Source organism: Oceanobacillus sp. AG, from assembly GCF_009746545.1.
Taxonomy (GTDB): Bacteria; Bacillota; Bacilli; order Bacillales; family Amphibacillaceae; genus Oceanobacillus; species Oceanobacillus indicireducens.
This window is the reverse complement of sequence record NZ_WOWT01000028.1, coordinates 1-53,813: the sequence shown is the minus strand read 5'-3', so window position 1 is coordinate 53,813 and position 53,813 is coordinate 1. Positions and strand designations below refer to the sequence as shown.

Annotated in this window: 51 protein-coding genes and 4 pseudogenes; 44 read left to right on the top strand and 11 right to left on the bottom strand. The window is 36.5% G+C overall.

All coding sequences use genetic code 11. From position 1 onward, the window contains the following. Positions 1-319: 319 nt before the first annotated feature. From GN217_RS19055 to GN217_RS14550, 13 genes and pseudogenes are all read left to right on the top strand, one after another. Positions 320-430, top strand: a pseudogene (locus GN217_RS19055) (VOC family protein); the annotation flags it as partial. A gap of 73 nt (positions 431-503) precedes the next feature. Then, the gene (locus GN217_RS14600) at positions 504-1,013 is read left to right on the top strand and encodes a MepB family protein (protein WP_156857392.1); all 510 of its coding nucleotides are present in this window, start codon (positions 504-506) and stop codon (positions 1,011-1,013) included. Between the two features lie 678 nt (positions 1,014-1,691). After that, the gene (locus tag GN217_RS19255) at positions 1,692-1,820 is read left to right on the top strand and encodes a hypothetical protein (protein WP_255454407.1); all 129 of its coding nucleotides are present in this window, start codon (positions 1,692-1,694) and stop codon (positions 1,818-1,820) included. 297 nt (positions 1,821-2,117) lie between these two features. Next, positions 2,118-2,549, top strand: a complete 432-nt coding sequence (locus GN217_RS14595; protein WP_188859637.1) for an N-acetyltransferase — start codon at positions 2,118-2,120, stop codon at positions 2,547-2,549. A gap of 87 nt (positions 2,550-2,636) precedes the next feature. Beyond that, complete coding sequence (locus tag GN217_RS14590; protein ID WP_156857390.1) at positions 2,637-3,770, top strand: sugar diacid recognition domain-containing protein; 1,134 nt, start codon at positions 2,637-2,639, stop codon at positions 3,768-3,770. 129 nt (positions 3,771-3,899) lie between these two features. Continuing rightward, complete coding sequence (locus GN217_RS14585; protein WP_156857389.1) at positions 3,900-5,168, top strand: GntP family permease; 1,269 nt, start codon at positions 3,900-3,902, stop codon at positions 5,166-5,168. 100 nt (positions 5,169-5,268) lie between these two features. Beyond that, a complete protein-coding gene (locus GN217_RS14580) occupies positions 5,269-6,423 on the top strand; it encodes a glycerate kinase (protein WP_156857397.1) in 1,155 nt (384 codons plus the stop codon). A gap of 427 nt (positions 6,424-6,850) precedes the next feature. Beyond that, a complete protein-coding gene (locus GN217_RS14575) occupies positions 6,851-7,378 on the top strand; it encodes a hypothetical protein (protein WP_156857388.1) in 528 nt (175 codons plus the stop codon). Positions 7,379-7,560: 182 nt separating this feature from the next. Then, positions 7,561-9,120, top strand: a complete 1,560-nt coding sequence (istA, locus tag GN217_RS14570; RefSeq protein ID WP_156857387.1) for an IS21 family transposase — start codon at positions 7,561-7,563, stop codon at positions 9,118-9,120. After that, a complete protein-coding gene (locus tag GN217_RS14565; protein WP_156857386.1) occupies positions 9,117-9,860 on the top strand; it encodes an ATP-binding protein in 744 nt (247 codons plus the stop codon). Before istA ends, GN217_RS14565 begins: the two co-directional genes overlap by 4 nt. Before the next feature lie 183 nt (positions 9,861-10,043). Beyond that, positions 10,044-10,457: a hypothetical protein gene (locus tag GN217_RS14560; RefSeq protein ID WP_156857385.1), complete on the top strand. Its 414-nt coding sequence runs from the start codon at positions 10,044-10,046 to the stop codon at positions 10,455-10,457. Between the two features lie 112 nt (positions 10,458-10,569). Then, positions 10,570-10,737 carry a hypothetical protein gene (locus tag GN217_RS14555; protein ID WP_156857384.1) on the top strand — a complete coding sequence of 56 codons (168 nt, stop codon included), beginning with the start codon at positions 10,570-10,572 and terminating at the stop codon, positions 10,735-10,737. A 125-nt stretch (positions 10,738-10,862) separates the two neighbouring features. Continuing rightward, positions 10,863-11,876 (top strand): S66 family peptidase, encoded by a 1,014-nt coding sequence (locus GN217_RS14550; RefSeq protein ID WP_156857383.1) that lies wholly within the window; start codon positions 10,863-10,865, stop codon positions 11,874-11,876. 376 nt (positions 11,877-12,252) lie between these two features. Here the strand turns inward: GN217_RS14550 and GN217_RS14545 are convergent, their stop codons facing one another. Further along, a complete protein-coding gene (locus tag GN217_RS14545; RefSeq protein ID WP_156857382.1) occupies positions 12,253-12,825 on the bottom strand; it encodes an LOG family protein in 573 nt (190 codons plus the stop codon). 32 nt (positions 12,826-12,857) lie between these two features. Continuing rightward, on the bottom strand, positions 12,858-13,172 hold the full coding sequence (locus tag GN217_RS14540) for a MazG nucleotide pyrophosphohydrolase domain-containing protein (protein ID WP_156857381.1): 315 nt from the start codon (positions 13,170-13,172) through the stop codon (positions 12,858-12,860). 324 nt (positions 13,173-13,496) lie between these two features. Here GN217_RS14540 and GN217_RS14535 point away from each other — a divergent pair, with 324 nt between their 5' ends. Beyond that, positions 13,497-13,694, top strand: a complete 198-nt coding sequence (locus GN217_RS14535; protein ID WP_156857380.1) for a DUF2281 domain-containing protein — start codon at positions 13,497-13,499, stop codon at positions 13,692-13,694. After that, positions 13,669-13,902 carry a type II toxin-antitoxin system PemK/MazF family toxin gene (locus GN217_RS19465; RefSeq protein ID WP_198042675.1) on the top strand — a complete coding sequence of 78 codons (234 nt, stop codon included), beginning with the start codon at positions 13,669-13,671 and terminating at the stop codon, positions 13,900-13,902. Before GN217_RS14535 ends, GN217_RS19465 begins: the two co-directional genes overlap by 26 nt. Before the next feature lie 280 nt (positions 13,903-14,182). On the opposite strand, the gene GN217_RS14525 is transcribed toward GN217_RS19465, so the two are convergent. Both GN217_RS14525 and GN217_RS14520 read right to left on the bottom strand, forming a co-directional pair. Further along, positions 14,183-14,947, bottom strand: a complete 765-nt coding sequence (locus GN217_RS14525; RefSeq protein ID WP_156857379.1) for a MerR family transcriptional regulator — start codon at positions 14,945-14,947, stop codon at positions 14,183-14,185. 1,251 nt (positions 14,948-16,198) lie between these two features. Continuing rightward, positions 16,199-16,939 carry a class I SAM-dependent methyltransferase gene (locus GN217_RS14520; protein ID WP_156857378.1) on the bottom strand — a complete coding sequence of 247 codons (741 nt, stop codon included), beginning with the start codon at positions 16,937-16,939 and terminating at the stop codon, positions 16,199-16,201. 314 nt (positions 16,940-17,253) lie between these two features. Between GN217_RS14520 and GN217_RS14515 the strand changes: the two genes are divergently transcribed. From GN217_RS14515 to GN217_RS14490, 6 genes are all read left to right on the top strand, one after another. Next, complete coding sequence (locus GN217_RS14515) at positions 17,254-17,511, top strand: hypothetical protein (RefSeq protein WP_156857377.1); 258 nt, start codon at positions 17,254-17,256, stop codon at positions 17,509-17,511. A gap of 131 nt (positions 17,512-17,642) precedes the next feature. Beyond that, a complete protein-coding gene (ant(9), locus tag GN217_RS14510; protein ID WP_156857376.1) occupies positions 17,643-18,428 on the top strand; it encodes an aminoglycoside nucleotidyltransferase ANT(9) in 786 nt (261 codons plus the stop codon). 243 nt (positions 18,429-18,671) lie between these two features. Next, positions 18,672-19,154 carry a putative periplasmic lipoprotein gene (locus GN217_RS14505; RefSeq protein WP_156857375.1) on the top strand — a complete coding sequence of 161 codons (483 nt, stop codon included), beginning with the start codon at positions 18,672-18,674 and terminating at the stop codon, positions 19,152-19,154. A 407-nt stretch (positions 19,155-19,561) separates the two neighbouring features. Further along, positions 19,562-20,260, top strand: coding sequence for a DUF2306 domain-containing protein (locus GN217_RS14500; protein ID WP_156857374.1), 699 nt, complete (start codon positions 19,562-19,564; stop codon positions 20,258-20,260). A gap of 1,630 nt (positions 20,261-21,890) precedes the next feature. Next, entirely contained in the window at positions 21,891-22,094 is a 204-nt protein-coding gene (locus GN217_RS14495; protein ID WP_370459802.1) for a Spo0E family sporulation regulatory protein-aspartic acid phosphatase, read from the top strand. A gap of 468 nt (positions 22,095-22,562) precedes the next feature. Next, on the top strand, positions 22,563-23,021 hold the full coding sequence (locus GN217_RS14490) for a hypothetical protein (protein WP_156857373.1): 459 nt from the start codon (positions 22,563-22,565) through the stop codon (positions 23,019-23,021). A gap of 385 nt (positions 23,022-23,406) precedes the next feature. On the opposite strand, the gene GN217_RS14485 is transcribed toward GN217_RS14490, so the two are convergent. Continuing rightward, positions 23,407-24,672 (bottom strand): hypothetical protein, encoded by a 1,266-nt coding sequence (locus GN217_RS14485; protein WP_156857372.1) that lies wholly within the window; start codon positions 24,670-24,672, stop codon positions 23,407-23,409. Positions 24,673-24,991: 319 nt separating this feature from the next. Here GN217_RS14485 and GN217_RS14480 point away from each other — a divergent pair. After that, positions 24,992-25,309 (top strand): annotated as a pseudogene (locus GN217_RS14480) (Uma2 family endonuclease); the annotation flags it as partial. 370 nt (positions 25,310-25,679) lie between these two features. On the opposite strand, the pseudogene GN217_RS14475 reads toward GN217_RS14480, so the two are convergent. Next, positions 25,680-25,874: pseudogene (locus GN217_RS14475) on the bottom strand (hypothetical protein); the annotation flags it as partial. Between the two features lie 77 nt (positions 25,875-25,951). Here GN217_RS14475 and GN217_RS14470 point away from each other — a divergent pair. The 3 genes from GN217_RS14470 (at position 25,952) to GN217_RS19460 (ending at position 27,721) form a co-directional block, all read left to right on the top strand. Then, positions 25,952-26,431 carry an SAM-dependent methyltransferase gene (locus GN217_RS14470; RefSeq protein WP_198042674.1) on the top strand — a complete coding sequence of 160 codons (480 nt, stop codon included), beginning with the start codon at positions 25,952-25,954 and terminating at the stop codon, positions 26,429-26,431. Positions 26,432-26,448: 17 nt separating this feature from the next. Next, positions 26,449-26,985 (top strand): GNAT family N-acetyltransferase, encoded by a 537-nt coding sequence (locus GN217_RS14465; protein ID WP_156857371.1) that lies wholly within the window; start codon positions 26,449-26,451, stop codon positions 26,983-26,985. Positions 26,986-27,463: 478 nt separating this feature from the next. Beyond that, the gene (locus GN217_RS19460; RefSeq protein WP_370459801.1) at positions 27,464-27,721 is read left to right on the top strand and encodes a reverse transcriptase domain-containing protein; all 258 of its coding nucleotides are present in this window, start codon (positions 27,464-27,466) and stop codon (positions 27,719-27,721) included. 227 nt (positions 27,722-27,948) lie between these two features. On the opposite strand, the gene GN217_RS14455 is transcribed toward GN217_RS19460, so the two are convergent. Continuing rightward, on the bottom strand, positions 27,949-28,806 hold the full coding sequence (locus GN217_RS14455; RefSeq protein ID WP_156857370.1) for an alpha/beta hydrolase: 858 nt from the start codon (positions 28,804-28,806) through the stop codon (positions 27,949-27,951). 349 nt (positions 28,807-29,155) lie between these two features. On the opposite strand from GN217_RS14455, the gene fdrA reads away from it, so the two are divergent. From fdrA to GN217_RS14420, 7 genes are all read left to right on the top strand, one after another. Continuing rightward, entirely contained in the window at positions 29,156-30,904 is a 1,749-nt protein-coding gene (fdrA, locus tag GN217_RS14450) for an acyl-CoA synthetase FdrA (RefSeq protein WP_156857369.1), read from the top strand. A gap of 277 nt (positions 30,905-31,181) precedes the next feature. Further along, entirely contained in the window at positions 31,182-32,444 is a 1,263-nt protein-coding gene (locus tag GN217_RS14445; protein WP_156857368.1) for a YlbE family protein, read from the top strand. Positions 32,445-32,450: 6 nt separating this feature from the next. Then, positions 32,451-33,350 carry an oxamate carbamoyltransferase subunit AllH family protein gene (locus tag GN217_RS14440; protein WP_156857367.1) on the top strand — a complete coding sequence of 300 codons (900 nt, stop codon included), beginning with the start codon at positions 32,451-32,453 and terminating at the stop codon, positions 33,348-33,350. A 2-nt stretch (positions 33,351-33,352) separates the two neighbouring features. Next, complete coding sequence (gene arcC, locus GN217_RS14435; RefSeq protein ID WP_156857366.1) at positions 33,353-34,291, top strand: carbamate kinase; 939 nt, start codon at positions 33,353-33,355, stop codon at positions 34,289-34,291. 189 nt (positions 34,292-34,480) lie between these two features. Then, entirely contained in the window at positions 34,481-37,096 is a 2,616-nt protein-coding gene (locus GN217_RS14430; RefSeq protein ID WP_156857365.1) for an ATP-binding protein, read from the top strand. Position 37,097: 1 nt separating this feature from the next. Next, positions 37,098-37,835 (top strand): response regulator transcription factor, encoded by a 738-nt coding sequence (locus GN217_RS14425; RefSeq protein WP_156857364.1) that lies wholly within the window; start codon positions 37,098-37,100, stop codon positions 37,833-37,835. Positions 37,836-38,089: 254 nt separating this feature from the next. After that, the gene (locus GN217_RS14420; RefSeq protein ID WP_156857363.1) at positions 38,090-39,328 is read left to right on the top strand and encodes an MFS transporter; all 1,239 of its coding nucleotides are present in this window, start codon (positions 38,090-38,092) and stop codon (positions 39,326-39,328) included. Positions 39,329-39,677: 349 nt separating this feature from the next. Here GN217_RS14420 and GN217_RS19555 read toward each other — a convergent pair. Next, positions 39,678-40,012 (bottom strand): annotated as a pseudogene (locus tag GN217_RS19555) (transposase); the annotation flags it as partial. Positions 40,013-40,743: 731 nt separating this feature from the next. Between GN217_RS19555 and GN217_RS14410 the strand changes: the two are divergent. The 7 genes from GN217_RS14410 (at position 40,744) to GN217_RS14380 (ending at position 46,751) form a co-directional block, all read left to right on the top strand. Further along, positions 40,744-41,433: a FadR/GntR family transcriptional regulator gene (locus GN217_RS14410; protein WP_156857361.1), complete on the top strand. Its 690-nt coding sequence runs from the start codon at positions 40,744-40,746 to the stop codon at positions 41,431-41,433. A gap of 4 nt (positions 41,434-41,437) precedes the next feature. After that, entirely contained in the window at positions 41,438-42,685 is a 1,248-nt protein-coding gene (locus GN217_RS14405; RefSeq protein ID WP_156857360.1) for a CynX/NimT family MFS transporter, read from the top strand. Between the two features lie 257 nt (positions 42,686-42,942). Beyond that, on the top strand, positions 42,943-43,383 hold the full coding sequence (locus GN217_RS14400; RefSeq protein ID WP_156857359.1) for a cell wall hydrolase: 441 nt from the start codon (positions 42,943-42,945) through the stop codon (positions 43,381-43,383). A 461-nt stretch (positions 43,384-43,844) separates the two neighbouring features. Continuing rightward, on the top strand, positions 43,845-44,546 hold the full coding sequence (locus GN217_RS14395; RefSeq protein ID WP_156857358.1) for a DUF998 domain-containing protein: 702 nt from the start codon (positions 43,845-43,847) through the stop codon (positions 44,544-44,546). Positions 44,547-44,892: 346 nt separating this feature from the next. Further along, entirely contained in the window at positions 44,893-45,429 is a 537-nt protein-coding gene (locus GN217_RS14390; RefSeq protein ID WP_156857357.1) for a chromate transporter, read from the top strand. Next, a complete protein-coding gene (locus tag GN217_RS14385; RefSeq protein WP_156857356.1) occupies positions 45,426-45,956 on the top strand; it encodes a chromate transporter in 531 nt (176 codons plus the stop codon). Before GN217_RS14390 ends, GN217_RS14385 begins: the two co-directional genes overlap by 4 nt. Before the next feature lie 228 nt (positions 45,957-46,184). Next, the gene (locus GN217_RS14380) at positions 46,185-46,751 is read left to right on the top strand and encodes an SCO family protein (RefSeq protein WP_232334453.1); all 567 of its coding nucleotides are present in this window, start codon (positions 46,185-46,187) and stop codon (positions 46,749-46,751) included. Between the two features lie 84 nt (positions 46,752-46,835). On the opposite strand, the gene tatA is transcribed toward GN217_RS14380, so the two are convergent. From tatA to GN217_RS14365, 3 genes are read right to left on the bottom strand one after another with little or no spacing between them, the layout of a single operon-like run. Beyond that, positions 46,836-47,057 carry a twin-arginine translocase TatA/TatE family subunit gene (gene tatA, locus GN217_RS14375; RefSeq protein WP_156857355.1) on the bottom strand — a complete coding sequence of 74 codons (222 nt, stop codon included), beginning with the start codon at positions 47,055-47,057 and terminating at the stop codon, positions 46,836-46,838. A gap of 21 nt (positions 47,058-47,078) precedes the next feature. After that, positions 47,079-48,827, bottom strand: coding sequence for a GMC family oxidoreductase (locus tag GN217_RS14370; RefSeq protein WP_156857354.1), 1,749 nt, complete (start codon positions 48,825-48,827; stop codon positions 47,079-47,081). 27 nt (positions 48,828-48,854) lie between these two features. Further along, a complete protein-coding gene (locus tag GN217_RS14365) occupies positions 48,855-49,628 on the bottom strand; it encodes a gluconate 2-dehydrogenase subunit 3 family protein (protein ID WP_232334452.1) in 774 nt (257 codons plus the stop codon). A 471-nt stretch (positions 49,629-50,099) separates the two neighbouring features. Here GN217_RS14365 and GN217_RS14360 point away from each other — a divergent pair, with 471 nt between their 5' ends. The 5 genes from GN217_RS14360 (at position 50,100) to GN217_RS14345 (ending at position 53,671) form a co-directional block, all read left to right on the top strand. Next, the gene (locus tag GN217_RS14360; protein ID WP_156857353.1) at positions 50,100-51,080 is read left to right on the top strand and encodes a 2-hydroxyacid dehydrogenase; all 981 of its coding nucleotides are present in this window, start codon (positions 50,100-50,102) and stop codon (positions 51,078-51,080) included. A 4-nt stretch (positions 51,081-51,084) separates the two neighbouring features. Then, positions 51,085-51,600, top strand: coding sequence for a GNAT family N-acetyltransferase (locus GN217_RS14355; RefSeq protein ID WP_156857352.1), 516 nt, complete (start codon positions 51,085-51,087; stop codon positions 51,598-51,600). Positions 51,601-52,490: 890 nt separating this feature from the next. After that, positions 52,491-52,658 (top strand): hypothetical protein, encoded by a 168-nt coding sequence (locus GN217_RS18740; RefSeq protein ID WP_198042673.1) that lies wholly within the window; start codon positions 52,491-52,493, stop codon positions 52,656-52,658. Positions 52,659-52,696: 38 nt separating this feature from the next. Beyond that, positions 52,697-53,017, top strand: a complete 321-nt coding sequence (locus GN217_RS14350; RefSeq protein ID WP_156857351.1) for a hypothetical protein — start codon at positions 52,697-52,699, stop codon at positions 53,015-53,017. 117 nt (positions 53,018-53,134) lie between these two features. After that, positions 53,135-53,671, top strand: a complete 537-nt coding sequence (locus GN217_RS14345) for a GNAT family N-acetyltransferase (RefSeq protein ID WP_156857350.1) — start codon at positions 53,135-53,137, stop codon at positions 53,669-53,671. Positions 53,672-53,813: the final 142 nt, after the last annotated feature.

Below are 53,813 nucleotides of genomic sequence, written 5' to 3'. Positions count from 1 at the left end.
CTTCATGTACGGTTTGATGAGGGGGAACAGGAAAAGGAATTGCCCTCTTGTCTGGCTTAGTAAGGTGGAACACCCTGAAACCCGAGGACAAGAAGGCAACTATCTAATTCCTGTTTTCTACTCTACAGTGTGATAACTTTGAAATTTGTAGCTGGTTTCCAAAATGAATCAATCTTTTTTCTGCAATTTCATCTGTAACGTTATATTGGTTTTTTATAAAAGGTATAGCTTCGGGTATACTTGCAATTTTATGTTTTAGTAACGATTTTTGTAACATGAAAGTAGGTACACAGAAATGAAGTGCAAAGTTATTTGCTTTCAACGCTTGAAAGAGGATGGATATGATGTAGATCCTCCGCGGCACGCGCATGGTTATACCTTTTATGTCAATGCACCCGGAGGATTTATGGTCGAAGTTAATAGTGAATGAGAGTGATGGCTTGATTGAATTGCTGAAAAATAAAAAGGAAACAAAACGTCGTTAAAGGTAGGGGGCTGGAATAATGAATGATTTTTATACAACATTAAATTATGTAAATAAAATGATTTACGAGCCAAATGATTTAACTGTAAAGTCAATTCAAGAAGAGAAGCAAAATTCTAAGTATGGTGCTGGTACATTTCAATTATCTTCTAAAACAGTCCGATTTAGAGTTGCGAATATAACCCCTACTAAAATAGGGCAGTTTGTTGCATTTTGGGAAAAAGACGAAAATAATAAAAATCAACCCTACTCATATAAGGAAGCCCCTGATTTATTAGTCATAACTACCTTTAAAAATGAAAATGAATTTGGGCAATTTATTTTTCCAAAAGAAATTCTTTTAAAACAGAACATTCTTAGGTCTACTTCAACAAAGGGCAAAATGGCAATAAGAGTTTATCCTAACTGGGATAGTCCGAGTAGTAAACAGGCTATGAAAACCCAAAAATGGCAGTTACCTTATTTTGTTGATATGTGTAATCCGAATAAATTACCCTTAGAAAAAATAATAGAACTGTATTCTTTTTAATCATTTATCGGGAAATTGCTGAAAATCAAAAGCTTAATTTCTTACTAAAAACTGAGGAATTAAGCTTTTTTATTTTCCAAAATCCTTAACATTGTAAATACGCAGTTTTCCTTACCGCTCCCCCTTGAATAACGTCTACGAGTCAGATTGTGGAGGAAGGGGATACTCTTTTAAAAAAGAGCTTGAAAAACATTTTAACTCGTATTAACTTATCCAACAGGTATTGGTGAGATGAGGGAACTTATTAAATCTTTACCATCCCGTTATGGTATGTAACTTTTTCTTATTGAGACATGTATTTCTATTGAAAGTGAAGATTAATTGCTTGAATAATTTGGTCAAAATTGGAAAATGCCTTTGCGAGGGAAATAGGAATTTGGAACATTTAGTATTTTTCATTAAAAAACTAACTTAACTCTTGAATTTCAAGAGAAAGTTAGGCTTATTTTCTTTCATGAGGAAGGATATATCTCAAAGAATCCAGCTTTTAAACTGGAAGAACCAAAATTAGAACAACAAATTCCGAAGTTTCTTTCCAAACTTGAGATTGAACATCAACGCGTGTGGTGTCATACTCCAATGGTATCTTGGGAAACGCGATGATGAAGGAAGATCGTTCATTTAGGCTAGCGAAAAAATAAGGTATAATAAGTGTATGGAGTGACGGAGGTGCGTCATATGTCTATTCCTGATAAAATCATAAAAGAAATTGATATGTTAAGTGAACAAGAATGGCAAAAGGAACTAGATAAAATTAAAGAAATATATATGGCTGAGGACGTTGTTTTATTGTCGGCAACGAATTAGCTTTGGATATAGATGTTATTATTGCACCAGTTACCGATCAGAAGCCAAGAAATCAATTTGACATAGCCTTAAAGTATTGGGAGTAAGGGATTGTTAAGGCCGTCAGTTGTACATATTTCCAAAATTACTTCCATTCACGACACAGAATTGAAACGTCATTTGGAAGAATTACATAGGCATGATCTTGAAAACGTATTAAATATGTGTAGATAGTTATTTTAATATTTAGTTATCAATTCAACAATAGGGCCTTTTAATTGAATGAAGCATTTAGATTTATATGTTAGGGATGATAAGGTGAATATTAGACCAAACAAGAAAACAGAAGTCAATAAATTAGTAGAGATATGGTATGAGGGTTCTTTAATAGCACACGACTTTATTGATAAGAATTATTGGAAATCACAGCAAACGAAGATGGAAGAAAAGTATATCCCAATGTCTGAAACCTATGTTGTAAGTAATGAAAAAGACATTGTCGGCTTCGTATCGATGATGAATAATTATTTGGCTGCATTATTTATTGATGTTAAGCATCAAGGTGGAGGATATGGAAAGGGCTTGTTAGATTTTGTTAAAAGGCAAAGGGAAAATATACAATTAAAAGTGTACAAGAAAAATAACAAAGCTGTTGATTTCTATTTAAAAAATGGCTTTGTAATAAAAGAAGAAACATTAGATGAACAGACTTCCGAGGAAGAATATTTAATGGAATGGGAAAAGGATTAAGTGTCGTTTGACGAGTTTGCTGTTTATTTAAATAATGGTATATCGTGATGAAAATGAATATACATCTTTTTGAAAGTAGGGCTATCAATGACTATGTTAACAAAGGCTATAGCAGAAGATATTGTGAACAGGACGATGCGGATACTTACTCATAATATTAATGTAATGGATCAAGACGGCGTGATTATAGGAAGTGGTGAAAAAGATAGATTAGGTCACTTTCATGCGGCAGCACTTCAGGTAATTCGGGAAAATAAACGAATAGATATAGATCACGTTAAAAGCAAGCAGTTACCGGGAACGAAACCTGGGATTAATTTGCCGATTGTGTTTGAAAAAAAGATTGTCGGCGTGGTAGGTATTACAGGTCGTCCCGAAGATATTTCCCAGTTTGGAGAGTTAGTTAAAATGGGAGCGGAACTTACCTTGGAACAGGCTGCACTCACTCATCAATTACAGTGGGAAGAACGTTTGCGTGAAGAATTAGTTTTTGAGGTCATTAACGATCGGACGAATGATTTATTAATCGAGAGGGCAGCTAGAATGGGGATTGACTTACGCACACCGCGCATCGCAGTCCTTCTCCATTTTATGTCTGATGAGAATGAAAGAGAGTTAGCAAAAATTAAGCAAGATAGTTTAACTTATTTAAAAAATTATTGTGATACAAATGATCTTGTCGCAAGCGTGCAAACGACTAAAATAGTGATATTAAAACAATTTTCTGAGTCTCAATCCATTGAATCACTGTATAAAAGAATAGAGGCATTACTTAAGCAGTTAACATTTAGATCAAATGGACAGTGGCAAGCCAGTATTGGTAATCCATTTTCCGAGTTAGAAGATGCGAAACGTTCATATCAATATGCTCGAGAAGCTTTGGCAGTGGGGACGATACTATATCCCGAAAATACAATTTATGTTTATGACGATTTATATTTATCTATTCTTTTACATGCCAATCGTTTGCCTGCTGATTTTTCAAAACACTATCATTCCCTCGTTATGGAAGATCAAAGTGGTGATTTGCAAACGACGCTAGAGACATATATTGATAGTCAAGGGGAGTTATCTCGTGTTGCAGAGAGATTGTTCATCCATCGTAATACGCTGAGTTATCGACTGGAAAAAATTAAACGTATTACCGGGAAAGACCCTAGAAACATACATGATTTGTTAAATTTGTATATCGAACAAATAGCATATAAATTACAATCTTAAATTGTGCAGATGACTTAAAGTATAATCTTTTATGTGCCTTCTTTTGTTTATTTGCTTAATGTAATCGCTTTTGCAAAACGATACAATAGAATTATCATCATGATTATAATACAAAAGGAGTGACACTAGATGGAAATAGAAGTAAGCGCTTTAGGCGCTATCATTGCCCTCGTTATTGCTATTTTTCTTATCCTTATTAAAGTGCCACCGGCATACGGGATGGTAGCAGGAGCATTGTTAGGTGGTCTTTTTGGCGGAGTCGGTATAGAAGATACAGTGACGCTCATGATTGAAGGGGCTGAAAGCATTATTCCGGCTGTTCTTCGTATATTAGCGGCAGGAATTTTAGCAGGGGTCCTTATTCAGTCGGGAGCAGCATCAACAATTGCTGAAACAATAGTTCAACGGCTAGGTGAAAAGAAAGCGCTTTTGGCTTTAATACTTGCTACCTTGTTATTAACAACGGTTGGTGTATTTATTGACATTGCCGTCATAACTGTGGCGCCGATTGCTTTAGCGATTGGACATCGAGCTGGACTTTCAAAAATGGCTATACTCATCGCGATGATCGGTGGAGGTAAGGCTGGTAATATTATGTCACCGAACCCTAATGCTATTGCAGCATCTGATGCTTTTGATGTACCGTTAACGTCCATCATGGCTGCGGGAATTATCCCCGCTATGTTTGGTATTGTGGTCACATACGTGATTGCTAAACGACTAATAAACAAGGGAAGCTTTACAACATCAGAAGAACTACAAGCAGCAAGTGGCGAGAAAGCACCATCATTTCTTCTAGCCATCATCGCCCCATTAACAGCGATTGTTTTACTTGCCTTGCGACCTCTATTTGATATTATTATCGATCCAATGATTGCGCTTCCGATTGGTGGAATCGTTGGAGCACTCGCAATGGGAAGAATGAAACGTATAAATGAATACGCTGTACTGGGGCTTGGAAAAATGACAGGGGTTGCTGTCATGTTGCTTGGAACTGGGACGCTTGCAGGAATTATTTCTAATTCAGCCTTGGACCAAGTCATCACGAATGGACTTGAAGCCCTTGGTCTTCCAGCTTATATATTAGCTCCATTTTCGGGCGCATTCATGTCCATGGCTACTGCTTCAACAACCGCTGGAACGGTGGTGGCGAGTAACGTATTCGGCTCAACGATTATGGAACTGGGAGTTGCCGGTTTGGCAGGTGGTGCGATGATTCACGCAGGAGCAACGGTGTTTGACCATTTGCCACATGGTAGCTTTTTCCACGCCACAGGTGGTAGTGTATTTATGGATATGAAAGAACGAATGAAATTGATCCCTTATGAATCACTTGTTGGTTTAACCTTAGCCATTATTTCAACACTCATCTTTGGTGTTTTTAAGTTATTTATCTAAAATGGAGTTTTAAAAGGCTTAGTGATATCAGAAAAAGATGTTGTTTAAATGACTTCTCTACTAGTTTTAGTTATTACGATAAGAAATGGAGTTGACCCTTATGAAAATAGTCATTGCTCCTGATTCATTTAAGGAGAGTATGACCGCTTTAGAAGCGGCTGAAGCTATTGAAACAGGTTTTAAAAAAGTATGGCCTGAAGCCACTTATCTAAAAGTTCCCATGGCGGATGGGGGAGAAGGGACGGTACAATCTCTTGTTGATGCTACTGATGGGAAAATTATAAAGCAAACTGTGACAGGTCCAGCGGGAACTCCTGTTGAAGCTTTTTACGGCATAACGGGGGATGGAAACACAGCTATAATCGAAATGGCTGCCGCTTCTGGTTTACATTTGATTAAAAAAGAATTTCGCAACCCACTTCAGACAACGACAAAAGGAACGGGGGAATTAATTTTAGCTGCACTTGATCAAGGAATTGATCATATGATTATCGGAATAGGTGGTAGTGCGACAAATGATGGTGGTTCAGGTATGGCTCAAGCTTTAGGAGCTAAGCTGCTCGATAAAAATGGAGAGCAGATTGGCTACGGGGGCGAAGCATTAAGTCAATTAAAATCTATTGATCTAGCAGACTTAGATCCGCGTTTAGCCAATGTGACGGTTGATGTAGCGTGCGATGTCGACAATCCCTTGACAGGTGAGCGCGGTGCTTCGGCTGTATTCGGCCCACAAAAAGGCGCCACACCTGAGATGGTCGCAAGATTAGATCAAAATCTTACGCATTATGGTTATGTTTTGAAAAATGAACTAGGACAAGATGTGATGAATATGCCCGGGGCCGGTGCAGCCGGGGGGTTAGGTGCAGGATTTGTAGCGTTTTTGAATGGACGGCTCAAACGCGGCGTCGATATTGTTATCCAGTCTGTAAAGTTAGATGAATGTGTACGAGATGCTACGCTTGTTATCACAGGTGAAGGTAAAATCGACGTTCAGACGATTTATGGAAAAACGCCCATCGGTGTCGCAAACATATCGAAAAAATACGGCATTCCGGTCATTGGTATTGCTGGTGCCGTAGGTCATGAAAGTGACGCTATTTACAATCATGGAATTGACGCCATGTTTTCCATTGTTCCTGGTGCAGTGACATTAGAGGAATCTTTGGAACAGGCAAAAGTCAATACGATGAAACTCTCTGAAAATATTGCCCGAACGCTAGCCATGAGCGGACATTTAACAGTTGAAAAGTCATAAAAAAAACGAGCCGTCTGCTCGTTTTTTTTATAGTTGTTGCTCATACATTTTCTGCCGACCATATTCAATTTTGGGAAATCGATATGGTTGAATCGTTAAAAGGGGTAGAATAGTGTGTGGACAACGGGATTGTTTGGAATATGATTGAAAAGGAAATATCAAAATTAAAAGAACAAATAATGGATTTACTAAATGAATAATGGACAGTGATGATTGCGGGGCAAAAGGGAAAAGGATACACATACTAGTTATTCCTATCCTCTTTTTTGTTTTTTTGGTATCCGGATCATCTTGCGGAATTAAATTAATTTAAATATATGATAGTATGGGATTGAAAGTTCAATTCAAGATACTTTTTATTACACAAACAGGCCATATTGTTGAAGAAGCAGATAAAAACATGGGTAGGTGAAGGAGGGGGATCTTTATGAAAGATTTATTTTACCGTTGTGTAGAAGGTGATGTAAATAAGGTTTACAAATATTTAAATGACCTTGAAGACAAAACCGAAGAACAGGCTGAAATAAAGAAGAAATACTATAGGCGATTTTTCCAGGATAATCCTGATTATAAAACTTTTCATCCAGATACATGGATACAAAATGTCTTAAATGAGTATCGTTACTACTTTGTAGAAGTCTTAACAAAAAAAGTAGAACATTCTGTTGCAGAATTGAATTTGTTGGAAAGTTTGAATTCTCATCTACCTAAAGAGAAAAAGGCAACCGATATGAAAACCGTTGAGGAAAACTTGAAAGCCATATTTAATGAAAAAGGATTTAGCTTTAAAGGTGGTAGGATTGAACCCCATTATGGCCCCTTTATTTGGAAAACTACAGATAAAAAAACATATCATGTTGACATTCCTGATACCACTGAAATAGTGCAGATATACTTTTTGGATGAATTTCTCATGTTAAGCTGGCTACACTTCGCAACTGATTATTTCACATAAAGAAGTCCACCAATATCCATGCTGAGTCCACTAATTCATTCGATCGAGTCCACTTCACTTTAAAATAAATACACACATCAAGTCCACCTTTTCACGGTTCAGGTCCACTTCTTGTCCTTCTTTCGGTATATTTAATTTTGGGAGCATTCGCTTTCAAACAATATCCGAAAGGAGGCCTTTTTATGGCCAGAAAAATTCCAGCTAAGTTAATTCTCGAATACCGGGCAATGGGACTACCTCGCAACATGATCGCCAAAACAAAGAATATAGGGAAGAGCTCTGTCAGTGACGTGTTCCACCGTGCAGATGAATTACATTTAGCGTATGAAGACATTAAAAAATTATCAGATGAGGAGGTGTACCGTCGGCTGTTTCCTGAAAGGCATCAGTCAGAATTACTTTATGAAATGCCAGATTACAATGCCATACACCGCGAATTGAAGCGTGTAGGTGTTACCTTAAAATTACTTTGGCAGGAATACAAAGATACTTGTGACCAATCTGGTGCGGTATCAATGGGCTACACCAAATTTTGTAAAGGGTATCAAGATTATATTTTACAATTCAAGCTGACAAACCACTTAAAACATAAGCCTGGTGTAACCGCAGAGGTGGATTGGAGTGGCTCGACTATGCAAATCACAGATCGTGTGACTGGAGAAATCATTACCATCTATTTATTTGTCGGTTCTTTACCTTACAGTCAATATACGTATGTTGAACCAACATTCGATCAAAAAAGTGATACATGGCTTCAGTGTCATGTCAACATGTTTCGTTTCTTTGGAGGATCTGCCGTTCGTTTGGTTTGTGATAATTTAAAGACTGGTGTTATCCACCACCCCAAAGAAGGGGATATTATTCTAAATAGCCAATATGAAGCATTAGGAGATCATTATATGACCGCAATCATGCCAGCACCAGTACGTAAACCGAAAGGAAAAGCATCGGTAGAAAGTGCCGTAGGAAAGATTGCGACAGCGATTATTGCTTCATTGAGAAACCAGCAATTCTTTTCACTCAATGACTTGAAACAAGCGATTGATATCAAGCTATATGATTATAATGATCGACCATTTCAAAAAAGGACAGGCAGTCTAATGGAAGTGTTTGAAAAAGAGGAAGCACCCTCTTTAAGAAAGTTACCAAGTGTCCCTTATGAAATCGCAGATTGGGTATATGGACGAAAGGTAAACTTAGACTGCCATATCCAATATAAGAATAACTATTATTCTTGCCCTTATCAATATGTAAAAAAGTCAGTGAATTTAAAAGTCACGAAAAATACATTAGAAGTCTATCATCAGGATCAACGTATTGCGACACACAAGAAAATGAATGACTACCAGAAGTACCAATGGTCAACGCAGCCGGAACATCTACCTGATCAATTTCATCGTCCAGAATGGGATGATGTTCGCTTAATTCAATGGGCAGAATCTATTGGCCCCTCTATGCATGAAGTAATTAAACGAGTATTTGATAGTGTCAAAATAAAAGAACAAGGTTATCGGTCAGCATTATCTATTTTAAATTTGACGAAAAAGCACGCAAAAGAATCGGTAGAATCAGCATGTAAACTCGCACTTACAAAAGTATATTCACCGCGCTATAAACAACTAAATACGATTCTTTCGTCTGGTGTATTAAATCAACAGAAAGATACTACAAAAAATAAACATGATCAAGCATCATACGGTTACGTGAGAGGTGCATCGTATTATGGAGGAGACGAACAATGATGAATGATGAAACAAAACGCAAATTACGTGAAATGAACTTACCAGAAATGATACAAATGATCGAACAACAAAACCAGGATTCCATCACAGTTTCCATGACTTTTGAGGAACGCTTCCAGCGTATTGTGGATTTTGTTTATCAAGAAAAATATAATAACAAAGTGCAGGGTCTTATTAAACGAGCAAAATTCCGTATCCCAAGCGCAGATATCACAAGCATTTACTACGACCAAAGAAAGATAGATCGGCACGTCATTCAAGAGTTAAGTACTTGTCAGTTCATTCACAGAAATGTAAATGTGATTTTTGCAGGATTTACCGGTTCAGGTAAGACATTTTGTGCATGTGCTTTAGGCAGAGAAGCATGTAAGCAAGGCGTGCGCACACGTTACATTAGAGTTCCTGACTTATTAATCGAAAGAGATGAAGCAACTCTTGTCCCAAAAGGAGTTACTAAATTACTTAATAAATATGCCAACTACGGTCTTCTTATTTTAGATGAGTGGTTATTAGATAGCTTTTCCGAAGAAGAGGTCCACTTCTTATTTGAACTGATAGAACGCCGTTATGATTCTGGTTCAACCATTTTCTGTACACAGTTCGGCAAGAAGGATTGGCATACCCGTCTTGGTGGAGGCGTTCACGCTGACGCAATGATGGACCGTATTGTACACAATGCCGTATGGTTTGAAACGGGCAATGTCAACATGCGTGAACATCTGGCTAAAAATAATTTATAAATCTATGAATCTAACAAAGACCACTTTTTTGTGGTCTTTTCCTATCTGGACTCCAATTGAATATTGGTGGACTCATGTTGAGAATCAGAAGACCCAACTTCATGTATTCATGGACTTATTTGCGTGAAATAATCAGCAACATTTGGAGAGGTATATGCAGGTGGTTGGGCGAAAGAAAATGCGTTGTATTGTATATTACCTAATTACCGCGACAAATTGGATACTGATGTCTTTTTAGTTTCTTTCCTAAAACATGAAGCACAGCATTACAGTGATTATAAACAATTTCCGAAGTTAAAGGCACGGGACTTGGAATATCGGGCAAAGCTTGTCGAGCTGATTTATTACTCTAATTATGAATTCATGAAGAAGCTTCTGGTTGAGGCAGTAAATAATACAAATCCACATAACTATTCAGCTTTTATTATTCTCAAACAGTTTTCCAAACATTTTTTTAGTACGGATGCAGAAAAAGAGATAGAAAAATGGATTAAAATCGATTATGAAGAAATCCGTTCTTTTGCGAAAACGCTATTTAATAACCATACTGATATACTTCGATCAAAAGATGTGAATACGGTAGAGGGAATTATTTAATTCATATATCTACGTTAAAAACATACCAAACGAAAGAAATGCAGATAACAATACCTTTAGAAATAGAGATAATCTAAATTGGAATGACACCGATAAACGGATAAATGACATTATGTCTGAATGGAAGAAAGTTGTAGAAGGGGCTGATGCCAATCAACTCGATGACTTTTCACCTGAACTTGCCCACTTTACTATTCATACAACATACCATACTGGACAGATTCTTTATATTAGGAAGTTACAGGGCACATGGAACCCGAATGACGGTGTAAAAGGATAGTTACTTCTTGAACTCTAATTACTTTAAAATAGGATTTAAAGCTCAATTCAAAATACTTTTTTTATTACACAAACGTGCTGGATTGTTTGACAGTATCTTTTTAAATTCAAAGGAGATGAATGATTATGGACTTTTTAAAAAAGGGAGATACAATTGGTATATTTACTCCTTCTTCCCCTACAACAGTTACAGATAAATTGCGTTTTGAACGGGCAAAGTCTTTTCTAGAGGAGAAAGGATTTACTATCGTTGAAGGAATTTTAACAGGTCGAAAGGACGGCTACCGCTCGGGATCGCCTAAAGAGCGTGCAGAGGAATTAAATAAGCTAATAAAAGATCCTAGTGTGAAGATGATAATGTCAACTATTGGGGGAACAAACTCGAATAGTGTGTTGCCATATATTGATTATGAAGCATTTAAACAAAACCCTAAGTTAGTGGTTGGGTATTCTGATGCTACAGCTATTTTACTTGCGCTTTATTCAAAAACAGGCATACCAACGTACTATGGTCCTGCATTAGTCCCTTCATTTGGAGAATTTGAACCTTTGGTAAATGATACATATCATTATTTTGAGCAATATTTTATGCAAAAGAATGAGATGCCTTACGAAGTACCGACTCCAGCTTTTTGGTCGGATGAACCTGTAAACTGGCTAGAAAAAACGACAGAGAAAAAGCTTTATAAAAACGAATGGGTCACTGGGCAAAGTGGAATTGCAGAAGGTAGATTAATAGGTGGTAATGTCAATGCTATGTATGGATTTATTGGCTCTCCATATTTTCCTGTGATTAAGCAAGGGGATATTTTAATGATTGAGGATTGTATGAAAAATGCTTCAATTGTTGAGAAAAACTTCGCTATGTTAAGAGTGCAAGGTATTTTTGACAAAGTTGCTGGTATTATCTTGGGAAAACATGAACAATACAATGATCTAGGTACAGGAAAACAGCCATTAGATTTACTAGTAGAGCAATTAGATGGATTAGATATACCGATTTTAGCTGAATTTGATACATGTCATACCCACCCTATGCATCCACTGGCCATTGGTAAGAAAGTTAAATTAGACGCTGGAAATAAAAAGGTTTTTTGTACGGAAGATTGGTTAGACTTCTCTACTTGTATTGAAAATTAATCTACTGTAATCGGGCGCGATTGTCGCACAAAAAAGTTGTTTCAGAATCGGGCCATTTAACGTAATAAATGCAGAAGTTTATTTGTAGAAAGTTGAATGAACCATGAACCTAAAATAAATTAAAAGGGAGCTTGGAAATGGATTTACTAACTATTAAAGAGCTTCATTCCCATGAAGAAATCCTTGAAGCTTTTCCATTGCTGTAAAGGAAAAGTAAGCTTATTCATGAATAGGGCGCGATTGTGGGACAGAAAGGATACACATACTAGTTATGTGCTATCCTTTTTTAGTTTTTTGAAAAGAGTTTAGGGATGAACCCTTAATTTCTTTCCACTCATATAAATTACGCCCGTTTGTTGCAGTATTATCCAAATCATTAAGTCCATTTCACAGCGTGGCTCGGACTAAAGGAATCGATTTTTTCTAATAATTCTTTGGGATCTGGGGAGATAATTATCATTTCTCGATAATCTTTATTCATAAACCCCTGTTCAATCGTATGATCTAACATGGTAATTAGCGGATCGAAAAAGTTATTTACATTTAGCAATCCACAAGGCTTTGCATGATAACCCAGCTGTGACCAAGTAAATACTTCAAACCATTCTTCTAATGTTCCTGCGCCCCCAGGCAAAGCGACAAATCCGTCCGCTAATTCTGCCATTTTTGATTTACGCTCGTGCATTGTATTAACAACATGTAGCTCTGATAATTGATCATGAGCAATCTCTACAGCTTTTAATTTTTGAGGAATCACTCCTATCACATTACCACCACTGTGTAAGGAAGCATCAGCCAATGCACCCATACATCCCACTTGGGCTCCACCGTAAATTAAAGTTTTATTATTATTGGCTAATTCTTCTCCAAATCTTTTTGCATGTTCTATATAAACGCTGTTTATTCCCGTACTTGACCCACAAAATACAGCAAGACTTTTAATCTCCATTTCAACCACACCTTTGCTCCCGGTTTATTTACTTAAAGATATCTATTGGACAGCTTTCGTTTATGTTCTAAGAAAATTTCTTCCAAATCTATATTATATTTATTCGCAATAACAACTACATTACCTAATACATCACCAAGTTCTTCTGTTAAATTCTTCTTACTTTCTGCCAATGAGATAGGATGCTCATCTGGTCGGTCTCGTCCGATTTCCAGAGCTCTAATTGCTCTAGCGACTTCTCCCGTCTCTTCTGACAAGAAGCCAATACGTACAAAAATATCTAAATCAGCCCAACCTCTTGACTTATAATATTCAGCAATCCAATTTTGAAATTCCTTCGCTTCCATTTTAGACTTCTCACCACACTTCAAATAAAATTAAATGAACATTATTCTTTGAAACATCTTAAATTTCATGACCTTTAGGTGAATAAGAGAAATGCTATAATCTCCTGAATCTACATAACAATCTTTATAAATTGTAACATTTAAGCACCTATAATGACAACAGAGAGTGGCATTTCTTATATACAAATAAGTCCAGGGATGAATGAAAGAAAATGAAGCAAATAATCATAATTATAAACCAATGTTTGAATCATGAATATATAGTGAAACGTAATATGAAGTGATATAATAAAATAAAATATTCATAAAAGTGGTGATGAATACGTGAATACTGCTAAGGATCGTTTACTTAAAATTATTGATGAAATACCTGAAAAAGATGTGGATAAAATTCTGGATTTTGCCGAGTTTTTAAAAGCTAAAAGCGATAAAAGTGTATCTGAGGATTTAACAGAAGCCAGTGAGAGCAGTTTGGATTTTTGGGATAATGACATTGATGACGAGGTTTGGAACAATGTATAAACAAGGTGATATTGTTTTAATACCAGTTCCATTCAGTAATTTAAAACAACAAAAGCAACGTCCTGTGCTCATTATTTCAAACGACAGTTATAACGAGGTGATGGAAGATATCGTTGTTTTAGCTATCACTTCAAAAATTAGGGATCTTTTATATTCTTTTATATTCTATTGTAATCGATTCAAAAGATTTGACAGAGGGAGAACTTAAAAAACATCAGAAATAAGGGCAGACAAAGTATACACACTATCTAAAAATATTGTCAGAAAAAAATTTGGACATGTGAACACTGAAATTTTGGAAGCTGTTCGGGTGAAAATAAATGAAGTTATACAATAAAACATATGGCACGGTCTCTAACTATCTAAGAGTTCGTGCCACTTCATAATTTATATTATTCATCATCTTCTTCAATACGGAATAGATCATTCATATCTTTAATATTTAATGCACCTACCATATAATATGACTACAGGATGCTTTTCGACGATTACTTCTTCATCCCTGTATAGATGTGAATGGCATCTCGTAAAAATGCGGCAGTACCGGGTTGTTCTTTATCGTAGTATGCTGTAAATCTTTCATCATCAACATATCTTTGAGCAAGGCCTGCATGTGCTTCCTTACTGTATTTGCTCCAATAAAAAGTTAGCCATTGTTTGTGTAAATCGGCTGCTTTTTGAGCGATATCACTAGCTGGATCACCAGTTTTAAAAGCTTTCGATAATGTTTCTGTTAGCTGTTCTGAAAGCTTTGTCACAGCTTCATATTCTTCCTGAGTCATGTTCATTATCTTTTTATTCGATTTCTCCACTGTCTCAATTCCATGTTTTTCACGAATTTCTTTCCCATATTTGAGCTCATTTTCATCTATCATTTTTTTCTTAAATCCTTCAAACTTTTCTTTATCTGACATGTTAATTTTCCTTTCTTTTGAAGCGATTGTTTTATCTACATTTGCTATCAGTAGATCTAGCTGTTCTCTTTTTTCAAGGAGTTTTTGCCGATGTTCTTTAAGTGCAGTTACTCCATCAAAAGAAGGTGCAGTTAAAATATCCTTTATGCTATTTAAGCTGACGCCAAGCTCTTTATAAAATAGGATTTGCTGTAATCTGTCTATCTCTGCCTGACCATATATCCGATACCCTGATGAATTAATTCTTGCCGGCTTAAGAATTCCAATTTCATCATAATATCTCAATGTTCTTCCACTAACACCTGCTAGCCTTCCAAGACTTTGCACTGTATATTCCATCAGATCACCTCCTTGTAAATAATGTTACACCTTTACGCAACGTCAACGTCAACAGTATTAAATAAATTTCTTTAAAAAATATCCTATGTTAAACTTCTCTGTTAATTTTGGCATTTGGAAAATAACTAAGGTTTATTTTCCCATCAGCATGTTCATCTTACTTTAATGGGAAAACAACTGGGGTTTATTTTCCCTTTAGCATGTTCATCTTACTTTAATGGGAAAACAACTGGGGTTTATTTTCCCATTAGCATATTCATCTTACTTCAATGGGAAAACAACTGAGCTTTATTTTCCCATTAGCATATTCATCTTACTTCAATGGGAAAATAACTGAGCTTTATTTTCCCATTAGCTTGTTCAGCTTACTTTAATGGGAAAACAACTGAGTTTTATTTTCCCATCAAGCATGTTCATCTTACTTTAATGGGAAAACAACTGAGTTTTATTTTCCTATTAGCATGCTCATCTTACTATAATGGGAAAACAACTGGGTTTTATTTTCCCAATAGCATATTCATCTTACTTTAATGGGAAAATAACTGAGCTTTATTTTCCCATTAGCATATTCATCTTACTTTAATGGGAAAACAACTAAGGTTTATTTTCCCATCAGCATGTTCATCTTACTTTAATGGGAAAACAACTGGGGTTTATTTTCCCATCAGCATGTTCATCTTACTTTAATGGGAAAACAACAGGGGTTTATTTTCCCATCAGCATGTTCATCTTACTTTAATGGGAAAGCAACTGAGCTTTATTTTCTCATTAGCATACTCATCTTACTTTAATGGGAAAACAACTAGTTTTATTTTCCCATTAGCATGTTCATCTTACCTTAACGGGAAAACAACTAGGATTTATTTTCCCATTAGCATGATTATCTTACTTAATTGGGAAAGTATCCGTCCGCCGGGCAACTGAACGGTAATCAGGACGCAAAAATAATGACCGAGCAAGATACTTACGTTCAATGAGAGCATTCATTCATTTTGAGAAGACTTTTTTAATTAATAACGGCTAGTACAACATTAAAGGCTAGGGGCGTTAAATTAGGATGATTTGCTTCAATTTTTCAGGTTGCGAAAATTGAGTTAATAATAAGCATAAAAAACAGCCAACTTTTAAAGTTAGCTGCTTCTTTTGTTCGGATAATATTCATTTAATTCTACAGTTCACCATTATTGACTTAAAAAATGATGTTTTTTATTTTTACAAACACGCCCGTTATGGAAGAGTGACCAATGCCTATTAGCTGTTATCCTTTTCTGCCGATATCATTAAGAACATAGGTCTTCGAGTCTCATTTTTCATTTCAGGAATACTTATTAACATTTCATCAGAAGGAATCGATTCCTTTACAGCTTTTACAGTAAAACCAGTATCAATTAAATCATTTATATATGTTGAAATTGTACGATGGTATTTTGTAACCTGCTCATCTAGGAAGGTTGTTTCACGTACTCCTTCTATTTGGTAATTATCAACTGGCCAATGCAGAGGATTTCCCTTTTCATCATAATACCAATCTTGTTCATTCCGCGAAGTGAAAATTGGATGTTCAACTGAGAAAACGAAATTTCCATCGGTCTTTAGATAATCATGAACCTTTTCGCAGATTAATTTAAACGACTTGATATAGTGAAAAGCCAACGAACTGATTACTACATCAAATTGAGAGCTTGAAAAATCTATGTCTTCAATGGGAGCTTTTATATACGAAATTAAAGGATCATTTGTCATTTCGCGTGCTCTTTGAATCATTTGTTTAGAGATATCTACACCTATAACATAGCTTGCTTGTTGCTCACGAGCATATCGGCAATGCCAGCCAAAGCCGCAACCTAAATCGAGAACATTTTTATCTTTTAGATTTGGTATTAGTTCTCTAAATATATGCCATTCTCCTGCACCTTCAAGTCCTTTAACTGATCGTGGCATTTGTTCATAAGCAGAAAAGAAATTTGGATCGTCATATTTATTTTGTTTCATTTTCAATACATCTCCTATTATTAAGATAGCCTCCTAAAATTAACATTACATCTATTTTAGGAGGCTATACGTCTCCTTCTAACCATTCGTTTCACCTCATTAATTTCTCTTTAAACTATATTTTTATAATAACACAACGCTTTACGCTTAATCCTTCTAATTCCAATAACCTAATTCAATTAACTGGCTCAACAGTTGAATAAATGTTGTAGAAACCCTTACATATATAGCAATCTCTATAAAATGTATCATCTAAAATTAAATTAATATAAATGTATGATAAAATTTAAAGTAAGACAGGAGGTTTTTAGAATATGAACTGGGGTTTAATTACGTCCTTGATTTTAAATGTGGTATTTTTAATCATACTCTTTGGACAATCTAAGAAAATAAATATTTTAAGAGAAGAGAACCAGAAGCCACTCCCTAATGAAAACAATGATGAATTGATTGCTGTTGCAAGTGCGAAATTGAAAACACTTGGTGACGTTAAAACGATAAAGTATTTAAGAGGAGAAAAAGGTATGTCAATGGTGGATGCTAAGCGATTGGTAGATACTTTAAAAAAATAATGCATTCAAGAAATTACCGTAATCGGACGCTTTAACTGCAGAATAAGCGCTCTATTTTAATAATCGGGCCAGAATTATGGAGCAATGTATGCGGACTTTTAATAGGATTTGAATAGAGGGGTATGTAGCCGATGAGCAATATGACTAATGAACAAATACCAAAGGAAGCATGGAACGCATTAAGAATTGCAAAGAATGTACTCGGAAGCAAATTAATCGGTGTTTACCTTTATGGCTCGTCAGTAAACGGTGGCTTGCGTATCAATAGTGATGTCGATGTTCTTGCTGTCGTAAATCAGCGATTATCTAAAACTACTCGAAAAAAACTGACAGAACGGTTAATGACGATTTCAGGAAAAATAGGAAATGAAGAGGGGATGCGCTACCTTGAATTCATCGTTATTAATGAAAAAGATAACGTACCCCGACAATATCCACCGAGGAATGAATTAGTCTATGGTGAATGGCTTAGATCCGAGTTTGAAAAGGGTCAAATTCCGAAGCCAACGTTTGATCCTGACCTAGCTATAGTTTTAGCACAGGCACGGGAGTATAGCATTTCACTATTTGGACCTGAGCTGTCAACGATACTTGATCCCATTCCGATAACAGATATTCAAAAGGCAATAAAGGAGACTTTACCAGAGTTAATTGATGGTATGGAAGGTGACGAACGTAATGTGCTATTAACTCTTGCTCGCATGTGGCACACTATGTCTGAAAGCATAATTTCTCCAAAAGACGTAGCTGCACAATGGGCAATCCCTAGATTACCAAAGCAGCAGGCAAAAGTGCTCGATATCGCTAGAAAAGCTTACCTTGGAGAGTATAATGATAATTGGGATGGAATAGAAGCTGAAGTCATGCCGTTAGTCAATCATATAAGGGAAAAAATAGAGTCTCTTTTCAATAGCTAGGCAATTTCTTGCAAAATTAAGGTCTTTAGCAATTGGATGCGATTGTTTTAAGATAAACCCAATAAACAAGATATCATTTCTTATATGAAGTGAACAAAAGAATTAAATACATATCATCCAAACGAAAGAAGCAAAGTCCTCTATCTATGAAAACTTTTTTGTTGTCATTTCTTCTTGAATAATGTATGGTAATACTTGTGCTTTTAAAGTGCGTAGTAAAACAGTTAGGAAAGAAGGGATTTTTTGAAGAAAGGACTTGCCATTCTTCTTGGTATTATATTAGTAGCTGGTTGTTCAAGTAACGATACTGATGGACTTGAAACGCAGGAACAGGAAGAATCTAATGAAATCGTTGACTCTGACGAAAACCTTGAAGATGAGGCCGACGGTGTTACTGAAGATGAAGAAAACGATGAAAATTCTGACGGTGCTACTGAAGATATAGAAAACCAAGAGGACGATTCTGACGATGGAGATACAAGCGATACAGTAGCAAATAATGGTGATTTGGAAACATATCCAGAGTTTGACATAATAGCAGAGCATATTGACTTAGATAAGTATCAAGGCGTTGTTGAAACAGATAACAAAGGAAACCGTATTATTTTATTTGAAGATGAAAATGGGCATTCAGAATACAAAAGTATTTTCATCAAACATGATAACCGTTTAAAGATTGTTGAATTTAATAATGATGGTTTACTATACAACGAGATTATAAAATAATCACCTCTTTAAAGACAGTAGAGGTTAATGAATTTACATTTATCCTTGAAGATTGATAACCATATTAGTTTAAAAAGATTGCCTTAGATGGCAGTCTTTTTTTATGCGCGCCCAGCAAGTTGGTGAGAGACCAATCGGAGTAAGTAGAAAGTGAACGATTTCGTGATTTTATCTTTCTATTGGAAAAATTATTATAAACCTAACATATTTCTGGCATAGATTATGATACACTAAAACAAATAAAGCAATTCTGGAGAGCATGAATTTTTTAAAATGATACTGCATCTTCGTTCTGAATAAGATTACATTAAAGAAAATGAAGAACATCTACAAAATGGGGGAAAGTTCTTATCACAAATTGAAACCGTTTAGATTTGAAAAAACTATGGTGCAAGGGGGAGAGACTGGTGGAATTTATTTTTATAGCTGCTCGGTGGTCTCATATTATCGGGGGATTCTTGGCATTATTCGTGTTTTGGATTCCAATCGTTACGAGAAAAGGTAGTAAGATTCATCGACGCAGTGGCTGGATATATGTGGTTGCTATGAGCATTGTATCCGTTTCAGCATTATATATGGGAATTTATCGTCTTGCGTGGGATTCATCATTTAATGCAGAGGATGTTCCATTTTCTTGGTTTCTTATTTTCATTGCTATTTTAAGTGGTGGGGCGGTGTGGTATGGCTTACGAGTCCTTCGTTATAAAACGCGCCGAATCGCACATAGAAAAGTGATTGATCTATTGCTGCCGGCGCTATTACTTGTCTCTGGTATTGCGATTAGCATATATGGCTGGAAAATTGATTTTCCATTATTAAAGTTTTTCCCTATTGTAGGTGTATTTTTGGGAGGAGCTCAACTACAATACTGGTTGTCAGCTCCGACTAGAAGATCGCATTGGATAGTAGAACATATTATAGGTATGCTATCATGCTGTATCGCTACCGTTACTGCATTTACTGTATTTGGTGCGCCGAGACTCCTTCAGATTGAATCCGTAAGTCTGGTTGTGTGGGTGATCCCTATCCTTGTTTTTGTTCCGCTTATTATTGGATTCACTACCTACTATACAAATAAAATAGACGGAAAACGTTCTGCATCTTAATCATCTAAAAATAATATTCCCTAATAATTAATAATTGAAGCTATTTATTTTTCTATGAAAATCGATCGGTACAATTTTTCAAGACTCTATTTAAAAATAAGGGATAAATTGTCATCATTTTATGGCTCACGGGTATAATGAAGTTATTTGGTTTGCTATTATCGTCATTGCTACTTCTTCAATGGAAGAAGCCAATAATAAGCAGCATACTCTTTTATGTGACTAAAATAGTGGGGATTATCCTGTTCTTTTATGGCTTCCTTAATTTCACCACTATCACATTAAGTCTGTTTCATATATTGAATTTTGATTTAGAATTATATGCAGTATTGTGGAGACTACTTTTTTGGGAACCGTTTTGGATGGTTGGTGGTATTTTTACTTTTTTCTGTTAAAAAAATAAAGTAATCGGAAAATAATGTGATAATGTAGAAAAGAGATGAAAAGGTTAGACAATAAAAGGGCATCACTTATACAGCTGACTTAATACAAATGCCCTTTTTTCCACAATCACCTCCGATTATTGAACAATTTTCAACTAAAAATCCTAAAGAAAAAAGGAATTGCCATTACAAGAAGTGAGCCTACAACACACATAGATATAACTTTAATTAAATCCCTTTTTATGGAGTAATTATTTTTCCCCTGAAGACATAACAATAGATTTTTTGTCCATTTTGACCACTGTTTGATGCTACCCACTTTGATCTCCTGCGCATAAAGCCTTAAAATTTCACGATACTTAATTATTCAACTTTCGCACTGATAAGCTTCATAAAATTGCTCTACATCACTGTACCGAGAAGACTTTACATAGTACAGTTGACTAGCTCAATATAATAAACGGACAGCTTCAGTAGTGAATTCAAGCAAGGTAAGTGTTTTCAGATGTTGTTAAGATTTTTCAGCCCAAGTGAACTAGGATCTTGTTCAAACGGGAATGGGAGTCCTCTATTTACCCGAACGGACTGGAGTCAGCTTCATTCGGTCGATTAGAGCCTCACTATTCACTCGAACAGACTGGAATCTGCTTCATCCGATCGATTAGAACCTTTCTATTCATTCGAACCGACTGAAATCTACTTCTTTCGATCGATTAGAGCCCCGCTATTCACTCGAATGATCTGGAATCAGCTTCATTCGATCGATTAGAACCTTTCTATTCACTCGAATGAACTGGAATCAGCTTCATTCGATCAATTAGAGCCCCGCTATTCACTCGAACCGACTGAAATCTACTTCTTTCGATCGATTAGATCCCCCGCTATTCACTCGAATGATCTGGAATCACCTTCAAGCGAGTCATTAATCCTTTAATCACTCAATTGAAGTCTTGGGATCGTGTCCATAACTATAATGAATTGCTGGTTTCACTAATTATACCGTAGGGTAGTTTACTGTTTCAGCTGCGAAAGTTGAATTAATTACAAAAAAGCCTCTATATAATAAGTTTGCACGCATGTGCAAACTTATTATATAGGAAGTTGTGACAGCGATGTCTTGATTGGGTTAAATCCATGTTCGCAGCGGACCAAAAAGATGCACACCCGGGTCAATCGGACGGATGTAATCACAAAATCTTTTAGGTCATATTCATTGCAATAAGTGACGAACAATAATAGTCTATAATTTGTGTGTTTATTCTAGATCAGGAATAGGAGTTAAAAAAGCTTTGGGATCAAAAACGGAATTAAGTAAAGAAATTGAAGTTTTAAAAATAAAAATGATTAGGATCAGTGAAGAAAAGGGTATGAATAATCCGTTAACCATTCAGATTAGCCAAGAATTGGATAAGTTGATTAACGAATATATGAGATTGACACAAAAGAAATAACTTTACATAAAAGACTCATGCAATATTATTGGCTATTCTGGATTTATGTAACTGATTTTTTTAGGCATATATATCATTCAATACTTTTACTTAATTATTTGTAAACGTTGTCAAGGCAAGCTTCATCCTGTTTTTGAAAACTTGTTAAGGTAATTAAATGTCAAAGTTATCGGGGAATTTGTATTCAAGACTATAACTCTTACATTATCTGCAATCAAAAGAAACTAATGATTTAAACTGATATGACTTACTGATTGTGAAGATATGGGAGATGTGGCTCGTCCTCATGTTATATCAAAGCTCTTTACATATAGAAAATAGATGAAAAGATTGGATTGCAATGGTTAATCCTAATCTTTGTCCTATAGTTGGAAGATTGCTCCGTTAAACTAATCGACAAGTGCCTGGCACTTGTCGATTATATGATAAAATGTTTGTAAAGAATATTTAAAGTACAAGGGTGAGATTATGGAAAAGCAATATTTTCAAAAAAGGAGAACACCTATTTTTATCAAGCACGGGATTACTGCTGCTATTTTCATAAGTATCTATTATCTTTTAGACTACGGACTCATGCGTCTATTTCTTTTCATTCAGTTATTCGTGCTCATAAAAGATCTGCGTCTTCGTTTACAAATAAAAGATCACTACCTTTTGTATAGAACGTTATTTCGGACTCGTATGATACCGATACAGAAAATTAGACGAATTCTTTTGGCAGAAAAAACGACAATGACTGACACGGTAACTGTTGTTAATTATTACTATCGTGTACATGTAGAAACAGGGGATATAAGGAACTCTTTACTTTGGGAGATACCAGCCTCAGTCATTCCTAAACAAGAACGGAGGGACTTTACGAGAATCATCCAACAATTAAATCCCTCTGCTTCCGTCAACTTAGTCACACCTATATATACTGCTTGAGAACCATGTAACAATACATTGTCTTTAACCATACAAGTTCGGAGTCTATCGCTAAAAGGCTTTAAACCATTTCGTCTTAGATTGAAGACGGGAGAGTTGCTGTTATTATTGAATAATTTTACCTGCATGAGTCATTAAAATGAAGATAAGGAGGGGTGCGAAATGAAATGGAAAGAAGTTCGTGAATTATTTTCCAATAGGTTTCTTTTAGTTTCCACTTTGAATATTCAGCATAGACTGGTCTATAGTGTTGATGAAGAACAAAAAAGTAACTGTTTTGTCAGTATGGTCACGTTATGAAAGAGGATTATAAAGAACTAAAAAAGAGCAGAAACGTCAAATGTTCATGCTCTTTTTTAATGAATTTATGTGGTTTTTCAATTGTTCAATAATCCCCCAATTTGATATGATACTCTCTTTCATTAAGAAATGATTCGATTAAAGGAAAGATCTCAAAATATCCCTGTTTTTTCGCATGGCGAACATAATGTTTTAATACCATTTCTTCATATTCATATTGCTCCATTAAATAATCTCCATCAACTTCTTCCAATAAAGTTGCTAAGACAGCACTTACTTGTCTCAATTGTTCCTCCGATATTTCTTCCTGATAAAGCAGCACATCAATTTCACTTTTTTCTGCACACGTGAGTGCAACAGCTTGGCGTTTTATTTGATCATCCCAAGACTGTTTCAGAAACCATGCTTTTCTTTCATCTGTCAATGGTGTCAATTCATGCATCAGCACCACTTTTCCCCAGCCTTTTAAGTTATCTGCTAATTCCCATAATAGTTCTTGTCTATGGTATAGCGAAAATGTCACATAGCGGGTAAACTCCTCATGTAAGCCAATTTGCTTTAAAAGCTGCTCATCTTCCAGTTTTTTTGTGTGACCGACAAGTAATAGCGCAAATTTCACTACTTCACGATGCGCGGCATGATCCAAAAACCAGCGTGCTTCCTTATATAAAGCACTCATATCTATAGCCGATTCCTTCAACGCGTCAATAAGCTTTTCTCCATACTCCATCACATGCTCATCCAATACTTTTTCGTATGTGGATTTACGGGTTTCGGGGGTTGGATTTTCGATTTGCTTTTGGAGACGCTTCATCAAATTTCCGACATACATCGGAGTGGGCTCTTCATAGCCTAATAGATCACGGTATCCGGGTTCCATATCCTCAACGTCCTCTGCCAAAAGATATTCTTGATCCGGCAGACTTTCATCTATAATTTGCCCGTGTTTTTCCACTTGATTGATGATCCATGGTACAATTGGCTCCTTTTGCTCCCATGGAGCAATGACTTCAAGCTTCATTTTTTCTTTTAAAATAACTTCCCGTCCAACTTTTATTTGAATATGCAATTGAACAAGCCCGCTGAATTTCACTTGAACTTTCTTCGTTTCTCCGTTTTCTAGTGTTAGCATTGCTGACAATTTACTGACTGGAATAGCGTGTGACCAAATGGATTTTCGTTTATTTCCAGCGACTTCCACTCCATCTATAAGTAAACTTTCTTCTTTCAATGTATTTTTTACTTGGATCTGATGGCCCTTATATGTTGTATTCCATATCTTTGTAATACTTAAATCAATATCTTTTGTCGCATTTTCCATCTCTTTTTTAAACGATTCTTTAAGCCCCATTTATTCTTTCCTTCTTTCCCCATTGAAATATACGAGTGCAAAAATCCCGCCAACCCTTGCACTGACCATCATATCGAATATATTATACTATAAATTAGATTAAAGATATGCTAATAATTGCTAGAATCACGTTAATTGAACAAAAAAGTGGTAGACTGCCCATGGACGTGCAAATTCCTTGGGTTCTCTTAAACATTCCACGAAACAAAAAGTCTCCGTATGATACGCTGGAAAGATTGTTTGTCGATTATTGATACGTATAGCTTCAATAATATTATGCTGTAATTATCAAGAAAGATGAAAAAAAAGAGTCGTTCCGGATCTATTCGTACCCTGTAATACCGGTAACCTCACTGAAAATGAACTGATTGGACCTCCTGACTTTGTGATTGAAATAATAAGTCCTTCCAATAAATCGCATGATATGGTGACGAAACTGAACTTATACATGAATCATGGTGTGAAAGAGTACTCGATAGTAGACCCTATGAATGAGCGGATTTTAGTTTATTTTCTAGATGAAAATGAGGATATTCAGTTTCATCTAGCTGATTCAGATAGCAATGTGAAGTCAAGATTGTTTAAGGAATTTGAGATTAATACGGATGATTTATTTGGTCAGTCTATTTATCCCTGAATTATTCATATGTGTAGCTAATGGCACTGATGCAGCCAAGCAACTTGTAGACATCTTGAAAAAGTAATTCGTTTCCAGCAATCGGACGCTTTTCCTTAATAGGGAGGGGCGTCCTTGTTTGGAGTTTAGAGGTAACTCGTGACTTCTACATCTTTATTACATTTCAATTATCGAATAATCAAATATTTAATAGGTTAGGCTAGCTTTTTACGCAGTTCTTTACAGATCGTGATATTGAATTTCTGAGAGGATAATGACATACTAGTATGGAAACGATAATTGTTTGAATTTTCTAGCTGATGAATTAGGCAAATTGCAAAATCAAATCGTGATGACATTAAATTTGCTGGTAACTCGGTATTTATGCATGAAAGGTGATAAGGGAAGGGAAGTTTATGGGCTGAGCAAAAATTACAATTATCCAAGACAATATGGATGCAGGGCCTGCAATAGAAGCTGTAACCGATGATATAAAAAGAACACCTGATCCGAGTGTTGCAGCAATATACAATGCAATAGCTTCATATAAACCATTTTCCCATAAATATCCCCTCTTTTCATTCAAACATTACCACTTCAAGGGGATAATTTTTTCTCTTTTCTTGCGTTCTAATTCTTTTAATTTTTAAGGAGGAGACTTTGATGCATGCAAAAATTGAAAATATCGTTATCAAGCCAATCGGGACTGTTCATTGTCTACGTACGGAGGAAATCGATGACCACTGGGGTTCAGTAGTCTCAAAGATCAAGCTTGATTCCGACCAATTTGATGAACAAGCACTCATTGGACTAAATGACTTTTCACATTGCGAAGTTGTATTTTTTATGAATCGTGTTCCAGAATGTAAGATTGAGAAGGGTGCTCGTCACCCACGTAATCGTACTGATCTTCCCAAAAGGGGAATATTTGCTCAGCGCTCTAAAAATCGTCCCAATCGAATAGGCGTCTCGCGATGTAGAATTGTTAAGGTGGAAGATTTGACAGTAGTGGTGCAGGCATTAGATGCTATCGACGGAACACCTGTAATTGACATTAAGCCTTATCTGAAGGAGTTTGCTCCAATTGGTGAGGTTTATCAACCTGAATGGACAAAAGATTTAATGTCCCGTTACTATCTCTAATAAAGGAGGGGAGATCAGTGAGATTAGAACATGAAGGGGTTTATTTAAGAAACTTACGCGAATCAGATGCACAAACCATTCTAGAAGCTACAAAAAATGAAGAGATACGATATATGACAGGTACCAAACATCACTTTACTTTAGAACAAATTAAAGATTATATAGAAAAAGTGAAAAACGATTCTTCGCGTTACGATTTTGCTATCTGTTTAAAGGGTAATGATACCATGATTGGTGATTTATCCATACTTGATATCAATAAAGAAGACAATAAAGCTGGTTTTAGAATAGCGATGAGTACGATTGATTTAACTGGAAAAGGGTATGGAACTGCAGCTATAAAAAGTGTCTTGCCTTTCGTTTTTGATGAATTGAAAATAAACCGATTGCAATTGGAAGTATATAGTCATAATTTGAGAGGCATAAGGGCTTATGAAAAAGTAGGATTTGTAAAAGAAGGGGTTTTACGTCAATCTTTACACTATAATGGGACATTTTCAGATGAAATTATCATGGCAATACTTAGGGAGGATTGGATTCGTGGGAGAATATAGTTTAAATTTTTAGCCCTTAATTGTAAATTAAAAAAATGTGAAATAGCGGTGTTCAGATATTATATCCATTTACGAAAAAATCATATCAGAGACTGATTTTTTGAGTGGACGAAACGGATATCATTAATGGAGAAGAAATATTATCTTTTTCAAGATTAGATACAGGAGAGCAGTTTACTGCGACTAGATAAGCATCATAATGTGGTTTATATTGTGCTTATACTGTATTTAATACTACGGATTGTGAAAAAATTTGCTTGTTTGAGCGTTGATTTGTATGGATACGAGTGGAACAGATTAAAAGAAGATATGGAGTAGACATGATGCCCGTATAAAACCTACGCCAGCACATTCTCGAAAGCTAAGCTGGTCATCCTTAAAAGAATTAAAAGAAACGATTCTCCAAGGCACCTACGAGCCAATCCCAGTCCGCAGATTCGAAATCCCGAAACCTGACGGCGGCATTCGGCTACCAACCGTGACAGACCGTTTAATTCAACAAGCGGTAGCCCAAGTACTGTCCATGATATATGATCCAAAATTCTCCGAACATAGTAATGGATTTCGACCAAATCGAAGTGCCCATGATGCAGTAAGGAAAGCGAAAGGATATATTCAAGATGGTTACAGATGGGTAGTAGACATGGACTTAGAAAAGTTCTTTGATAACCGTTATGAATTTTTTGCGTTATCCATCTTAATTGAACCGCCGTATACGGAACCGTACGTACGGTAGTGTGAGAGGACGGAGGTTAATCACCTCCTCCTACTCGATTATACCTCATCTTGAAACAGATGGTACAACAACCTGTTCCGGTCGTCGAAAAACTGTTTCATAATAGAGTAATGCTTCGTTTCCTTTCGTAATTCAGGATAATTTATACTTATTTATAGGAACGAAATGAAGCATTAAAGGTTCCTGAAATAAAAAAACACACCTTTTTTTGCACCTTAATTATCCCATTATATGTGTTCTTCTAAAAAGCGTAAAACGTCTGCAAATGCTTCTTTTACTTGTGGTTGAGACATATTTTGGTCAAACACATGTTTCCCGTTTTTAATGGTAATGAGATCGTGAGGAATATTAAACTTGTTTAAAGTCTCGGCAAATTGAACAGATTCGTCGTAAGGTACATCTTCGTCACTATCTCCGTGTAAAAGTAATGTTGGTGGATACGTTTCATCCACTTTTACTATTGGACAAAAGGTTTTCAATTGTTCTTTTTCAGAAAGTGGATTGAAATCCGTAACATAGTCTAACCATTTACCTTGCTGACGACAATAGAGATAAATCGCATATCGTTTTTCGATTGGAGCAGAGGAGATTTGTTTAAGATTAATTAATTGTTTCGCTAAGATTTCTGGAACCATTGTGGTTTTAATATAGTGTGGGCTTGGCTTTAAATACCAGTCACCAAGAATATTTCCATACCCATAAAAAGAAATGATTGCATTTGGTTTTTCCTTGAATGTACCTGTGGTTAATGCTAGATACGCCCCAGCAGAACCACCGATGACAGCAATTCGGTTGCGGTCAAACGAAAAGAATTCTTGATTTTTAACCCAGTGTATTGCTTCTTCAATGTCTGTGACAATTTCTGGGAGTTTCGCTTCTGGAGCAAGACGATAATCAATTGAAAATACGTGATATCCAGCATCATTGTATAGTTCCACTTGTTCCTTGGAAATGTCTTCCTTTGTTCCCCAAACCAATCCACCGCCGTGAATGTAAACAATTAACGGTGCATTTTCCTTTTTAACTGGATATAAATCCCCTTTAATTTCACAATCTGTCACTTTTTTGTATGCATACGTGAGCATTTCATGTCAACCCCTTTTGTTTTAATTTCGATAGTATGAAACACACTTATAGAACAAACGCTTTCGTACAATCAAGAAAGGTCAGCTTGTCTTTTTATAAATCATACATCAAATTAATGGTTGTGGAAGATGTAACGCCTATTTTTAATGTTTTTTTAACATTCGCCAAAGACCCCTAGATAACGTGGTTTGTCGAAGTTTTTAGGTTTTTGTAATGTAAACACTTTCAATTTTATTCGATTGTAATGGATGCTATTATATACTCCAATTGTACAAAGAATAGTTGCCATTATTTATCTAAGCAAAAGGGCGTAAATGTAACTAAAAATACTTAATGAGGTGATTTAGGGTGATTTATACAATTATCAAAAAGAATTCTTATCAGGATTCCATTAACCTTATGCTCCTAACAAACGCAGTAGCTGCTACAGAAGGAGTTAACAAAGTACAAATCATGATGGGAACACCTGCAAACAAGGATATTTTCAAAGGTGCAGGGCTGTACACTGATGAATTAGAAACTGCAGAGTCAAATGACATCGCAATTGTAATTGATACAGATGACGAAGAAAAAGTAGAAGAAGTATTAGAAAAAGTTGACCAATATTTAAAGGACCAATCCATTAGTGGCGGTTCAGAAGTATTTGAAACTGTGCGTACTTGGGATCGTGCTAAAAAAGCATTACCAGATGCAAATGTTGCACTTATCTCTGTACCCGGACAATATGCTGCTGAAGAAGCACATAGAGCATTGGATATGGGACTTCATACTTTCTTATTTAGTGATAACGTATCAACGGAAGATGAAGTTGAGCTAAAGCAAAAAGCTCATGCTAAAGGCTTACTTGTAATGGGTCCTGACTGTGGTACTGGAATCCTTGACGGTATTCCAATGGCGTTTGCAAACGTTGTAAACAAAGGCCGGATTGGTATTGTTGGAGCTTCTGGAACTGGTATTCAGGAAGTTACAACAATTATCGATCGTTTAGGTGAAGGGGTTAGCCACGCAATTGGTACTGGTGGCCGTGACCTAAAAGAGCCAATTGGTGCAATTACAATGATGGATAGTATTAAGGCGTTGGAAAATCATAACCAAACAGAAATAATTGTTGTTATTTCTAAGCCACCAGCTGAATCCGTTCGTAAAGAAGTAGAAACATTACTTCACGGTTTATCTAAACCGGTTGTAACAATTTTCCTTGGTGAAAAACCAACAAAACATGAAGGAAATATCTATCAAGCATATACACTAGAAGAAACTGCATTAATTGCTGTTGATCTAGCGAAGAAAAATGATATTAAAGCTAATTATGCAGATGGTGACTATACAGTTGAAACTAGCGAACTTGCAGATGGTCAAAAGACAATCAAAGGTCTGTATTCAGGTGGTACATTAGCATCAGAAGCAGCCGTGTTAATATCTGATGCACTTGGCTTAGGTAGCCACATTACAAACGTTGATGGTTATGTTCTAAAAGAACAGGGCCATGAAGTGGTTGACCTTGGTGATGATAAATATACACAAGGTAAACCACACCCAATGATTGACCCTGAAACAAGAGCACGTTTTATAGAGCAAGCTGCAGATGATCCAAGTACAGCAGTGGTTGTACTAGACTTCGTACTTGGTTACGGTTCACATGATGATATGGCAAGTGCGTTACTTCCATATATTCAAAAAGCTGTTGCAAAAGCGAAAGACCAAGGTAGAACATTACATGTTATAGCAACTGTTTGTGGTACTTCAAATGATCCACAAAGCTATTCTGACCAACGTAAAAAATTGGCAGAAGCAGGTATTATTGTGAAAGACAGCAATAACCAAGCAGTACGCACAGCATTGTCCATTGTTGGATTAAACGTAGAAGATCCTAATAAAGAGCTTGTACCATTTGAAGGTGAAGTAAAAGAATTCGATTTAACTGTATCCGATGAAATTACTACTCTATTAAATAACAAGCCTAGCATCATTAACGTAGGACTAAAGAGCTTCACAGACGCAATTACCGCCTACGGTGGCCGTGTCGTACAATACGATTGGAGACCAGTAGCTGGTGGTAACGAAAAAATGAGAAAAATCCTAAGTCTATTAAAATAAAACTTCCTTTGAAAAGAGAAAGGCTGAACATAAGTGAAGAGCTTATGTTCAGTCCTTAAAAAATAGCTAGCAAGTACATTTTTAAAATTTTGAATTTTAATTAGTCTGATTGGAACAAGTGAAATTTCGATTAATGCGTTAACCTAGCGGAGTATATATCCGGAGCGGGTAAATGCTCTATTCCATCATTTAATTATTTGTACAATCCTCTTTTTTAAAAAATTGTCCTTGCCTAATCAAAGAGATACTAAAACAATAATCTAGGAGGAATATGAACATGAATTATAACTCAGTAACAGAAGCAAACGAAGCAGTTGTTGAAAAAATTGTAAACTCTGCCCCTTATTTAATTGATGTTGTACCTGCTAAAGAAAAAATTGCTGAATTAAATGAAGGAAAAGTATTGCTACATGCTGGACCACCAATTAAATGGGAAGACATGACTGGCCCAATGCAAGGTTCTTGTGTTGGTGCGGGCCTATTTGAAGGCTGGGCAGAAACAGAAGAAGAAGTTAGAAACTTACTTGAAAATGGTGAAGTTACATTAATCCCTTGTCACCATGTAAATGCTGTAGGACCAATGGGTGGAATTACTTCCGCTAATATGCCAGTTTTTGTTGTTGAAAATCGTTTAGAAGGTAATGAAGCTTACTGTATTATGAACGAAGGTATCGGAAAAGTACTTCGTTTCGGTGCATACTCAGAAGAGGTTATTGATCGTCTACACTGGATGAAAAATGTATTAGGTCCAACTATTGCAAAAGCTCTTAAACTTACAGAAGATGGCATGAACCTAAACGTAATGATTGCAAAAGCAATTACAATGGGTGATGAATTCCACCAACGTAATATTGCAGCATCATTAATTTTCTTAAAAGAAATCAGCCCCTTCATTACACAACTAGATATGGATGATAAAGATCGTACAGATGTTATCAAATTCTTAGCTGATACAGATCAATTCTTCCTAAACATTGCGATGGCTACAAGTAAAGCAGTAATGGACGGAGCTAGAACAATCCAAGATGGTACAGTAGTTACTGCAATGTGCCGTAATGGTAAAGACTTTGGTATTCGTATTAGTGGAATGGGTGATGAATGGTTTACAGCACCAGTTAACACACCACAAGGTTTATTCTTTACTGGTTATTCCCAAGATGATGCAAACCCTGACATCGGTGACAGTGCGATTACAGAAACATTCGGTGTTGGTGGTATGGCGATGATTGCAGCTCCTGGTGTTACACGCTTTGTTGGTGCAGGTGGTTTCCAAGATGCACTGAAAACAAGTAATGAAATGAGCGAAATTTGTATGGGCCAAAATAGTAACTTTACTATTCCAACATGGGATTTCCAAGGTGCATGTCTTGGAATCGATGCACGTAAAGTAGTGGAAACTGGAATTGAGCCTATTATTAACACCGGTATTGCACATAAACAAGCAGGTCTTGGACAAGTTGGTGCAGGTACTGTTCGTGCTCCTAAAGAATGTTTCGAAAAAGCTCTAGAAGCATACGCTAAAAAACTTGGATTAATCTAAAAACCAATGGAAAAAGTATTTTATATAGAGGAATACTCAAAAAATATTCCTCTTTTCCTTACTAAAAATGAAACAGGCTTTATTCACAGTGTATTTAACAATGGAATAAATGTTAAATTAGGCGAACGATTATTGTTTATAGGTACAGTAAAAAACGGTAGACTACCATTTGGAGCACATTTGTCCAAAGAATTGTTTGAGCAATTTCAAATAGGAATAGATACAGATGCCATAGTACATTGGAATAATCAAGAACAAAGCCTGACGTTTAATCATGGAAATATAATTCTATCATTTGAAAAAGCAGTAACTTTTGATAATCAAATCCATGTTTATAGTGAAATGGACGAGATATGCCAAAACATTGAAACGGTTCTTATTTCGCTCTTAGATCATGATACAGTTACTGGTTTAGATATACCGATTGAACAGTTTGTTTTAGATTATTTACAAGAAAAAACAACAAGCGATGCAATAGAAGAAATACTATTTTCGCAACTTACTAAACTGACTGATGCTTTATTAATAGAAGATAAAGAGGCATACACCAAGGCCCTACGCTTTATGTTAGGAAGAGGAAAGGGTTTAACCCCGTCTGGTGATGATCATATTGTTGGTTTACTCGCAGTACAAGTTGTTGGTCGTCCATTTCACTCAACTTTTAATGAAGTGGTATTGTCGTTAGTGAAAAATGAGTCGATTACGACTGATGTTGCTAAAGAGTATTTATACTATGCTGCAAACGGTCAATTTAGCTCGACTGTTGTAGATGTTATGGAACATTTAGTAGATAAAACAGATGCATTGCCAAATAAACTTGAAAATCTACTTGCAGTTGGTCATTGTTCAGGTGTTGATACGATTTTCGGAGTTTTACTAGGCTTATTAGCATGGAGGAGAAAATAAATATGTCAGAAAAAGTAGTTATTGCTCTTGGCGGAAATGCCATTTTGCAACCGAAACAAGAAGCAACTTATGAACACCAATTAGAAAACGTTCGTAAAAGCAGTGAAGTAATTGCACGTATTGCAAAACAGGGTCACAAAGTAGTTATTACACATGGTAATGGACCACAAGTAGGAAATATTTTACGTCAAAACGAAGAAGCAAAACATGTTGTTCCAGCATTGCCACTTGATGTTTGTAGTGCAGAATCTCAAGGATTCATTGGCTATATGATGGAACAAACATTAAAAAACGAACTAATTAAAGTTGGTCTAGACCGTGAAGTTGTTGGTATTCTAACGCAAACAGAAGTTTCTTTAGATGATCCAGCATTTACAAATCCAGATAAACCAATCGGTGTATTCTTTGATGAGGAAGAAGCAAAGCAACTTGCTGAGGAAAAAGGTTGGGTTGTTGCAGAAGATGCTGGACGTGGCTGGAGACGTGTTGTCCCTTCACCAATGCCAAAATCAATTGTTGCTGCGCCAACCATTAAACGTCTTGTAGAATCCGATGCAATTGTTGTTGCATGTGGTGGCGGCGGAGTCCCTGTCATTAAGAATGGAGATGGCACATATAAAGGTGTTGAAGCAGTAATTGATAAAGACCGTAGTGGTTTCCGTCTAGCTATTGAAGCGAAGGCTGATACGTTTATGATTCTTACTGATGTTAAGAATGTATTCGTTAACTATGGTAAGCCTGACCAAAAAGCACTTGGTATAATTTCTCTAGAAGAAGCGAAGAAATATCAAGCGGAAGGCCAATTCTCAGCTGGAAGTATGGGCCCTAAAATGGAAGCGGCAATTAAGTTTGCGGAATTAGGTGGAAAAGCAATTATTTGTTCTCTTGATGAAGCGGACTTGGCAATGGAAGGCAAAGCTGGCACACAAATTCATAACTAATCGATGTGGTATTAGACCTACAATCAACTGTAGGACTAATACCATATTCGTGTATATAGGGAATTGTAGGAAAAACAGTTATTTTCCATAAAACATGGCGTTATTATGTTATTATTTACAACGTCAGTATAATTAGAAAACTAGTTCAAGTGTATAGATGAATTTAAAATGCATGAAAGGAGGAACTAAATGAAAAGTTTTTGGAAGCCAAGGACATTTAAAGGAGAACTAATTATGTCCTTTTTAACTATTTCACTCATTTCTATTATTATCCTGGGTGCCTTCCAAATATTTCAGTTGTTTACATTGGTAAAAGAAAATAAAGTAAAACAATCTCAAACGACGGTCTTTTTAGATGATTATATTGTTAACTATGTCAAAGAGTATCAAAAAGCGGTTGAAATGTTAGCTTTTAATATTGAACCGCTATTAGAAGAGCAAGATTTAACTACCATTGAAAAAAAACTAGAACAAATTAAAGAGAATTACCCTGGTTTTGTTAATTTATATGTTGGGAATGAAGCAGGGGAATCGCTTGTTTTTTATCCAGAACTTTATACAGATGGGAGCAAACGGGAAAATCACGATTTTAGTGATCGTCCGTATTATCAGGAGCTTAGAAGAACAAAACAACCCGTATTATCTTCTGTTTTTCATGGACGAGTTGGAACGAATGTGATGCTAGTTACAGCTGTTGTGCCTATTTTAAGTGAAGGCGAAATGGTTGGATATGTATTAGGGGCTTTCGATTTAAATGCTTTAGCAGATGATATAAAAAAACGCATCGATGATAAAAAAAGTTTTGCAATTGTATTAGATCAGGATGATAACGTCATTGTTCACCCTAATGTTGATACACGTAAACAACTTGTGAATATGAAAGACGCGGCATTTGTTAAAAAACTTCCCAAAGATAACAGTAATACAGGCTATTATATTGCAGAAGAAAATGGGGAGGAACAATATTTTACATTTGTTATAAATGAGCAATTAGGATGGAAAGTATGGATTGCAACACCAACAAAATATATAAATGATACGTATTATAGTGCTATTACAACAGTATTAATCTTTGCCCTGTTAACAACTGTGTTTATGGTTGGGATAAGTTTCATTTTTGTGAATCGATTCGAAAAAGCACTTCAAATTGTACTACGTTTTATTAAACATTATAAAGAATACACACGTGGTTTCAAAAATAAACCAGTTTTCCACCCTTCTATAAAGGCAACTAAAGAAATTGCCGAACTTTATAATCATTTTGGTAATTTAGTGGAAGAGGTAGAACAAAAGCGTCACGGACTTATCAAACTAAATAAGGATTTAGAAAAACGTGTCAGGGAAAGAACAACGACATTAGAAAATAAAAATTTAGAATTAAAGGCAGTGAATAAATTAATTACATCCGTATCGGGAGAACGTGACTTGGCACAGTTTATCCAGCATTGTTTAGTGCAGATCACACCTTTTGTAGAATACTCCATCCATGTGATTTTCCAAAATATTGCGGTGACACATAATAAAATTACAACAATAACCGATGTGCAACATTATTTAAATCATAAATTCCCAGAAAATCAGCATATGGTTCCAATTCAGATAGGAAAGAACTTACAAGGATTTTTAGTTGTTTATTTAAAGAGGGATCAAACGATTAATTTAGGTGAACAGGAATTTTTAGAGACATTCGCGAGTTCACTAGCAATAATGTTAGAAAACAAGTTTTTATTTGAAAGAATACGTAATAAACATGCAGAGCTTGAAGCGATTTTGCAAAGTATGTCTGAAGGATTAATGTTGCTTAATAATAAGGATGAAATTGAATATGTCAATGACTTTTTTCAACAAATTGCATTTTCGGATACTAACTGCAACTCATTAGATTTGGATGTTATGTATGAGCGATTTATGAACCTTTTCCAAATCAGTAAAGAAGAATTACAGGCGTTTATTGAGGAAGACGAAGCAGAATTAAAACTTGAACATGTAACGAGTAATGATAAAGTAAAGTCGTATATGTTGCATAGTTTCTCTGTTATACTTGATGAGCAAACAATTGGTAAAGGATTATTATTACGTGATATTACCAAAGAAGCCGAGATTGACACATTAAAAAACAATTTAATTTCATTAACATCCCACGAATTCAAAACACCAATCACGAATATTCGTGGTAGTGTGGAAACATTACTTCGCGAGGATGTCGAGTGGGAAAAAGACTTTGAAAAGGAATTATTAGAAGGTGTTCATGAAGATATTGAGCGTATTCAACATTTGGTAAGTGACTGGATGGACATTTCAAAAATTGAATCCGGAACGATGTATGTGGAACGAAATATGGTTCGTGGGGACCAGATGATAGAAAAGTCATTACAGCAAATACCGAAAGAACTTCAAACGAACTTAGAAGTAACATTTGAAAATAAACTCAAGAAACCCGTGTATTTTTATGGAGATAAAATTCGGGTTCAGCAAGTCTTAGTCAATTTATTTATGAATGCGATTCGTTACAATGACCAGCTAATTAAAAAAATTGATATAACATTAGATCAGTCAGCATCTGACATTATTATCTCGATAAAAGATAATGGAATAGGCATTTCAGAAGATCATCTTGAAAAAATCTTTACACGTTTTTATCAAGTAGATGTGACTGGGACAAGACGTACTGGTGGCACAGGCTTAGGCTTGGCCATTTGTAAGGGGATTATGGAAGCACATCATGGTAAAATTACTGTAAAGAGTGAACAGAATGTGGGTAGTACTTTTACATTGTTTTTCCCATTAGGTGAGGAGGAAGAATAGTATGAGAATGCAAAAAATCTGCGTTGTTGATGATGAACCAAAAATTTTACGTTTTATTGCCGCAAACCTTAAGTCAATGGGCTATCACGTTTCTACAGTAGGTTCTGGAGAGGAATTATTGGAAACATATGATTTAATTTCTCCAGACCTGATTCTTTTAGATATTATGATGCCGGGGCATGATGGATTTTATGTACTAGAAAAGCTACGGAAGTTTACAAATGTACCTGTTATTATGTTAACAGCAAGAAGTAACTCACAGGACAAAGTACAGGCATTAAATGTTGGTGCAGATGACTATTTAACAAAGCCCTTTTCTTTAGATGAGCTGTTTGCCCGGGTGAAAGCAGTTCTAAGAAGAAGTCAACCATCAATTGCTGATCAACAAATGACGAACACCTCCATCATTAAAACAGGTGAATTCTCGCTCGATATAGCAAGTAAAAGAAGCTGGATTAATGAGAAAGAATTTAAATTAACCTTTACTGAATTCTCTCTAATGGAAATCTTAGCATTAAATTTAGATAAAGTTGTTCAACATGAAACGTTATTAACAGAGGTCTGGGGACCAGAATATCGAGATGATGTCGAATATTTACGAGTTGGAATTGCTCGGATTAGGCGGAAGATAAAGGAAAAACTTAAAAAGGAACAAGAATATATCGTCACCTATCCAGGTCTTGGGTATATGTTAAAAGGCTTACCACAGGCTAATGAAGAAGTTGATTTGCACAGTTAATAATCGATTTTTAACTAGTTTTAAAGTATTTTTTGAATGATATCGTTTTGCAAATAAAGGGTGTTCGGAAAATTATTATTCAATAATTCTCCGAACACCCTTTTATGTTTTTCCTTCTATCATTCTTTTCGACAATTTTTATGTTTTTGTAATGTAAACTCTTTCAATTTTATTCGAAGGTTATGCGATTTGTCGTATATTTCAAGTGATATAGTAATTCAATAAAATATTTTATTCGTAGGAGGAAAAATATTATGGGAGAACCAAACGGCAAAAAAGAGCTAGTACCCTATTGGATTAAAGCTGTTATTATATTCTTTCTAGGATGGGTAGCCATCTATGCTACACGTTCTGTGCTTAATCCAGTAATGGATAACATTCAAGGAGAATTTGGACTTTCAGGAGCACAGTTAGGTATGATTAGTAGTATTTTCTTTATCGGCTATGCTGGTTTAAACGTTCCATCAGGTATTTTAGGAGATAAAATTGGTAAGAAAAAAGTTCTTGTTCCGGGTATTATCTTATTCGGTATCTTCGCAGCTGTAACAGGAATGATGCCAACATTCTTCTTATTTATGGTTGCATGGCTACTTGTAGGGATTTTCCAAGGCTTCTATTATGGCCCTCAATATGGATTATCATCTGAAGCAATCCCGGCAAAACATATTACAGTTGGCAGTGCAATTATTAATAGTGGGATGGCATTCGGTTTATCAATCGGTTATTTTATTTCATCTTATACAGTAGGTACACTTGGTATGAGTTGGAGAGCACCATTCTATATTATTGCTATTCCAGTTGTCTTAATCGGTCTTGCAATGTGGTGGATAATTAAGGACAAGCCTAAATCAAAAGAAGAAAGAGCGCAAGAAAATGGCGGTCAAAAACTAAAAGTTAAAGATTTATTTAGTAAAAACATGATCTTTGCTTATATTACAATTTTCTGTGCAATTTACGCATTTTTCGTTGTTGTTACATGGATTCCATACTACTTACAACATGCTCGAGGTATTGAAGGAACAGAAGTTGCGGTTGTATCATCATTGGTTCCATGGGCAGCTATACCAGGTTCTATTCTTTTCAGTTGGATTGCTGACAAAATGGGTAAACGTCGTCCAGTACTATTAGTGATGATACCGCTATCAATTATTGCGACAGTATGTATCGTTGCTTTTAATAGCATGTGGGTACTTTATGCAGCATTGATTGGTTACGGTATTTTCGGTAAGATTAGTACAAACCCTGTTCTTGTAGCGGTTATTGCGGACAACGCACCAAAACATGCACTAGGCACTGCGTTTGGTCTATATAACTTCATCGGAATGTGTGGGTCCATTCTTGCTCCATACATTACTGGTTTACTAACAGATTTGACTGGAAGCCTAAACGCAGGATTCTACTTTGCAGCAGCATTATTAGGAGTAGCGTTTATCTCGGTACTATTTATTAAAGAAGACAATCGTCCAAATGTTGAAGGTACGTTGGTAAATTAATAAAAGTCAAAAACATCCTCACCCCAAAAGTTAGAGTAAAAAACTAACTTTTGGGGTGATTTTATATGACAAAGTGTTTGGTCAAGAGGGATTACGTAATAAGCGTTCTAAAACTGTTTAAAACGAACGGGCCATTTTGTAAAATAGCCCGTTATTCTTTTTCTTATTGTTTTGCTGTTTGGATAGAAATCATTTTCTCCGTTAACGCCTTTATGCCGATTCCCATTACTATATAAATGGGGAAAGAGTAAATGTATTTCCACCAATTTAAATCATATAGTTTCATCCAAGAAAAAATAGGCTCCGCAACAAATGAACCGAAGGCTGCAAGTAGAGTAAGTGTGATTATTATAACCATTTCAACTAAGGCTAATAAAAAGCTTTGATCACTCCGTTCGTATTTTTCAAAGGCGGACGTATGAAATTCCCCACTGTGTGTGCGCGGTACCCGTAAAGGAACGTTACCTATACTCATAAGCAGCTCTCTTTCATAATAACCATTTCGATAGTCACGACGGTCCGAGGAGCGCTCATACGATTGCGCGTTTAAATAGTCGGTCTGTTCCTGTTTCATATACTCATAAGCACTAAAACCATTGTTGATTTTAGAATGTTATCAAGGTTAGATGTTAGAATTTTTTCTTTTAATTCATCGAAGTTTAGGTTAAACTGGATGTGAGCCATTATTAATTCCTCCTAATTTGTTTTTGTGGTTAAAAACATTCTATCAGAGGAATTAATATGGCTCATTCTTTATGTTTGAGCTTTTGGCAATTTACACAATTATAAGTACTTAATCGGTGAACATGCTAAAGGGAGAATAAACGCTAGTTGTTTTCCCATTAAAGTAAGGTGAACATGCTAAAGGGAAAATAAACCCCAGTTGTTTTCCCATTACAGTAAGATGAATATGCTAAAGGGAAAATAACCCCCAGTTGTTTTCCCATTACAGTAAGATGAATATGCTAAAGGGAAAATAACCCCCAGTTGTTTTCCCATTACAGTAAGATGAATATGCTAAAGGGAAAATAAACTCCAGTTGTTTTCCCGTTAAAGTAAGGTGAACATGCTAAAGGGAAAATAACCCCCAGTTGTTTTCCCATTAAGCCAGATGAAACTCTAATGGGAAAATAAAACTGACAGTTGCCAGAGGAGGCGAGGCTCACCAGCCGCTCAGCAGGTGCGAGAGGTGTCGGGACTGCGGACCTCCAGATAGCCGAGGAATACATAACTGTTTCAAACTGCGGATGTTGAGTTAGTAAATAACTTTATAAAAAGAACAGGAAATCTATGAGCACAGCGTGATTTTCTGTTCTTTTTATATTGCGTCTTAATCATTCTTATTGACAAGGCACTCCCACATGTTAACATATACAATATGCCAATCATCCTACAACTTTTAAGAGGAGAATACTATGATTCATAAAACGAACCGCATGTATTTAGTTGAACAGGTTGCTTCACAAATAGAGCAATTAATTGAGTCTGGACATTGGCCAGTGGGGGAAAAGATTCCACCTGAGATGGAACTGATGAATTTGTTTGATGTTAGTCGTAATACACTTAGGGAAGCAATCCGTGCCCTCGTTCATGCTGGGTTACTTGAAACGAAACAAGGAAGTGGGACGATTGTTCGCTCTGCCAATCCACTTGGTGCAACGTTGAAACGCTACATAAAAAGATCTGCTTTACTCGAAACACTTGATGTGCGCTTGGCATTAGAAAAACAAGCGGCACAATTGGCTGCTGAACATAGAAACGCAACCGATTTATCAACACTTGAAGCATGTATTCAATCTAGTCGGGAGGCAGCTGAAAATGGTGACTATGAACAATTTATTGCCTCAGACATTCGCTTTCATCAGACGATTGTACAGGCCTCAGCTAATCAGTTACTGATTGATTTATACGAACCGATGGTGGAAATTGTATATTCTTTTGTTCAGGATTTAATGGCGATGGACGCTCCTTTTAAGTATGAAGAAGAACTTCATCTTGAGTTATTTAGGGCTATCCGTAACCAGGATAAGGTGGAAGCAGCATCATATATGGAAGATTATATGAAAATACTGAGAGAGAATATAATGAAATTGATGGAGGATTGACTAAATGAATAATGATGGAATATCATCTACCTTAAACAACAGTACAAAAAATAGTTGGTTGTTACTAATTGGCGTGATTTTAGTTGGCGCCAATTTAAGGGTTCCTTTAACTTCTGTTGGAGCGCTTATTTCCTTTATACGAGATGACCTCGCTATAAGTAATGCCCTCGCTGGGTTTATTACCACATTACCGTTACTTGCATTTGCACTTATATCTCCATTTGCTCCGAAAATAGCAAATCGTATCGGTATGGAATGGACAATTATGTTATCACTCGTCGTACTCATAATTGGTATTGTAATTCGATCACTTTCAGGAATCGGCTTTTTATTTACTGGTACACTTTTCATAGGGCTAGCTATTGCAATTGGAAATGTGCTCATTCCGGGAATTGTGAAGATGAATTTTCCGCTTAAAATAGGTCTGATGACTGGTATATATGCTATATTCATGAACATTTTCGGCGCACTCGGTTCCGGTCTTAGTGTTCCCATTGCTTCAATCGGTAACTTAGGATGGCAAGGTGCGCTTGGGGTATGGGGAGTCTTGACAATAGTATCCTTGTTAATTTGGCTACCGCAGCTCAGCAAGCGACGGAATCAGAAAACGAATATAAAAACAGAGAAGAAAGAAAAAAGCAATCTATGGCGTTCTCCGCTCGCATGGAAGATTACAATATTTATGGGTGGGCAATCGTTAACTTTCTATACATTAATCACATGGTTGCCGGATATATTGCATTCAAACGGTTATAATTTAAACAGTGCCGGATGGATGGTATTTCTTATGCAGTTTGCTCTTATCCCTTTTACTTTTATTATTCCTGTTATTGCAGAGAAAATGAAGAATCAAGTTGGTTTAAGTGTGGCAACAGCTTTACTATTTATGATCGGTTTTGCAGGGTTACTGCAAGGAAGCCCTGCACTTGTTCCGGTATGGGTTATTCTTCTCGGAATTGCTGGCGGAAGTGCTTTTAGTTTGTCAATGATGTTTTTTACACTAAGAACAAAAGATGGAAAAGAAGCAGCAGAATTATCAGGGATGGCGCAGTCTTTCGGTTATCTTTTAGCGGCAGTTGGCCCTGTATTGGTTGGTGCGTTGCAAGATATAACTGGCGGATGGACAATCCCCCTTTTCTTACTTATTCTCCTATCTGTTGTTTTACTAATCGTCGGCATCGCATCAGGGAGAGAAGGACAAGTTACAGACGGGATAGAATTATACCCAGCTAAAGCAGTTGTAAAGCAATAAAGAAATGGTGCTCGCTCCTATGTTTGGAGTCATCAGATAGCCGGACAAAGAGAGCTTGTAAGGATGCCCGCACTGAATGAGTTTCACTTTATTAATGAAAAATGATATTGTTCCTTTAATAAACGAAAATATAGAGGGACTCTTAAGAAGGTAAAAAACACTTTCCTAAGAATCCCTTCAACTATGCTGAACACTTTATTTCTAAAAAAGAAACATAATATACATATTTCTTCATACTATATCCTGGAGGTGAAGAAATGGCGAGAGTAGCTTACCGGGAAGCGGACGTTGATTTAATGGCAAGGATGATGAGAGCGGAAGCTGAAGGTGAAGGTGTTCAAGGAATGCTATATGTCGGAAACGTAATTGTTAACCGTGCTGTAGCAAATTGTTTAGATTTTAGTGATTTGAGAACGATTGAAGATGTCATATTTCAAGTACAAGGGGGAAATTTCTCTTTTGAAGCTGTTCAAAAAGGCAATGTATTTTATCAAAGGGCGAGGGAAAAAGAAAAAAGATTAGCAAGACGGAATTTGGAATCATGGAGGGATCATCCCGCGAAATTTGCTTTGTGGTACTTTAATCCATTTGCTCCGTGTCCACCAACATGGTACGGTCAGCCTTTTACTGGTCAATTCAAACTGCATTGTTTTTATGAACCAGAGGCTGGAACGTGTGATAGTGTTTATATGGGTTAGGAGTTTATCACGTATTAACGGTCTGTAATACCCTCACCTCTAAACAAGAGGGAAAACCAAAGTGTCAAGATGGAGGGGATATACAGTCCGTAAATACCTGAAATTAGTACATTAAAACGGAGCCAACTTTGTTTTGATGTACTTTTATTCCATGAAATAACGAGGGGAACTTTCGGTTGGAGGGAGTTCCCTATTTTAATGGAAATTTCCATAGCGGCACTCCAAGGTGAGCTAAGGGGATAGCGCTGTTTTCCTCTTCATTTTAGCAAGAGGAAAAATTATCTGTAATAGTATGAAAGCAAGGAGGCTATAACGTGTGTGCAAGTAAAAATAGAATTTCTTCGCATTGTCTCTGGATTGGAATTAGCGCTGATGAAGATTAAATTAAATTTTGCTTCTCGACTCCTGAATAAAGCAGTATAATCGTCTCAACAAAGAAGCAAATGTTAAGGAGATGAAACATGATTTCATATGTATTCATGGGATTGTTGACTGTTATCGGTTTAAGTGCAGCTCTTTTATTACGAAATCATCATGAAATTACAAAAAGAATCGGCATGGTATCCTGGGTATCATTAAGTGCATATTTCTTTATGGAATACATTGTTATCCGGGCTGCTGAAGCACCGTATAATTTGTTGAGACAGCCGATGAGTGATCTAGGTGTCACTTCTTGTGGAACAGGGACATATGAACTTGCAACTTATGAAATTTGTTCCCCTTATCATTCGTTAATGAATTGGACTTTTACGCTTACCGGAATTGTTACATTTGCCGGTGCTATTTTCTTGCAGCAATGTTGGCCAAATAAACGAGGTATAAGAGCAGCAACAGTCTTACTCGTCATATTCGGGCTTAGTTATGCGATCTCAGGTATTTTTCCCGCCGACTTAAATTTTCTGATTCATACATTTGCTTCATTACCGGGAATGTTTGTTCAAATTCCTGCTTTGATTTTAATCGGGGTTGCAATCAAAACGGGTATGCCGACATTATCAAAATGGACCTTCTTCTGTGTGTTTCTGTCAACCGTCAGTCTTATCCTGATATTCTTTCAGCCCCTATTTAATGATCTACCGGGCGGGCTGTTGCAAAGGTTTCTCTATGGTTCTGTCTGGTTATGGATGACTGTAACTGGAATAGTACTTTGGAAAAAGGAATGAATTAAAAATCCGGATTAAGTGTTAAAGCTAGGCATATCAGCACTCTCTTGTAAATGAATTAACTTTCCGCCGCAAAAAAGTCCTCCAGCTACCACCCTGAAGGATAACCTGGCTAAAATTATCCCTGTTATTTTATCCTTTCGCACCTATGTAATTAGAAATTAGAACCTCCATCTATTCGTAAAAATGTTCAATATTTGTTACGATCATATGGGAAGTATTTGTGATATTTTCAGTTATACGATTAGCGACGGATGCTTATGAATGGCATAATGTTTAGATGGCTTAAATTGTTAAAAAAGGTAGAAGGATAGTGGTAACTTTGGTGAGGCAGAGGGATCTTTTTATGGCTTTTTTTCGGGCAGGCATGCTCGGATATGGTGGTGGATTGTCGGCCATTCCACTGATGCAAAGGGAAGTGGTTACGAAATTTGAATGGATGACAGATGAAGAATTTTCTGATGTATTAGCACTTGCCAATACATTGCCAGGTCCCATTAATACGAAAATTGCCGGGTATATCGGCTGGAAGATCGATCGGTGGCGCGGAATGTTGAATGCACTCCTTGCGACAATTTTACCGACATTAGTTTTAATGATCTTATTGTTAACGGTTTTAAATACTTATAAGGACCGTCCATGGGTGCAAGGAATGGCCAAAGGTGTTATTCCTGTTGCCGGTGTGATGATTGGTGTGTTGGCCTGGGATTTTCTCAGGTTTTCCAAGAAACTGATGGGGTGGTTGCCGACTGTGATGCTAACAATCATCAGTTTAGTCGTCATGCAAATGCTCGGTATTCATCCGGCCATTTTAATATTGGTTCTCATTATTTCTGCATTGCTTTCCAGAGAAAAAAAAGAAAGGCGAGTTGATGAGAATTGATATACTGGGAAATTTTTAAAGCAAACTTTATCGCGAATATTTTAGGATATGGTGGAGGTCCAGCTACCATACCATTATTGGAACATGAAGTGGTTCATAAATATGAATGGTTTACGGTGAGCGAATTTAGTGAAATGGTGGCATTAGGGAATGGTTTACCAGGTCCTATTGCGACTAAACTTTCAGGCTACATCGGATTTGAAATGGGTGGTGTGTTAGGATCTTTTATTGGTGTCTTTGCGGCTGTCGCACCCTCGATGATTTTAATGATTGCATTGCTCGGTTTGTTGTTAAAATTTAAAGACTCTCCGAAAGTGAAGCGGTTGACACAATATATTCGCCCGACAATTGCTGTTTTGTTAGGTGTAATGACCTTTAACTTTTTCATGAATGCTTATGAGACATCGGGGATCTATCATACTGTTATTATTGCTGTCTTAAGTTTTTTTGCCCTTGAGCGATTTAGGATTAGTCCTGTGTTAGTTGTTTTAGGAGCACTTATTTATGGAGCAGTGTTAATTGGGTAATAATTTATAAGAGAAGTTGTTAGAATTTCAGGTAAAAGACGTGAGATTAACATTTTCTCTCTTGTCTTTTACTTTTTTCTGTTTCAATTAAATTCGTAAAGAGGTGCGAAGTTTGTTACGATTGAGTAGGAAGTATTCAGAGCTAAGTTTTAAAAATCCTAGGGACAACGAAAACTAATTATAGCTAAGAAACCGTTGATATACAGAACTGGCGAAAGAAGGGTAAGGATGAAAATCAAGAAATTTTTATTGCTTTTTGTATTACTTGTTTTCCTGGCAGCTTGCGGAGACAAGATAGAAACAAATATGTCTGAACCGATGGTTGATTTTGAATTTATAACACAAGATGAGGAAGTATTAAACTTAGACGATCTTCAAGATGAGTGGTGGGTAGCAAATTTCATGTATACGAATTGTCGAATAGTTTGTCCAAGAACAACAGCTAACATGGCGGCCGTCCAACAGAAATTGAAAGAGGAGGGCCTGAGCCCACAATTCGTCTCGTTTAGTGTTGATCCAGCACACGATACTCCGGAGGTATTGAAAGAATATGCCGAGGGGTATGATGCAGATTTAGAAACGTGGAGCTTTTTAACAGGTTATGATTTTGAAACGATTCAAGAAATATCAGAGAATACGTTTAAAACTGTGTTGGAAGAAGGAGTAGTGGGGCAAAGGGCACATGGAATTTACTTTTACTTGATTGATCCTGACGGGAACATTGTAAAAAAATATGATGGCATGAGCGAGGCGGAACTTGATCTACTTGTTAACGATTTAAAGACGGTATTATAGAAGGGAACGTCAATCAATCCTAAACTGTGAAAAACACCTTCGAATGGAGTATACCATTTCGAAGGTGTTTTTTAATGCAAGTACTTAAGATTGTTTATCAGACACTTCTCCCGGTTCTTCTACATTATCCGTAGCTTCGTCTTTCTTTTCGTCCCCACTAACTAATTCATTAGCCGAATTTTTAAACTCCGAGAGTGTTTCTCCGGCCGCCTTGCCGATTTCAGGTAGTTTTTTTGGACCGAAAATAATCAAAGCTAGAAGTACAATAAGAATTAAACCTGGAATTCCAATATTAGCTATCCCCATAGCAATTCACCTACTTTTCGTCTATGCCATTTTTTTTGTGTGTGTTTTCTTTTCAGCGAGTAATCCTCCGTTTTTGAGGTATTTCTCTACACCTTCAGCGGCACGATAAGCTAAAGCTCCGATTGTTCCGGTCGGGTGATAATCGGAAAAGTGTGGAAATGCAGATCCACCTGTGACAAATAGGTTTTCCATATCCCACATTTGCAAGTAATTATTAACAGCAGATGTTTCTGGATCGGCACCCATTGCTACTCCACCAGCATAATGTCCGCCGCTGTAGATATGGTCGAACTCTTCTGGAACTTCATCTTCATCGATGATATCTGCGCCCATTTCTTCCATGATCTTTCTAGTTACTTCGATACCGTACTTCGCAATATTAATATCTTGATCTGTTAATTTATTTGTAACACGTAGTAACGGATCACCAAATGCATCTTTATAGGTCGGATCTAAGTCTGTATAATTGTGCCACCATGGCATAACTCCTGGTACAAACCAAACATGCAGCATACTGTTTGCATATTTGATAGAGTTGTCCTTGAATTCTGCACCCCAGCTAGGAGTATCACTTGGTACGGCTAGACTTTGGATTGGACCCAATCCATACTGTCTAATTTCCGGGTGTCCACCATGTATGAAGTTTTTACCCTCAGGGTCAATATGCTCTACTGTAAAGTCTCTTAATGTTGCGCCAAGAGCCCCTGCTCCACCATACATATTGAATTTCTTGTCATTGAAAAAGCCCCGAACACCGAGGAAAGTATTATTAAATTGGCCGACAAAGTTTCTTCCAATTACACCTTCTCGTTTTTTTGGATTATAAGGCTTGCCGATTTCGGAAAGTAGTAGTAAGCGTGTATTTGTAAAGGTAAATCCACCTAAAACAACTACATCCGCGGGCTGTTCGTATTCAAGTCCTGTTTTCATATCTACATACATGATCCCAGTAGCCTTTTTACCATTATGTAGCACACGACGGGCATAGGAATGAGGACGAAGCTCGTAGTTACCTGTTTTTTGTGCTGTTGGAATAACGGTAACAACAGGATCCGATTTTGCCCCGAAATCACACCCGAAGTGAGAGCAGTAGGAACAAAATTGGCACTGGCTCAGTTTTTCCCCATCTGGGTTTTCATAAGCTTCACTCATGTTACCTGCAGGAATCATATATGGATGGTACCCGAGATTCTCTGCTGCCTCTTTAAATAAATTGATTGCCGGTGAACTTTTAAGTGGCGGGTTTGGATAAGGGTTCGAACGGGGTGGTCCGAGTGGATCCTCTTCTCCTGATGTTCCTGCTGTTTTTTCAAACCGGTCATAGTACTTTTCAAATTCATCATAAGTGATGCCCCAGTCTTGCAAAGTCATTCCTTCTGGTATTTTGTCTTTACCGAATTTCTCAACGGTTTTCGTATACACTTCAAAGTCAAATGGATTATTACGGAACGTACAGCCTGCCCAGTGCGCACTACCTCCACCTACATCGTTACCAACCATCATTTCAGCTTGTGTTCGGACTGGCTGGGCTTCTTCATCCATTTCACTACGAGAAGTAATGGTTTCTTTTGATAAATCTTGCATCATATCATAACGCTGTGTAAATCTGAGTTCATCTTTACTTCCAAGATAATCGTTGACTGTTTTTTCTTTTCCTCGTTCTAGTCCAACGACTTTATAGCCAGCTTTGGCAAGCTCGGCGGATACAATACCACCTGACCAACCTGTACCAACTACAACTACGTCTACTTTATCCAGTTTTATTGCCATGAAATTTTCCTCCTGTTGTGTTTAAACTTATGATTGCTGGTAATCGTTCAATCCCATAGGTTCCATTTTGACAAATTCTTCTTCCTCGATAATATCGATGAAGCCTGGACGTGGACCTGGATAATCTACCATTCTCCAGCCATCCATGTTTTTATTTCCGCCATAGAGAGGATCCGCAAATACACCTTCGATTGTCATTTTTCGGAGTAAACTAAAGAAATGTTGTGAACCTACACCAGTCAGTTCAACCTCTCCATTATCAAATAGTTGTAATATCTCGTCCTGTTGCTCGCCATCAAGGTTACTGAATTTATCATCGAACTTATCTTCACTTACTACATCCAATTTTCTTAGGCCTTCGATAATGATTTGACCTCTGTTTAGAGGTGTTTCATAACGCATCACTTCATCATCATCAGTATCACCATTGACCTTAAATGGATTTTGCATATACTCTTTCGCGTTCGTTCCCCATGAGCCTGCTAATTGCTTGTCAATGAAATATGGTACGCCTAACGCGACCGCACCTGGGCCATTGTCATCTTCCGGGTAGATACGCTCTACTGCTGCTCGCAGAATTACAAAGTCCTCAAAGCGATCAAAAAACATGCGCGCTTCTTGGAAATCGCTTGCTGATTCTGTTGTAGTTTGCGGTGTTTCTGACTCCTCCTTTAGAAACGGATTCGTTAGTATTCCCCCAAGGATAGATCCACCTACAACACCACCAGTAAATATCCCAGCATTTTTCATGAATATCCGGCGGTTCATTGTTTTTTTATTATTAGAGTTTTCATTAGCCAAGATAGTCCCTCCTTAAAATTAGATATATGTACTAAAAAAAGCAGTACAGTTGAATATTATACGCTTTTCTAACTTTAATGTCTACAATCTAAATGAAACTAAAGACTTGCTTATATTTGGGTAATCCTTCAAGTGGAATGTGTGGAAGATTAGAATAAAAAATGGTCCTATTTACTTAGTTATCAGTCTACCCGCAATCTAGCGTTTTAAACCAAATTTTTTAAATGAATTATGAAGTATTATTTTATTTATTTTATCACGTATTAACGGTCTTACCCCCACTGAATGAGTTTCACTTTATAACCCCCTTCCACTTCATTCCTTGCAAATCAAGAAGGATGGTATAAAATTAGATAAGAAAGTAAGTGAAGTAAATAGAAAAAGTAGAAGAACAGGTGTATTTCTGCATAAGAAATACACCTGTTCAATCAGATTTTTATTTTCAGTTGTAAAAAGGGAGGGTGAATGCATATGAAGAAAAAGGTAATCGTTTATGATCGAATTGAAGAACCAGTACTTAGCGCATTACAAGAAGAATTTGATGTACGAATATTTAAAGAACGTGATGCGCATGATAATCCTGAATTCTTATCATTCCTCCAAGAGGCAGAGGGGGTTATTGGGCTGGGTTTTCCTGGCCAGAGTGACATCCTTGATAAAGCACCAAATTTAAAAATCATTAGTAACGTGTCTGTCGGTTACAATAATTTAGATACCGAAGAATTAACAAAGCGGAACATCATGGGAACGAACACGCCAGATGTATTAACAGATACTGTAGCTGATATGGCAATGGGCTTAATGCTTTCAACCGCGAGAAGAATGCCCGAACTCGACCAATATGTAAAACAAGGAAAATGGAAAGAAGCTGTTACAACAGAATTATTCGGCGCAGATGTTCATCATAAAAAGCTCGGAATAATCGGGATGGGCCGGATTGGTAAAGCTATTGCACAACGAGCTCATTTAGGGTTTAATATGGATATACTGTATCATAGCCGCACGCCGAAACCAGACGCGGAGGAACGGTTTAATGCAACATACATGAATCTCGAGAGTCTGCTTAGGAATTCTGATTACATATGCCTTATTACCCCTCTAACAGATGAAACAAGGGGGATGATTGGTAAAAGAGAATTTCAATTAATGAAGCGATCCGCAATTTTTATTAATGTATCCCGGGGAAGTACGGTTGTGGAAGCAGATTTGATCGAAGCACTGAAAAATAAAGAGATAGCAGCCGCAGGGCTAGATGTATACGTACAAGAACCAGTAAATCCAGATAACGAGTTATTAAAAATGAAAAATGTCGTGACATTACCGCATATTGGATCGGCTACGGCTGAAACAGAAAATAAAATGGCAGCATTAGCAGCTGAAAATTTAAGAGCAGGATTGAACGGTGAAAAACCAGGAAATCTTGTAAATCCAGAGGTATGGAAGAAGGAGTAAGAAAATGGCAGAGCAACTAAGATTAAGAGCATATGAAGAAGATGATATTAATTTTCTACACAAGTTAGTGAATGATCCCGCAATTATGTCCTATTGGTTTGAAGAAGCTTATTATTCAAAGTCTAGGCTAAAGGAAATATTTGAAAAAGAGCAGCAAGATAGCAATACGCGCAGCTTTATTTTAACAAATGGTGAACAAGCACTTGGTCTTGTTCAATTATTTGATATTGATTTTATCCATCGTCATGCTGAATATGCGATTATGATTGATCCCGCTGCTCAAGGAAATGGTTATGCAGCTAAAGCAACAAATTTAGCATCGGATTACGCATTTAAAGTGTTGAATCTACACAAATTATTTTTATATGTGGATGAAGTTAATGAAAAAGCCGTGCATGTTTATAAAAAATGTGGCTATAAATATGTTGCTACGTTGGAAGAAGCGTACTTTGTTAATGGAATTTATCATAATGCTGTCTTGATGAATATTTTCAAGCGGGATTATCTTGGATTGAATTAATTTTTTTATGTCTGAAAAGAATAGAGAAACTTGTGAAACAGTTGATATTCATGCTGTAATTAGGGTATACTTTATATAGAAAGACATATAATAAAAAGACCGCAGATGCTGGTAACATCTACGGTCACAATAAACTGAAACCCCATCAAGAGGGGCTAGGTAGCGATACGGGAAATAATCCCTCACTCACCTGCTAAAGTTCATGAGGGATTATTTTTTATTGCTTTCGGACATGATGAACGCTACTAACATCCCAAAGGATATCATTAGCGCTAACACGCTTTCAAAAGCCATAGGCAACACCTCCCAACTGGGGAAGTCTCCCGCCGAAAACGAATCGACAAGGCGACAAGTGCTACCATAACCCCTCATGTGAAGCTCAGTTTATTGATGAGTTTAGTATATCATAAGAACGAATGATGTTCTCTGAGACAGAGTTATTGTATAAGCAATAGCTCTATTTTGTATACTGTTATCTAGTAAGGATGCTTAAAAAAACCTGAGTACGAGGGTGTTTAAATGAAAATAAGATAAAACCCGGTATTTTTATGAACATTATGGTGCGAAGCTAGTCGAAACGAAACAGATAAAACTTGCCGGAAAAACGTTGAGTGAGTTGATATATGTATGGGATGATGTAGACAAGGTGATAGAGAAAATAAATTCCTAATGAGAAGCAGATTCTAAATCGTTCAGCAAACGAGCCATATGTGAAACTTCTGCAGGAGTACATACGTAATGATATGAGGAGGGATAACCGCGAGACTTTTATCCTATGCTCTATTGCTTGGCTTCATTTTATTTTTAAACTTAGGACTTTATTTACCATCCTTACTTTCAGTTGATGAGGAAGACATAGGAAAAAATACAAACCGTTTAAAGAAATCTAAATGGTTTCAAGAGTGGAATATAAACAATTAATTATTCACGATAAGGATGTCCGTAAAGTTATTGGAAAGTTCAATGATAAGAAAATTGATAAGAAATTTTTTCAGAATAGATACCGAAAAAAACTACAAAGTATTTTGCAACAAAAGCTAAATAATAATTTAGCTTAGTATGCATATTATCGTGCTCAGAGTTCTGGAGGGATCGTGTGAAAGATAGTTTAATTGTGGTGTTATCCATCGTGGTAGTCACTTATATTATTTATAAAAACAGAATTAAATTAAAGGAACTTACAAAATTTCAAATTCTAGGAACGGGATTTACCTATCTTGCTGTTGCTTGTATAGGGGGATTTATTATATATTACGGTGGAAATTGGGTTGCAGGGAAAATGCCAAATTTGTTTTTTAAATATATAATTTTTCTAGTAGTCATTTGTATAACGCTATATTTATGTGTAAGTGTGTTGCACAAATTATTACGGAAGATTACGAATGGGAAACTGCCTACAAACAATCATGATTGCTAAAGCTAACAGTATCATTGGTTAAGCTGGATTAAGCTCCGACTGTTTTTAATAAATAGCAGCAAACATAAAACGAGATAGGTGAATTAATTGAGTATAAAAATAAATAACGAACTTGAAATGAGGTCGTTGAATGAAACAGATTTAAATCCCTTGTGGGTATTAGCATATAAAGAGTCAAATCCGGAATGGAAAAAATGGGATGCCCCTTATTATGACCACGCGGCGGTAACATACGATGCTTTTCTGAAAGAAATGAAATCATCTCTAGTACAGCAGGATAATCGCTGGGGCTTGTTTGTTAATGGAGATTTGATCGGAACCGTGTCCTATTATTGGGAGCATAAGCCTTCAAATTGGCTTGAAACGGGTATTGTTATTTATAACCCCGATTATTGGAATGGTGGATACGGAACCATCTTTTTTAAAGCGTGGGTCGATCATTTGTTCAACACTTTACCCTTGGTTAGAGTGGGCTTCGCTACGTGGTCCGGGAACGAGCGTATGATGCGGTTAGGCGAGAAATTGGGAATGCGTTTGGAAGGAAGACTGAGAAAATGTCGGTTATACAATGGCATATATTATGACTCTATCCGAATGGGAATATTAAGAGAAGAATGGGAGCGGTTATCAGACGAGTGCAAATTGTTTTTTTAAGAAGCATTAATATAATAACTCAACTTTCGCAGAGTAAAAATGACATCTAACCTTTATCTGGTAAAGTACTTTTGGAAATTCATTATGGACCTTGACATCTGCCTACTATAAAAAAGAAAAACACCTCCACTTTTGGTATAGT

Excerpts from the sequence above, each read along its gene's own strand:
- GN217_RS14600 (WP_156857392.1), top strand. The coding sequence starts at position 504 with ATGAATGATTTTTATACAACATTAAATTATGTAAATAAAATGATTTAC.
- GN217_RS19255 (WP_255454407.1), top strand. The coding sequence starts at position 1,692 with ATGTCTATTCCTGATAAAATCATAAAAGAAATTGATATGTTAAGTGAA.
- GN217_RS14590 (WP_156857390.1), top strand. The coding sequence starts at position 2,637 with ATGACTATGTTAACAAAGGCTATAGCAGAAGATATTGTGAACAGGACG.
- GN217_RS14585 (WP_156857389.1), top strand. The coding sequence starts at position 3,900 with ATGGAAATAGAAGTAAGCGCTTTAGGCGCTATCATTGCCCTCGTTATT.
- GN217_RS14580 (WP_156857397.1), top strand. The coding sequence starts at position 5,269 with ATGAAAATAGTCATTGCTCCTGATTCATTTAAGGAGAGTATGACCGCT.
- GN217_RS14575 (WP_156857388.1), top strand. The coding sequence starts at position 6,851 with ATGAAAGATTTATTTTACCGTTGTGTAGAAGGTGATGTAAATAAGGTT.
- istA (WP_156857387.1), top strand. The coding sequence starts at position 7,561 with ATGGCCAGAAAAATTCCAGCTAAGTTAATTCTCGAATACCGGGCAATG.
- GN217_RS14565 (WP_156857386.1), top strand. The coding sequence starts at position 9,117 with ATGATGAATGATGAAACAAAACGCAAATTACGTGAAATGAACTTACCA.
- GN217_RS14555 (WP_156857384.1), top strand. The coding sequence starts at position 10,570 with ATGTCTGAATGGAAGAAAGTTGTAGAAGGGGCTGATGCCAATCAACTC.
- GN217_RS14550 (WP_156857383.1), top strand. The coding sequence starts at position 10,863 with ATGGACTTTTTAAAAAAGGGAGATACAATTGGTATATTTACTCCTTCT.
- GN217_RS14545 (WP_156857382.1), bottom strand. The coding sequence starts at position 12,825 with ATGGAGATTAAAAGTCTTGCTGTATTTTGTGGGTCAAGTACGGGAATA.
- GN217_RS14540 (WP_156857381.1), bottom strand. The coding sequence starts at position 13,172 with ATGGAAGCGAAGGAATTTCAAAATTGGATTGCTGAATATTATAAGTCA.
- GN217_RS19465 (WP_198042675.1), top strand. The coding sequence starts at position 13,669 with ATGACGAGGTTTGGAACAATGTATAAACAAGGTGATATTGTTTTAATA.
- GN217_RS14525 (WP_156857379.1), bottom strand. The coding sequence starts at position 14,947 with ATGGAATATACAGTGCAAAGTCTTGGAAGGCTAGCAGGTGTTAGTGGA.
- GN217_RS14520 (WP_156857378.1), bottom strand. The coding sequence starts at position 16,939 with ATGAAACAAAATAAATATGACGATCCAAATTTCTTTTCTGCTTATGAA.
- GN217_RS14515 (WP_156857377.1), top strand. The coding sequence starts at position 17,254 with ATGAACTGGGGTTTAATTACGTCCTTGATTTTAAATGTGGTATTTTTA.
- GN217_RS14490 (WP_156857373.1), top strand. The coding sequence starts at position 22,563 with ATGGAAAAGCAATATTTTCAAAAAAGGAGAACACCTATTTTTATCAAG.
- GN217_RS14485 (WP_156857372.1), bottom strand. The coding sequence starts at position 24,672 with ATGGGGCTTAAAGAATCGTTTAAAAAAGAGATGGAAAATGCGACAAAA.
- GN217_RS14470 (WP_198042674.1), top strand. The coding sequence starts at position 25,952 with ATGCATGCAAAAATTGAAAATATCGTTATCAAGCCAATCGGGACTGTT.
- GN217_RS14455 (WP_156857370.1), bottom strand. The coding sequence starts at position 28,806 with ATGCTCACGTATGCATACAAAAAAGTGACAGATTGTGAAATTAAAGGG.
- GN217_RS14445 (WP_156857368.1), top strand. The coding sequence starts at position 31,182 with ATGAATTATAACTCAGTAACAGAAGCAAACGAAGCAGTTGTTGAAAAA.
- GN217_RS14440 (WP_156857367.1), top strand. The coding sequence starts at position 32,451 with ATGGAAAAAGTATTTTATATAGAGGAATACTCAAAAAATATTCCTCTT.
- arcC (WP_156857366.1), top strand. The coding sequence starts at position 33,353 with ATGTCAGAAAAAGTAGTTATTGCTCTTGGCGGAAATGCCATTTTGCAA.
- GN217_RS14430 (WP_156857365.1), top strand. The coding sequence starts at position 34,481 with ATGAAAAGTTTTTGGAAGCCAAGGACATTTAAAGGAGAACTAATTATG.
- GN217_RS14425 (WP_156857364.1), top strand. The coding sequence starts at position 37,098 with ATGAGAATGCAAAAAATCTGCGTTGTTGATGATGAACCAAAAATTTTA.
- GN217_RS14420 (WP_156857363.1), top strand. The coding sequence starts at position 38,090 with ATGGGAGAACCAAACGGCAAAAAAGAGCTAGTACCCTATTGGATTAAA.
- GN217_RS14410 (WP_156857361.1), top strand. The coding sequence starts at position 40,744 with ATGATTCATAAAACGAACCGCATGTATTTAGTTGAACAGGTTGCTTCA.
- GN217_RS14405 (WP_156857360.1), top strand. The coding sequence starts at position 41,438 with ATGAATAATGATGGAATATCATCTACCTTAAACAACAGTACAAAAAAT.
- GN217_RS14400 (WP_156857359.1), top strand. The coding sequence starts at position 42,943 with ATGGCGAGAGTAGCTTACCGGGAAGCGGACGTTGATTTAATGGCAAGG.
- GN217_RS14395 (WP_156857358.1), top strand. The coding sequence starts at position 43,845 with ATGATTTCATATGTATTCATGGGATTGTTGACTGTTATCGGTTTAAGT.
- GN217_RS14390 (WP_156857357.1), top strand. The coding sequence starts at position 44,893 with ATGGCTTTTTTTCGGGCAGGCATGCTCGGATATGGTGGTGGATTGTCG.
- GN217_RS14380 (WP_232334453.1), top strand. The coding sequence starts at position 46,185 with ATGAAAATCAAGAAATTTTTATTGCTTTTTGTATTACTTGTTTTCCTG.
- tatA (WP_156857355.1), bottom strand. The coding sequence starts at position 47,057 with ATGGGGATAGCTAATATTGGAATTCCAGGTTTAATTCTTATTGTACTT.
- GN217_RS14370 (WP_156857354.1), bottom strand. The coding sequence starts at position 48,827 with ATGGCAATAAAACTGGATAAAGTAGACGTAGTTGTAGTTGGTACAGGT.
- GN217_RS14360 (WP_156857353.1), top strand. The coding sequence starts at position 50,100 with ATGAAGAAAAAGGTAATCGTTTATGATCGAATTGAAGAACCAGTACTT.
- GN217_RS14355 (WP_156857352.1), top strand. The coding sequence starts at position 51,085 with ATGGCAGAGCAACTAAGATTAAGAGCATATGAAGAAGATGATATTAAT.
- GN217_RS18740 (WP_198042673.1), top strand. The coding sequence starts at position 52,491 with ATGGTTTCAAGAGTGGAATATAAACAATTAATTATTCACGATAAGGAT.
- GN217_RS14345 (WP_156857350.1), top strand. The coding sequence starts at position 53,135 with ATGAGGTCGTTGAATGAAACAGATTTAAATCCCTTGTGGGTATTAGCA.